At 29.2% G+C, this 57,671-nt stretch carries 58 protein-coding genes and 1 pseudogene (1 of these 59 running past the window's edge); 31 read left to right on the top strand and 28 right to left on the bottom strand.

Features of this window, described 5'->3' with window-relative positions:
- From CAMP5063_RS02425 to groES, 3 genes are all read right to left on the bottom strand, one after another.
- Window positions 1-558, bottom strand: the 5' portion of a protein-coding gene (locus CAMP5063_RS02425) for an NUDIX domain-containing protein (RefSeq protein WP_133318718.1). It extends 12 nt beyond the left edge of the window; 558 of the gene's 570 nt are visible here — the first part of the coding sequence; it begins with the start codon at window positions 556-558; the stop codon falls past the left edge of the window.
- Between the two features lie 128 nt (window positions 559-686).
- A complete protein-coding gene (gene groL / locus CAMP5063_RS02420) occupies window positions 687-2,324 on the bottom strand; it encodes a chaperonin GroEL (protein ID WP_263659042.1) in 1,638 nt (545 codons plus the stop codon).
- 13 nt (window positions 2,325-2,337) lie between these two features.
- A complete protein-coding gene (gene groES / locus CAMP5063_RS02415; protein WP_039626536.1) occupies window positions 2,338-2,598 on the bottom strand; it encodes a co-chaperone GroES in 261 nt (86 codons plus the stop codon).
- A 162-nt stretch (window positions 2,599-2,760) separates the two neighbouring features.
- On the opposite strand from groES, the gene CAMP5063_RS02410 reads away from it, so the two are divergent.
- A complete protein-coding gene (locus tag CAMP5063_RS02410; RefSeq protein ID WP_337194753.1) occupies window positions 2,761-5,304 on the top strand; it encodes a hypothetical protein in 2,544 nt (847 codons plus the stop codon).
- A gap of 31 nt (window positions 5,305-5,335) precedes the next feature.
- Here CAMP5063_RS02410 and hpf read toward each other — a convergent pair whose 3' ends face one another.
- The 13 genes from hpf to yajC form a co-directional block, all read right to left on the bottom strand.
- The gene (gene hpf / locus CAMP5063_RS02405) at window positions 5,336-5,854 is read right to left on the bottom strand and encodes a ribosome hibernation-promoting factor, HPF/YfiA family (RefSeq protein WP_263665243.1); all 519 of its coding nucleotides are present in this window, start codon (window positions 5,852-5,854) and stop codon (window positions 5,336-5,338) included.
- Between the two features lie 78 nt (window positions 5,855-5,932).
- Entirely contained in the window at window positions 5,933-6,613 is a 681-nt protein-coding gene (locus CAMP5063_RS02400) for an endonuclease III domain-containing protein (protein ID WP_263665244.1), read from the bottom strand.
- Window positions 6,610-9,549 (bottom strand): DEAD/DEAH box helicase, encoded by a 2,940-nt coding sequence (locus CAMP5063_RS02395; RefSeq protein WP_337194752.1) that lies wholly within the window; start codon window positions 9,547-9,549, stop codon window positions 6,610-6,612. The genes CAMP5063_RS02400 and CAMP5063_RS02395 overlap by 4 nt, the downstream gene beginning before the upstream one ends.
- Complete coding sequence (locus CAMP5063_RS02390; protein ID WP_263660127.1) at window positions 9,539-9,943, bottom strand: bactofilin family protein; 405 nt, start codon at window positions 9,941-9,943, stop codon at window positions 9,539-9,541. Before CAMP5063_RS02390 ends, CAMP5063_RS02395 begins: the two co-directional genes overlap by 11 nt.
- Complete coding sequence (locus CAMP5063_RS02385) at window positions 9,871-10,782, bottom strand: M23 family metallopeptidase (RefSeq protein ID WP_243705623.1); 912 nt, start codon at window positions 10,780-10,782, stop codon at window positions 9,871-9,873. Before CAMP5063_RS02385 ends, CAMP5063_RS02390 begins: the two co-directional genes overlap by 73 nt.
- Window positions 10,769-11,938: a Mur ligase family protein gene (locus tag CAMP5063_RS02380; RefSeq protein WP_337194751.1), complete on the bottom strand. Its 1,170-nt coding sequence runs from the start codon at window positions 11,936-11,938 to the stop codon at window positions 10,769-10,771. The genes CAMP5063_RS02385 and CAMP5063_RS02380 overlap by 14 nt, the downstream gene beginning before the upstream one ends.
- Window position 11,939: 1 nt before the next feature.
- The gene (locus CAMP5063_RS02375) at window positions 11,940-13,307 is read right to left on the bottom strand and encodes a hypothetical protein (RefSeq protein WP_263709175.1); all 1,368 of its coding nucleotides are present in this window, start codon (window positions 13,305-13,307) and stop codon (window positions 11,940-11,942) included.
- Window positions 13,308-13,805 (bottom strand): LPS assembly lipoprotein LptE, encoded by a 498-nt coding sequence (gene lptE, locus CAMP5063_RS02370; protein WP_133318709.1) that lies wholly within the window; start codon window positions 13,803-13,805, stop codon window positions 13,308-13,310. It abuts the gene before it with no gap.
- Window positions 13,802-16,231: a leucine--tRNA ligase gene (gene leuS, locus CAMP5063_RS02365; RefSeq protein WP_337194750.1), complete on the bottom strand. Its 2,430-nt coding sequence runs from the start codon at window positions 16,229-16,231 to the stop codon at window positions 13,802-13,804. The genes lptE and leuS overlap by 4 nt, the downstream gene beginning before the upstream one ends.
- 8 nt (window positions 16,232-16,239) lie before the next feature.
- Window positions 16,240-16,581, bottom strand: coding sequence for a DUF6394 family protein (locus CAMP5063_RS02360; RefSeq protein WP_263665251.1), 342 nt, complete (start codon window positions 16,579-16,581; stop codon window positions 16,240-16,242).
- Between the two features lie 2 nt (window positions 16,582-16,583).
- The gene (gene secF / locus CAMP5063_RS02355; RefSeq protein ID WP_220566868.1) at window positions 16,584-17,555 is read right to left on the bottom strand and encodes a protein translocase subunit SecF; all 972 of its coding nucleotides are present in this window, start codon (window positions 17,553-17,555) and stop codon (window positions 16,584-16,586) included.
- Entirely contained in the window at window positions 17,555-19,135 is a 1,581-nt protein-coding gene (secD, locus tag CAMP5063_RS02350) for a protein translocase subunit SecD (protein WP_263737197.1), read from the bottom strand. Before secD ends, secF begins: the two co-directional genes overlap by 1 nt.
- Window positions 19,128-19,403 (bottom strand): preprotein translocase subunit YajC, encoded by a 276-nt coding sequence (gene yajC / locus CAMP5063_RS02345; protein WP_039618686.1) that lies wholly within the window; start codon window positions 19,401-19,403, stop codon window positions 19,128-19,130. Before yajC ends, secD begins: the two co-directional genes overlap by 8 nt.
- Between yajC and CAMP5063_RS02340 the strand changes: the two genes are divergently transcribed.
- Window positions 19,373-20,695, top strand: a complete 1,323-nt coding sequence (locus tag CAMP5063_RS02340) for an apolipoprotein N-acyltransferase (protein WP_337194749.1) — start codon at window positions 19,373-19,375, stop codon at window positions 20,693-20,695. The two genes, yajC and CAMP5063_RS02340, sit on opposite strands and share 31 nt — an antisense overlap.
- 10 nt (window positions 20,696-20,705) lie before the next feature.
- Here the strand turns inward: CAMP5063_RS02340 and metK are convergent, their stop codons facing one another.
- Window positions 20,706-21,899: a methionine adenosyltransferase gene (gene metK, locus CAMP5063_RS02335; protein ID WP_337194748.1), complete on the bottom strand. Its 1,194-nt coding sequence runs from the start codon at window positions 21,897-21,899 to the stop codon at window positions 20,706-20,708.
- A 146-nt stretch (window positions 21,900-22,045) separates the two neighbouring features.
- On the opposite strand from metK, the gene sstT reads away from it, so the two are divergent.
- The 18 genes from sstT to CAMP5063_RS02245 all read left to right on the top strand — a co-directional run bounded on the left by sstT (window position 22,046) and on the right by CAMP5063_RS02245 (window position 37,990).
- Entirely contained in the window at window positions 22,046-23,272 is a 1,227-nt protein-coding gene (gene sstT, locus CAMP5063_RS02330) for a serine/threonine transporter SstT (RefSeq protein ID WP_337194747.1), read from the top strand.
- Window positions 23,273-23,281: 9 nt separating this feature from the next.
- The gene (locus CAMP5063_RS02325; RefSeq protein ID WP_337194746.1) at window positions 23,282-24,160 is read left to right on the top strand and encodes an aspartate carbamoyltransferase catalytic subunit; all 879 of its coding nucleotides are present in this window, start codon (window positions 23,282-23,284) and stop codon (window positions 24,158-24,160) included.
- A gap of 4 nt (window positions 24,161-24,164) precedes the next feature.
- Complete coding sequence (locus CAMP5063_RS02320; protein ID WP_337194745.1) at window positions 24,165-25,886, top strand: M3 family oligoendopeptidase; 1,722 nt, start codon at window positions 24,165-24,167, stop codon at window positions 25,884-25,886.
- Window positions 25,879-26,325 (top strand): hypothetical protein, encoded by a 447-nt coding sequence (locus tag CAMP5063_RS02315; protein WP_263661833.1) that lies wholly within the window; start codon window positions 25,879-25,881, stop codon window positions 26,323-26,325. Before CAMP5063_RS02320 ends, CAMP5063_RS02315 begins: the two co-directional genes overlap by 8 nt.
- Window positions 26,322-28,385 (top strand): ATP-dependent helicase, encoded by a 2,064-nt coding sequence (locus CAMP5063_RS02310; protein ID WP_337194744.1) that lies wholly within the window; start codon window positions 26,322-26,324, stop codon window positions 28,383-28,385. Before CAMP5063_RS02315 ends, CAMP5063_RS02310 begins: the two co-directional genes overlap by 4 nt.
- Window positions 28,382-29,200: a tRNA pseudouridine(55) synthase TruB gene (gene truB / locus CAMP5063_RS02305; RefSeq protein WP_337194743.1), complete on the top strand. Its 819-nt coding sequence runs from the start codon at window positions 28,382-28,384 to the stop codon at window positions 29,198-29,200. Before CAMP5063_RS02310 ends, truB begins: the two co-directional genes overlap by 4 nt.
- A complete protein-coding gene (csrA, locus tag CAMP5063_RS02300) occupies window positions 29,194-29,421 on the top strand; it encodes a carbon storage regulator CsrA (protein ID WP_012661763.1) in 228 nt (75 codons plus the stop codon). The genes truB and csrA overlap by 7 nt, the downstream gene beginning before the upstream one ends.
- On the top strand, window positions 29,418-30,173 hold the full coding sequence (locus CAMP5063_RS02295; RefSeq protein WP_337194742.1) for a 4-(cytidine 5'-diphospho)-2-C-methyl-D-erythritol kinase: 756 nt from the start codon (window positions 29,418-29,420) through the stop codon (window positions 30,171-30,173). Before csrA ends, CAMP5063_RS02295 begins: the two co-directional genes overlap by 4 nt.
- Window positions 30,173-30,628, top strand: a complete 456-nt coding sequence (smpB, locus tag CAMP5063_RS02290) for an SsrA-binding protein SmpB (RefSeq protein ID WP_039668585.1) — start codon at window positions 30,173-30,175, stop codon at window positions 30,626-30,628. Before CAMP5063_RS02295 ends, smpB begins: the two co-directional genes overlap by 1 nt.
- Window positions 30,629-30,640: 12 nt before the next feature.
- Window positions 30,641-31,258: a TlpA family protein disulfide reductase gene (locus CAMP5063_RS02285; RefSeq protein ID WP_337194741.1), complete on the top strand. Its 618-nt coding sequence runs from the start codon at window positions 30,641-30,643 to the stop codon at window positions 31,256-31,258.
- Entirely contained in the window at window positions 31,242-31,535 is a 294-nt protein-coding gene (locus tag CAMP5063_RS02280; protein WP_263660137.1) for an ATP-dependent Clp protease adaptor ClpS, read from the top strand. Before CAMP5063_RS02285 ends, CAMP5063_RS02280 begins: the two co-directional genes overlap by 17 nt.
- Window positions 31,532-33,661: an AAA family ATPase gene (locus CAMP5063_RS02275; protein ID WP_133318694.1), complete on the top strand. Its 2,130-nt coding sequence runs from the start codon at window positions 31,532-31,534 to the stop codon at window positions 33,659-33,661. The genes CAMP5063_RS02280 and CAMP5063_RS02275 overlap by 4 nt, the downstream gene beginning before the upstream one ends.
- Entirely contained in the window at window positions 33,636-34,277 is a 642-nt protein-coding gene (gene aat / locus CAMP5063_RS02270) for a leucyl/phenylalanyl-tRNA--protein transferase (protein ID WP_337194740.1), read from the top strand. Before CAMP5063_RS02275 ends, aat begins: the two co-directional genes overlap by 26 nt.
- Before the next feature lie 92 nt (window positions 34,278-34,369).
- Window positions 34,370-34,801: a flagellar basal body rod protein FlgB gene (gene flgB, locus CAMP5063_RS02265; protein WP_263728303.1), complete on the top strand. Its 432-nt coding sequence runs from the start codon at window positions 34,370-34,372 to the stop codon at window positions 34,799-34,801.
- A gap of 10 nt (window positions 34,802-34,811) precedes the next feature.
- Window positions 34,812-35,306, top strand: coding sequence for a flagellar basal body rod protein FlgC (gene flgC / locus CAMP5063_RS02260; RefSeq protein ID WP_133318691.1), 495 nt, complete (start codon window positions 34,812-34,814; stop codon window positions 35,304-35,306).
- Window positions 35,307-35,309: 3 nt separating this feature from the next.
- Window positions 35,310-35,606, top strand: coding sequence for a flagellar hook-basal body complex protein FliE (gene fliE / locus CAMP5063_RS02255; RefSeq protein WP_133318690.1), 297 nt, complete (start codon window positions 35,310-35,312; stop codon window positions 35,604-35,606).
- Window positions 35,607-35,609: 3 nt separating this feature from the next.
- A complete protein-coding gene (locus CAMP5063_RS02250; RefSeq protein ID WP_220566884.1) occupies window positions 35,610-37,418 on the top strand; it encodes a peptidoglycan D,D-transpeptidase FtsI family protein in 1,809 nt (602 codons plus the stop codon).
- Window positions 37,419-37,681: 263 nt separating this feature from the next.
- Window positions 37,682-37,990 (top strand): BspA family leucine-rich repeat surface protein, encoded by a 309-nt coding sequence (locus CAMP5063_RS02245; protein ID WP_337194766.1) that lies wholly within the window; start codon window positions 37,682-37,684, stop codon window positions 37,988-37,990.
- On the opposite strand, the gene hemH is transcribed toward CAMP5063_RS02245, so the two are convergent.
- From hemH to CAMP5063_RS02230, 3 genes are read right to left on the bottom strand one after another with little or no spacing between them, the layout of a single operon-like run.
- Window positions 37,965-38,870, bottom strand: coding sequence for a ferrochelatase (gene hemH / locus CAMP5063_RS02240; protein ID WP_263660142.1), 906 nt, complete (start codon window positions 38,868-38,870; stop codon window positions 37,965-37,967). The two genes, CAMP5063_RS02245 and hemH, sit on opposite strands and share 26 nt — an antisense overlap.
- Window positions 38,871-38,872: 2 nt before the next feature.
- Window positions 38,873-39,730: a Gfo/Idh/MocA family protein gene (locus CAMP5063_RS02235; protein WP_337194739.1), complete on the bottom strand. Its 858-nt coding sequence runs from the start codon at window positions 39,728-39,730 to the stop codon at window positions 38,873-38,875.
- Complete coding sequence (locus CAMP5063_RS02230; RefSeq protein WP_337194765.1) at window positions 39,727-40,803, bottom strand: DegT/DnrJ/EryC1/StrS family aminotransferase; 1,077 nt, start codon at window positions 40,801-40,803, stop codon at window positions 39,727-39,729. Before CAMP5063_RS02230 ends, CAMP5063_RS02235 begins: the two co-directional genes overlap by 4 nt.
- A gap of 108 nt (window positions 40,804-40,911) precedes the next feature.
- Between CAMP5063_RS02230 and alaS the strand changes: the two genes are divergently transcribed.
- The 5 genes from alaS to CAMP5063_RS02205 all read left to right on the top strand — a co-directional run bounded on the left by alaS (window position 40,912) and on the right by CAMP5063_RS02205 (window position 47,472).
- On the top strand, window positions 40,912-43,449 hold the full coding sequence (alaS, locus tag CAMP5063_RS02225) for an alanine--tRNA ligase (protein ID WP_337194738.1): 2,538 nt from the start codon (window positions 40,912-40,914) through the stop codon (window positions 43,447-43,449).
- Window positions 43,449-43,991 carry a septum formation inhibitor Maf gene (gene maf / locus CAMP5063_RS02220; protein ID WP_263725742.1) on the top strand — a complete coding sequence of 181 codons (543 nt, stop codon included), beginning with the start codon at window positions 43,449-43,451 and terminating at the stop codon, window positions 43,989-43,991. Before alaS ends, maf begins: the two co-directional genes overlap by 1 nt.
- Entirely contained in the window at window positions 43,991-45,922 is a 1,932-nt protein-coding gene (locus CAMP5063_RS02215) for a PBP1A family penicillin-binding protein (RefSeq protein WP_337194764.1), read from the top strand. The genes maf and CAMP5063_RS02215 overlap by 1 nt, the downstream gene beginning before the upstream one ends.
- Window positions 45,923-46,006: 84 nt before the next feature.
- Entirely contained in the window at window positions 46,007-46,900 is an 894-nt protein-coding gene (gene msrP, locus CAMP5063_RS02210) for a protein-methionine-sulfoxide reductase catalytic subunit MsrP (protein WP_133318683.1), read from the top strand.
- Window positions 46,900-47,472, top strand: a complete 573-nt coding sequence (locus tag CAMP5063_RS02205) for a sulfite oxidase heme-binding subunit YedZ (protein WP_337194737.1) — start codon at window positions 46,900-46,902, stop codon at window positions 47,470-47,472. The genes msrP and CAMP5063_RS02205 overlap by 1 nt, the downstream gene beginning before the upstream one ends.
- A 45-nt stretch (window positions 47,473-47,517) precedes the next feature.
- Here CAMP5063_RS02205 and CAMP5063_RS02200 read toward each other — a convergent pair whose 3' ends face one another.
- The 4 genes from CAMP5063_RS02200 to CAMP5063_RS02185 form a co-directional block, all read right to left on the bottom strand.
- A complete protein-coding gene (locus CAMP5063_RS02200; protein WP_220566893.1) occupies window positions 47,518-48,042 on the bottom strand; it encodes a DUF2165 family protein in 525 nt (174 codons plus the stop codon).
- 66 nt (window positions 48,043-48,108) lie between these two features.
- Entirely contained in the window at window positions 48,109-50,229 is a 2,121-nt protein-coding gene (locus CAMP5063_RS02195; protein WP_337194736.1) for a heavy metal translocating P-type ATPase, read from the bottom strand.
- Window positions 50,219-50,410, bottom strand: a complete 192-nt coding sequence (locus CAMP5063_RS02190) for a cation transporter (protein ID WP_263659023.1) — start codon at window positions 50,408-50,410, stop codon at window positions 50,219-50,221. Before CAMP5063_RS02190 ends, CAMP5063_RS02195 begins: the two co-directional genes overlap by 11 nt.
- Window positions 50,411-50,956, bottom strand: a complete 546-nt coding sequence (locus CAMP5063_RS02185; protein ID WP_220566897.1) for a GNAT family N-acetyltransferase — start codon at window positions 50,954-50,956, stop codon at window positions 50,411-50,413.
- Window positions 50,957-51,036: 80 nt separating this feature from the next.
- Between CAMP5063_RS02185 and CAMP5063_RS02180 the strand changes: the two genes are divergently transcribed.
- The 6 genes from CAMP5063_RS02180 (at window position 51,037) to CAMP5063_RS02155 (ending at window position 54,787) form a co-directional block, all read left to right on the top strand.
- The gene (locus CAMP5063_RS02180) at window positions 51,037-51,744 is read left to right on the top strand and encodes a YebC/PmpR family DNA-binding transcriptional regulator (RefSeq protein WP_263709189.1); all 708 of its coding nucleotides are present in this window, start codon (window positions 51,037-51,039) and stop codon (window positions 51,742-51,744) included.
- A gap of 9 nt (window positions 51,745-51,753) precedes the next feature.
- Window positions 51,754-52,236, top strand: a complete 483-nt coding sequence (locus CAMP5063_RS02175; RefSeq protein ID WP_337194735.1) for a peptidylprolyl isomerase — start codon at window positions 51,754-51,756, stop codon at window positions 52,234-52,236.
- 48 nt (window positions 52,237-52,284) lie between these two features.
- The gene (locus tag CAMP5063_RS02170; RefSeq protein WP_263676102.1) at window positions 52,285-52,713 is read left to right on the top strand and encodes a trehalose-6-phosphate synthase; all 429 of its coding nucleotides are present in this window, start codon (window positions 52,285-52,287) and stop codon (window positions 52,711-52,713) included.
- A gap of 50 nt (window positions 52,714-52,763) precedes the next feature.
- The gene (locus CAMP5063_RS02165; protein WP_263661035.1) at window positions 52,764-53,369 is read left to right on the top strand and encodes a DedA family protein; all 606 of its coding nucleotides are present in this window, start codon (window positions 52,764-52,766) and stop codon (window positions 53,367-53,369) included.
- Window positions 53,370-53,495: 126 nt separating this feature from the next.
- On the top strand, window positions 53,496-54,272 hold the full coding sequence (locus CAMP5063_RS02160; protein WP_220566900.1) for a threonine/serine ThrE exporter family protein: 777 nt from the start codon (window positions 53,496-53,498) through the stop codon (window positions 54,270-54,272).
- Window positions 54,269-54,787, top strand: coding sequence for a threonine/serine exporter family protein (locus CAMP5063_RS02155; RefSeq protein ID WP_133318673.1), 519 nt, complete (start codon window positions 54,269-54,271; stop codon window positions 54,785-54,787). The genes CAMP5063_RS02160 and CAMP5063_RS02155 overlap by 4 nt, the downstream gene beginning before the upstream one ends.
- On the opposite strand, the gene argS is transcribed toward CAMP5063_RS02155, so the two are convergent.
- The 4 genes and pseudogenes from argS to CAMP5063_RS02135 all read right to left on the bottom strand — a co-directional run.
- Complete coding sequence (argS, locus tag CAMP5063_RS02150) at window positions 54,784-56,379, bottom strand: arginine--tRNA ligase (protein ID WP_337194734.1); 1,596 nt, start codon at window positions 56,377-56,379, stop codon at window positions 54,784-54,786. The two genes, CAMP5063_RS02155 and argS, sit on opposite strands and share 4 nt — an antisense overlap.
- 9 nt (window positions 56,380-56,388) lie before the next feature.
- The gene (locus tag CAMP5063_RS02145; protein WP_133318671.1) at window positions 56,389-56,628 is read right to left on the bottom strand and encodes a twin-arginine translocase TatA/TatE family subunit; all 240 of its coding nucleotides are present in this window, start codon (window positions 56,626-56,628) and stop codon (window positions 56,389-56,391) included.
- Between the two features lies 1 nt (window position 56,629).
- Entirely contained in the window at window positions 56,630-57,244 is a 615-nt protein-coding gene (gmk, locus tag CAMP5063_RS02140) for a guanylate kinase (RefSeq protein ID WP_220566902.1), read from the bottom strand.
- A pseudogene (locus CAMP5063_RS02135) lies at window positions 57,241-57,671 on the bottom strand (highly acidic protein); the annotation flags it as partial. The gene gmk and the pseudogene CAMP5063_RS02135, both read right to left, overlap by 4 nt.

Below are 57,671 nucleotides of genomic sequence, written 5' to 3'. Positions count from 1 at the left end.
CTTAAACCACAAATACGCATACTCAAGTAAAGGAGTTTTTATAGGATTTTCTTTAGAAAATTTTTCAAAATCTTTTCTTTTTATCCATACTGCTTGGATATCTTCTCCCTCAATTCCACCACCATTACCAATTTTATCATCTTCATTAATTTCAGCAAAAAATAAAAATTGTCTACTAACACCTGAACCAAAACCTGTATAAAATTCCCCTATTTTTTCTACAACCTTAGGAGCATAACCTAGTTCTTCAATACATTCTTCTTTAGCTATTTCCTCTAAACTCAAATCTTTATCAACAAGACCTGAACAAAGCTCTATACTAAACCCCATCTCGTTTAAATTTAAGTTATTGCGTTTTTGATAATCCCATAAAGGAATTCTAAATTGCTTTACAAAAACAAAAGAATCTTTTTGAGTATGATATAAAAAAACAGAAACACTATCTAATGCTTCTATAAAATCCCAAGTGTATTTTTTGTTATCTTTACCTATATAAGTATATCTTTTAGGTTTAATATATTTTGAGTTAGAAAATTGCTCTTCTTGTAAATTTTTCATGTAAAATCCTTATAATTTTACATCTATTATAACAAAATAAAACGAGTATGAAAAAATATGAAAGAATTTAAAAGAGTTGCTACAAAAAGCAACTCTATAAAGAAAGCTAAAGAATATAAAGGCGGTTATTACATCATACCACCCATGCCTCCCATACCACCCATGCCACTCATATCAGGCATAGCAGGTTTGTCTTCTTTAATTTCGCTAATTGTAGCTTCAGTTGTTAAAAGCATGCTAGCTACTGATACCGCATTAAGCAAGGCTACTCTTTCTACTTTAACAGGATCGATAATACCGCTTTCAAGCATATTTACATATTCACCTTTTGCAGCATCAAAACCAGTATTTTCTTCTTTACTATTTTCTACTGTATTTACAACTACACCAGCATCAAATCCAGCATTTTCAGCAATTTGTCTTAAAGGTGCTCTTAATGCTCTTTCTACAATAGCTGCACCAATAGCCTCATCGCCTTGCAAACTCAAGCTGATTTTTGATTTTGCTTTGATTAATGCAGCGCCACCACCTATTACTATACCTTCTTCAACTGCAGCTTTTGTAGCACTTAATGCATCATCAACTCTATCTTTTTTCTCTTTCATTTCAGTTTCAGTAGCCGCACCAACTTTAATCACCGCTACACCACCGCTTAATTTAGCTAATCTTTCTTGTAATTTTTCTCTATCATAATCTGAACTTGTTTCAGCAATTTGAGCTTTGATTTGGTTAATTCTTGCATCAATATTTGCTTTTTCACCTGCGCCATTTACAATAGTTGTATTGTCTTTATCAATAATCACGCTTGAAGCTTGACCTAAATCTTGAATACTAGCACTTTCTAAAGTTCTTCCAAGCTCTTCAGAAATCACTTCACCACCTGTTAAAATAGCAATATCTTCAAGCATAGCTTTTCTTCTATCGCCAAAGCCAGGAGCTTTAACTGCTGAAATATTTAAAACACCTCTTAATTTATTTACAACTAAAGTTGCCAAAGCTTCGCCTTCAATGTCTTCAGCTATAATTAAAAGTGGTTTTCCTGTTTTTTGAATTTGTTCTAAAATTGGTAATAAATCTTTTAAGTTGGCAATTTTTTTATCAAATAACAAAATAAAAGGATTTTGCAATTCAGCTGTCATTTTTTCAGTATTTGTAATGAAATATGGGCTTAAATAACCTCTATCAAATTGCATACCTTCAACTACATTTAATTCATCATTGATTGATTTTGCTTCTTCAACAGTGATAACACCATCTTTTCCAACTTTTTCCATAGCATCAGCGATTAAATTTCCGATTTTCTCATCTGAATTCGCAGAAATTGTTGCAACTTGAGCTATTTCTTTTTTATCTTTAACTTCACGAGAAAGTTTTTTAAGTTCAGCTACTATAGCTTCGCAAGCTTTATCCATACCTCTTTTAACTTCGATAGGATTAGCACCTGCTGTAATATTTCTCAAACCTTCTTTAAAAATAGCATGCGCTAAAACTGTTGCTGTTGTTGTTCCATCGCCTGCTTGATCAGCTGTTTTACTAGCTACTTCTCTAACTAAAGAAGCACCCATATTTTCTAAAGAATCTTTTAATTCCACTTCTTTAGCTACACTCACACCATCTTTTGTGATAGTTGGAGCACCAAAACTTTTTTGGATTAATACATTACGACCGCGTGGCCCCATAGTGACTTTTACAGCATCATTAAGTTTTTTAACACCTTCATAAAGTTTATTTCTTGCTTCATCTGAAAAAAATATTTCTTTTGCCATTTTTTATCCTTTTTTATTTAATAATCCCTAAAACATCTTCAACATTAAGAACTAAATACTCTTCATTATCAAGTTTAATTTCAGTTCCACCGTATTTTGCAAACATTACTTTATCATTTACCTTAATATCTTCTATTTCTTTGCTTACTGCAACAACTTCACCATTTAATGGTTTTTCTTTAGCATTATCTGGTATAATAATCCCAGAAGCAGTAGTTTTCATTTCTTCTAAGCGTTTTACTAAAATACGCTTTCCTAGAGGTTGAAAATTCATTTTTTATCCTTTCTAAAATGTGCCATTTTTAGCACTCTTTGTTTTTGAGTGATAGAATTATACATTAAAGAAAGTTAATTGTCAATAAATTAAGTAAAATATATCATATAAGTTTAGTCTATATCACTAAATTTATATGATATATTATTATAAAGGTTTCTCATGAAAAAAATTCTTTACATTCTTTTAGGTGTAGTGTGTATAGCATTTCTAGCTATATATACATTATTATTTACAAGCATGGGTAATGCTTTTTTAAAGCCAAGAATCGAAACGATTATTGCTCAAAAAAGTGGTATGAATGTTAAATTTGAAAATTTTAAAATTAGTTTTTCACAACTTGACATTAAAGCAAATATTGATGATAAATTTTTTGCTAACATAGAAGGTGGTATATCACCTTTAAGACTAGGATTTGATTTAAACTATCTTTTAGGATTCAAACAAAATTATATTCAAGAACTTGGCTTAAAAAGCGATAAAGATTTTACATTTAAGGGCAATGTTATAGGTAAAAGTAGTAATTTTTCAGTAAAAGGCAATGGATTTTTGTTTGATTCTAATCTTAGCTTAGATGCAAAAATTGTTGATTTTTCTCCTATAAATCTTGAATTTATTGGTAAAAATATAGATTTGGCTCAAATTTTAGATTTTGCTAATCTACCAAGATATGCTCAAGGAAAAATTAGTATTATAAGTGATATACAAGCTAAAGATTTAAAACCAAATGGTAATGCTTTGATTAATTTTTACACAAGTTCTATCAACAATACTCTAATTGAAAAAGATTTTAATCTAAGCTTACCAAAACAAAGCTATATAAAAGGTGAAATAAGATCTTTAATCCAAAGCAATGAAGTTATTTCTAAAAGTGAAATTTTAAGCAACTTCTTCAAACTTTATACACAAAAAAGCATTTATGATATAGCAAAACAAAGCTTAACTAGTGATTTTGATATCAAAATAGATGATTTTAATCAATTTTCATCTCTAGCCAAAATGAAACTCCAAGGTAAAAGTCAAATTCAAGGTAATTTAATTTTTGCAAACAATCAATTGCAAAAATTAGATGCTGACTTACTTGGATTTGGTGGTAACTTAAAAGCTGTTTTAGAAAATAATAATCTTAATATCAATACAACTAATATAGAAGTAGCAGAACTTTTAAAAACCATATCCATACCTGCTTTTATTAATTCTAAATTAGTTTTAGATTTAAAAGCACAAGGGCTTGATTTTAAAAATTTCAATCTAAACACTAGGTTAAACAATGCAAATATAAATGTTATGGAATTTAAAAAACTAAGCAATCTTGATTTTCCAAAAATAAATTTTAACTTACAAGCTAAAGCAAATGCGAAAAATTCTTTGATTGATTATGAAGCTTTACTTGATTCAAACATAGCAAAAATACCTCAACTAAAAGGTTCATATAACCTTACAAACAAAGATTTAAACGTACAAATTAGTGCTTTTGTGGATAATCTTAACAAATTAAAACCTTTAACCAAACAAGATCTCAATGGACCTTTAAATTTAGATGCCAAAGTTGATCTTAAGTCAAATCAAATTCAAAATCTTGATGCAAATATTAAAATCATGCAAGGGCTTATCAATGCAAAATCCAATGGAAAAAGTTTACAAGCAAAGATTGATAATATAAAATTAGAACAACTTTTTCCTTTGATAGGACAAAAAGTTTTAGCATTTGGTGATGTAAATGCAGATATTGACTTAAAGTCACTTGATTTTAACAATATTAATGGTGATTTTAAAGCAAATATTAATTCTTCTTTTAATGAAGTAGAATTATCCAAGCTTTTAGAGAAAAAATTTCCAAAGAATACTTCAGCAAAAATCAATCTTGATGGAAAAATTTCTAAATCAATCATTGATTTTAACGCTAAAGTTCTAAGTTCATTTGCAAATATTAATTCATTAAAAGGTAAATTTGATCTTAATCAAATGGCTCTAGTAAGCACTTATAATATATCATTGCAAGATTTTTCTAAGCTAGGATTTTTAGTTGATAGAAACTTAAAAGGCAAGGCTGATTTTGAAGGAAAATTTGATTTTAAAAACGCTTTAATAGATGCAAGTATTAATAGTAAAAATATATTTAACGGCTCATTAAATGCCACTTTAAAAAATAATATTTTTAACGCTAAAATGCAAAATACCGATCTTTCAAATTTAACTCAAAGCTTAGATTTACCTGATTATTACCAAGCAAAATCAAATTTAAGCATTGATTATAATCTTTTAAAAGAAAGTGGTGTAGTGCTAATGAATTTAGCCGATGGGCAACTTAAGAAAAATCTTATCACAGGTGCTTTAATGTTACTTTTACAAAAAGATATCACTCAAGATGTATATCGCAACGGTGAAGCCAAAATAAACATCAACAAAAATCTTATAGATTTAAATTTAAACCTAGTGGCTGATAGAAGCAATATAAATATTAGCAAAGGTAAGGTTGATACAAAAAGTACCAAATTAAATATTCCTTTTAATATCGTCATTGATAGAGCAAACTTCAAAGGTACTATAAAAGGAACAACACAAGATCCTAAAGTAAGTCTTGATACAAAAAGTGTTGTAAATTCCATTGTTAATACAATAGGCGGAAATGCTAGTGATGGTGCTAAAAATACAGGTAAAAAAGTAGATCAAGCAATAGATAAAATTTTTAACAAACTCTTCTAATAAACCTAGCCTTTAAAAAAGGCTAGGTTTTTTAAAATAAACCAAATTTACCATCTTTTTTCTTATATAACACCCTCATTTTTGCATCTATGTCATTAAAAACTAAAAATATATCTTTACTTGCTTTTAATTTTTCCAATGCTTCTTCAATTTCCAAAGGCTTATATAGCTCAAGTTCTGTTGGAACTATCTCATCTTCCTCAATCAAGCTCGGTAATACTAAATTTTCTTTTATCTCATCTTGATGTTTATGGGTAATATTTTTATCATGCAATCTTCTTAAAACCTTAGAAATTCTATCAGTAGCTAAATCTATAGCAGCATATAAGTCTTTATCTTTTTGCTTTACAACCACTGTATTAATACCGGCTAGATTAATGCTAAATTCAGCCCAAAATCCTTTCTTTCCATGCCTTTCATCAGCACTTATAACACAACGCGCAGAAATCACATCTAAGCCATATTTACTTAAAGCATCAAAGCTTTTTTCCACATACTCTTTTATAGACTCAGTTAGCTCAAATTGCTTTCCAACTATACTTATATTCATTACTTCTCCTTTTTATGAAGTTAAATACATTATAGCACTTTAATCGTAAAAAAATAACTTTTTAAATAAAAAATAAATTTAAAATTTTAAAGGATCTAGAATAAGCACACCATCCTCTGAAAGTTTTTTACCTTGAAAATGTGTTTTACAAAAAGAAACAATTAAAGCATGAAAAATTTGATAAAGCTCATATAATTTACATTCTTTTTTTAATAAAACACACAATTCTTGTTGATTTTTAGCTATGTCTTTTTTTAAAAAATCTGCCAACTCATCATAACTTTGACACTCATAGCCTAAATAATTAGCTATTTTTGCACTATAAGCATCAACTACTAAAACTTCTTTTTTGCATATATAATTTAAAATTCCATCAGCACTTTCTTGACCAAAACCCTTAATATCCAAAAGCCATTCTCTATCAACTTCTTCTTTAAAAAGTTCAAAAGAATTAAAATATTGAAAATATTTTTGAGTAAAATTTTTAATATATTTTGCCTTAGTATTATAAAATCCACTTGGCTTTATTAAAAACGCTAAATCTTGAGTATTTAAATTTGATAAATCTTCTATCTTAGTAATATTTGCTTGTTTTAAATTTATCAAAGCTTTCAATACATTTTTCCAATTTGTATTTTGAGTTAAAACTACAGAAATTAAAATTTCAAACTCACTTAAAGTATTATTTTCTAGCCATTCAAAATCTTTATAAACAATATTTGCATTAACTAAAGCTTTAAAAATTTCATGTCCACTCATGCTTTTTCACTCTTTCTTAAATGCATCAAAATAGCCTCAATTACATCATCATCGTCTTTACTTTTTGCTTTAATGACTTCTTTGCTCTCATCATCTTTTACAAAACAAATATTTTGCTCATAATTGCTCACTAATTTATAATATTTGCTAGCTAAAATTTTTATGATGATTAAATCCAAAAACTGCTTAGTAAAAATATCAGGCCTTCCAAAACGATCATTCATCTCACTTTCTATCTCATAAACTTCATTAATACTCATACACTTACTAAGTCTTCTGTAAAGTTCTAATCTCAAACGATCTTCGCTAATATACTCACTATTTAAAAAAGCATTGATATTAAGCTTTAGATCTATTTTTTTCTCTTTAATTTCTTCTTTTTTACTTAGCTTATTAATTTCATCTTCTAACATTTTAAGATACAAACTATAACCAATTTGTTCTATATGTCCACTTTGATCTACGCCTAATAAATTTCCACCACCACGAATTTCTAAATCATGATAAGCAAGCACGCTTCCTGAGCCTAAATAAGAATTACTCTCTAAACTCGTAAGTCTTTTTAAAGAATCTTTTGTGATTTTTTCCTTATTTTCAATCAAAAAATAACAATATCCTTGCTTAGCACTACGCCCTACTCTTCCTCTAAGTTGGTGCAAATCAGCCATACCAAAGCGATCTGAATTTTCTACTATGATAGTGTTTGCATTTGCCAAATCAATACCACTTTCAACTATAGAAGTACAAAGCAATAAATCATATTCTTTATTTTCGAATTTAATCATTTCTTCTTCAGTAATTTTTGCATCAATTTTAGAATGCAAGATTAAAATTTTTAAATTTGGAAACAAATCTAAAAGATATTTTTTACACCCATCAATACTTGCTATATGATTGTGTATATAAAAAATCTGTCCTGCTCTTCTTAATTCTCTTGAAATAGCTTCTTTAATCAAAGCATCACTACTTTCTCTAACAAAGGTACGCACATCCAAACGATCCTCAGGTGGAGTTTGTAAAACGCTATATGATTTTAAAGAACTAAGAGCTTGATTTAAACTTCTTGGTATAGGTGTTGCCGACATAGATAGAATATGTGAATTTTTACTTAGTTCCTTGAGTTTTTCTTTTTGTTTTACACCAAATTTATGCTCCTCATCTATCACGACTAAACCCAAATTTTCACACTCAACCCCTAAAAGAGAATGCGTTCCAACCACTACACAAGGCTTATTTTCTTTTAAAAATGCTAAAACTTGTTTTTTTTCTTTAGCACTAGTAAAACGATCTAGCTTAAAAACCTCTATATCAAAAGAATCAAATCTTCGTTTTAAGGTTTTAAAATGCTGGGCTGAAAGCAAAGTAGTTGGCACAAAAAATAAAGCCGTATAACCACTTTTTACACAAGTAAATATAGCGTTCATAGCAACTTCTGTTTTACCAAAACCCACATCGCCACTTAAAAGCCTATCCATCACCTGCATACTTTTTAAATCTTGAGTGATTTCTTGACAAACTTGACTTTGATCTTTAGTGTAAAAAAATCCTGCCTTATTGATAAATTCATCTTGTAATTCTTGAGAAATTTTTAATTCTTTTGCTTTTATCAAAGCTCTAGCCGCTGCTAAAGAAACTATATTTGAAGCAATGGCAAATAATTTTTCTTTTAATCTTTCCTTGATTTTTAAAAAACTTCCTTTTCCAAGCTTATCAAGTAAAGGCACGCCACCACTTGCACCGATATATTTATCAATCATATATAAATTTTCAACAGGCAATAAAAGCTTATCGTTATTTAAATACCCAAGAGCGACAAATTCTTTTTTTGCTCCTGCTATTGCAATAATCTCAAGACCTAAAAATTTAGCTACACCATAATCTTCATGCACAACAAAATCCCCAACTCTAAGCTCATCTATTACCAAACTTGCTTTTCTAACTCTTTTATTTTTTTCTTTTTTATTTAAAGATATGATAAGCTCATCTTGAGTACTTAAATTAATTCTTTCTTGGGATATTTTTAATTTAATATTTGAAAATTCTTGTAAATTTAAAGCTTTAAACAAAGCTTCATTTTTTGCTAAAATAATAATTTTTTTATCTTTGTGAAAAGTGAAAAAATCATAATTATAAGAACTTACCAAATCTTTATAAAATTTTGGTTCGGGTAAAATATTTTGATTGATTTTACTAATATCTTCTTCAAAATCATTTACATCAAATTTTTTTATGCTTACAAAATTTAAATCTAAATAATCACAAAAATCATCAACACACCAAAAACCTAAAGAATTAACATCATTTATAATGCTTTGACTTTGGAAATTTTGAATTTTTTCTTGTAAATTTTCATATTGTTCTTGACTAAAAGCACTCAAAAAAGGACAAATTTCTATATTAGAGAGTTCAGCAGGGATTGATTTTTGCGTATGTATATCAAAATATCTTATACTTTCTATCTCATCTGAAAAAAGTAAAATTCTAAAAGGTTGTTCTTCGTTAATCGCAAAAATATCTATAATATCCCCGCGTATTGAAATTTCACCCTTATCTTGAACTATATCTACAAACTCATATCCACTATGTAAAATTTCTTCTTTAAATTTCTCTAAAGCAAGAAGTGAATTTCTTTTAAGAATAATGTTTTTTAGATGCTTTTTACCTGGTAATTTTTGCAAAATTGTTTTTATAGGAGATATTAAAATTTTATTTTCATTTTCTTTATGATAAGCATTTAATACTTTACAAATTTCAAAAAGTTCTTTAGAAAAAGAGCGTAAATCGCTACCAAATTCTGCTCTAAAATCAGGTAAAATAAAAGTTTTTAATTTTAAAAATAAGCAAACTTGAGCTAATTCATCTGCTTCTTTATCATTCTCACAAATTATTAACTCAGTTTTATTACTTAATAAATATTCATATAATTTAGCTTGCATTTTCTGAATTTTCTATACTCACATCAATAGTTGCAAGCTCTTCTTCTTTTTCAATTATTTTACTACTTCCGTTAAATTTCCCACCATTTTCAATACTTAATTGTTTAACTATGATATTACCATTAAGCACACCGCCGGATAAAATTTCTAAAGAATCAACTTGCATTTCTCCCTCAAAAACTCCATTGATTACTATTTTACTTGCCTTAACTTGTCCTTTTAAAACACCACTTTTACCTATCACTATCACATTAGAAGAATTAATTACTCCTGTAATTTCTCCATCTAAATGAAGCATAGAATCAAAATAAAATTTTCCTTCTATTTTTGCTCCGTTTGAAATGACTGTAGTTTCGGATACTGCAGCAATAGAGCCTTTATTAAAGATTGCCATGGCACTCTCCTTTCTTTTTCAAAAATTTGTTCATAGTTTTTTCGGTTTAAATCTATAAAAATCTTAGGATCTAAAAGTTTATTAATAAATCTAACCTCATAATGCAAATGCGGCCCCGTAGAAAGACCTGTATTTCCTGTATAACCCAACAAATCACCTTTTTTTACAAATTGCCCTGCTTTGACAACATCCTGACGCGTCATATGCGCATAAACCGTTTTAAAACCAAAATTATGGATCAAAATCACTGAGTAACCATAACCATTATTGCTATATGCAGCGTATTCAACCACTCCATTTGCAGGCGCATAAATAGGAGTTTTTAAAGCTGCTCTTAAATCAATACCTGGATGAAATTCTTTTTTATTTAATATAGGATGATGACGCCATCCGAAATTACCTGTGACTCCATTATCTTCTATCACATGACCATTTGGAATTTGTGTTAAAAATAAATAAGCTTGATCATTAGTAAGTTTGACTTTTTCTAATCTTTCTGGTATATCTAAACTTTCATCTTGCTTTAAGCCTAAATTATCCTCAATATCTGCAAGTTGGGTTTGGAGTTCATCATATAAGGCTGTTTTTTCTTCTAAACTTTTTTGCATACTCTCATTTTGAGAAAACAATTTAGTATTCTTTGAAGATAATATTTCTTGTTCTTTTAAAAGCTCTGAACGCTTATCTGCTAGATAATTAATATATAAAGCACCTAAAACTATAACAACAAAAACAAAAGTAGTAAAATAAATTATTACTTTTTTTATAATCTGACTTAATAAAAAATGTCTAGAACCATTTACATCTGTAATAGTTAGCGTAAATTTATCTTTCATTATAGCCTCTTAAAAATTTTTCTACCAATACAAAAGAACCAAAAACTAAATATAACTCATCTTTTTTTATTTGTTCAAATTTTTGATAAACAATATCTAATTTTTCTAAATTTTCTAGCAAAACAGAACCCGCCAAAGGTCTATCTTTACTTTCATAATCATAAATTTCAACTATTTTTATTATAGGTTTTAAAACCTTTAAAATTTTATAAGAATCTTTATCTAAAAAGCAATTATAAACTAAATGAACTTTTTTTTCCTTGAAAATTTCAACTAAAGCTAAAGCCGCCATTTCATTATGTCCTACATCAATAAAAATATTTTGACTTATTTGTTCGCACCTTCCTTTTAAATCAAGTTTTGGTAGATTTTTGATACTTTGAATTAATTCTTTTTCATTTTTAGCACAAATTTTAGAAAAAGCTTCTAAAGCTAAAAAAAGATTATCTTTTAAAAAAGTTGCAAAATTGTGCTTTTGAATATATTCTTGCACATAAGTATAAATAAAATTATTTTTTTCTAGCAAACTGATACTTAAACTAGCTTGTTTTAAATTTGCTATTTTTTGAGCCAAATTTAATACTTTTGCTTCTTGCTTATGATTAATTAAAGCTTTGGCACTCATGGCTTTTAATTTTGTTCTTGCTATTTCTTCTAAATTTTTACCTAATAAATCTTGATGATCAAATCCTATTTTAGTAAAAATACTAAAATCTATTTCAAAAACACTTGTCGCATCATACTCCCCACCTACTCCGGCTTCTAAAATCACATAATCACAATCTTTAAAAATAAAAAAAGTTAAAAAAGTAGCGTATTCAAAATAACTAAGTTTTTTTACATCTTCCAAAAAAACACTTTCTAGTTTTTCATGCGCTTTTTCTAAAAGTTCATTGCTTGCAATTTTGCCATTTAACCAAAATCTTTCATTAAATTCAAAAATATGTGGACTTGTATAATGACCTACTTTATATCCTTGCTCTAAAAGTAAAAGCGCTAAAAATCTACCCGTACTTCCTTTGCCATTAGTGCCAATAATTTGGATATTTTTAGTTTTTGGAATAAATTTTTTATACTTCTCATACATACTAAACATAAAAAATCTACTAATTTTTTGCACATACATAGTTTTTTGTGAAAGTGTTTGTTGAAATTTCATGCTAAGCTTTTTGGATTAATTCTTTTAAAATATCGCCATCTGGAAATTCTTTTTTTTCTATGTAAGAAGATGATAAAATAAGTTTAACTACTTCTTCTTTATAAATAAATTTATAATCATCTATAAGCTTTAAGGCTTTTTCTATAAAAATCTGAGCACTTTCTAAATTTTTACCCGGAAGTATAACCAAATAAGAACTTTCATCTAAAATCCAAATTTCACCCATATCTTTACATAAATCTTTAAGTATCTTTTTAAACTTTCCACTAATTGCCTTAAAGCTATCAACACCATAGACATTAATAACATGCTCTATATTATTAATTTTAAAAAAACATAATGCATAATTAACAGCATAAAGCTTATAGTTTTCATCAAGTTTTTTAAGTTCTTGAGCAAGACTCCACTGCTCTCTTTGCTCATCGTCACTTGTAGCTTGAATTTGAGTTTTAATTTGCGCTATTTGCTCGTTTGCATACAAAAGTTTATCTTTTAGTGTATCAAAATTAATTTGAACATTACCATTTTCATCTTTAGTTAAAGCATTAATAAATTTCACATCTTCTTGGCTGTTATCATAAAGCTTTGATACCATTTCATTTAAGCTTTCTAAGTGCTGATTAAAAAAAGAAAGGTTTTTTTGTATATAATATTTATCTGTTGCTTCTTTTTTTTGCAACATTAAATAATACTCATGTGCAAATTCTTTCCTGGCAATTAATTTAGGATTTTCTTTTAAATTTTGCTTAAACTGCTCAAGCTCTTTACTTACTCCAAACAAAGACTCCAAAGAAGCTAGTAAAAGTTCAGCCTGCTTCTCATAAGATCTCTCCTTTAACATAACAATGAGTTTTTCAACTAAAGTGTGAAAATCCAAAAACGCTCGAATATTAAATTCTTCTAATTTTTTTAAAAGCTCATAATCCTCATAAGATTTTTCAAGCTCTCTCCATTTAGCCCTTAAAAGATATATGGTTTCTAAATCCATAGCTTGAGATAATCTGTGTTGAGTAATTTTTGCTAATTCTTTGATTTTTTTATCTTTGCTAATACTAAGCTGTTGCACAATCAAATCAAGCAAAGCATAAACATCTTCATATTTTCTACTTACTTGCCTATTAAGCCTAGAAACTAAAAACATCAAAAACTCATCAATAGTTCGAATACTTTTTCCTTTTAGCTCTTGCTTATAAATATCATCTAAAAGATTAGTATATTTTTCTATCCTTGCTTTATTAAAACTCATCACCCCCGCTTTTTTAGCACATTCTTCAAACACCTCACTATAATTTTCAGGAGTTGGATGCAACTTACGCTCTTTTAATTTTATCAATGTTTCTTTTGCAATCTCATTGATATGACTTGCCATTTATTTATAACCCCTAATAGCTATGATAGAAACAAATTCATCAAAAGCTTCACTTGATGCATTTTTAATTGCTTCAAATCTAGCTTGATCGCTAATAATAGAATTTGGATTAATATCAAAATTATAACTTCCCTTGGTATTTACAACTTCTTCTTTACCATTTTTATAACGCATAAGAAATTCCAAGTAAAGCTCTGCTTTATAATTAACTACATAACCATTTCTATCATACACCATAGGATGAAATTCTAACTTTTTCATCGTAACTATAATAGAACTATCTGCATTATGCTCATCTGTGACTTTTCTGCCAAGCTTATTAAGCATAGCTTCTCTTAAAATATCTGTTATATAAACACTATTTTCGGGATCTTGTTTACTAATATTGATTTTCAAAAATACATTTTCACCCAAAACCCTACTTGCCATTTGAGATGATGGGATATATCCACAAGATATAATAAAAAAAGCAAAAAAAGATATTAAATATTTTTTCATTTAACCACCAAATTTACCAATTTCTTATCAATATAAATTTCTTTTACAATGGTTTTTCCTTCTAGCCATTTTGCAACATTTTCTTTAGCCAAAGCTAAAATCTCATCTTCTTTAGCATCTGAATTTATTTCAATCTGTGCTCTTTTTTTACCATTAACACTAATAGCTATATTAAAACTATCTTTTACAAAAACTTCTTCTTTTATTTTTAATACTTTAAAATTTTCACATTTAAACAAATGCTCGCTAAGCTCAAAACAAACATGAGGGATAATAGGCTCTAAAATATTTAAAATAATATAAAAAGCTTCTTTTAAAACTTCTTTATGATTTATAGCATTTAAGGCATTTAAAGCTTCCATACATGCAGCTATTAAGGTATTAAAGGCAAAACTTTCTTCATAAACTTCAAAAGATTTTTTCAAAGCTTCATATACTTTTAATCTAGCATATTTTTCTTCTTTATTTAAACTTTGATGATCAATTTCTTGTAATTTTCCACATTCTAAACTCATAGCCTTTTCATAAAGCCTATTGATAAATTTAAACGCACCCTCTAGCGCACTATCGTTCCATTCAAGTTCTTTAGCAGGTGGTGCAGCAAACAATATAAACAATCTTGCACTATCTGCTCCATATTTTTCTATAATATAATCAGGATCAACTACATTGCCCTTAGATTTACTCATCTTAGCACCATCTTTAGTGACCATTCCTTGGGTTAAAAGTCTATTAAAAGGCTCATCATCTTTTAAATAACCCAAATCTCTAAGTGCTTTTTGGAAAAATCTAGCATAGAGTAAATGCAATATCGCATGTTCAATCCCGCCAATATATTCATCAACATTCATCCAATAATTAACACTTTTTTCATCTACCGCTTTTTCTTGCCATGTTTTATCATCACTTGCAAAACGCGCAAAATACCAAGAACTTTCAAAGAAAGTATCTAAAGTATCGCTTTCTTTTTGTGCTTTTTTGCCACATTTTGGACAAATGCACTCTTTCCATATTTCATGCTTATCAAGTGGATTTCCCTCTCCATTTATAATCACATCTTCAGGCAAGGTAATAGGTAAATTTTCTATTTTTTGAGGAACTATGCCACAAGAATTACACTTAATCATTGGTATAGGAGCACCCCAATATCTTTGTCTAGAAACACCCCAATCACGAATTTTAAAATTGGTAACCTTTTTACCAATACCCAAAGATTCAATTTTTAAACTAATTTTTTCTCTAGCATCATTACATTCTAATTGATCAAATTCGCCACTATTAGTTAAAACACCTTCTTTTAAAGTGTAGCATTGTGCGTCATTTTCATCTTTATAAATTACTTTTTTTATAGCTAAATTATAAGTTTTTGCAAACTCATAATCTCTTTCATCATGAGCAGGCACACTCATAACAGCCCCACTACCATAATCACTTAAAACAAAATTAGCTACCCATAAAGGAATTTTTTCTTTACTTAGTGGATGGATTACATGAAGATTTAAAAAATATCCTTCTTTTGGTGCAGCTTGTCTTTGGCGGGGTGTTTGATTTTGTATATTTTGAATTTTTATAATAGTATCTTGATCTAGTAATTTTTTATCAATTAATTCGTTTACTATTTCATGATCAGGTGCTAAAGCAATATAAGACACTCCATAAATAGTCTCAGCTCTTGTTGTAAAAACATTGATCTTTTTTGAACTGATTTTATCATTTTCTTCTATATCAAAATCAAAACTAAGCCCTGTGCTTTTACCTATCCAATTTTCTTGCATAGTCAAAACCTGACTTGGCCATTTTCTTTCTAATTTTTTAAGATCTTGCAATAATTCATCTGCATAAGCGGTAATTTTTACATAATATCCTGGCATTTTTTTTCTAATGACTTCATGTCCACAACGCCAACATTTGCCATCTTCAACTTGCTCATTTGCTAAGACTGTTTTATCATTCTCACACCAATTAACTTCAGCTTCTTTAGTATAAACAAGTCCTTTTTCATACATTTTAATGAAAAATTCTTGCTCAAATTTAGTATATAAAGGATCAGAAGTAGCAAACATTCTTTTTTTAGAAAAGGAAAAGCCCAAAGAAGCAAGTTCATTTTGCATATAATCAATATTTTCATAAGTCCATTTCTTAGGATGAATACCGTGTTTTATCGCAGCATTTTCAGCAGGCATACCAAAACTATCAAAACCTATAGGATGTAAGACATTAAAACCTTTTTTTCTATAATATCTAGCCATAGCATCACCTATGCTATAGTTTCTCACATGCCCCATATGAATTCTACCACTTGGATATGGAAACATAGATAAAATGTATTTTTTTGGTAAAGAAAAATCATCTTTTGGCTCAAAATATTCTTTTTCTTGCCAAATTTTTTGCCATTTTTTTTCTATTTTACCTGCCTCATATGCCATTTTAACTCCTAATTTTCTTCTTGACTTTTTACTGAATCAACTATAACTAAAATCATTGAAAAGATATTAGCTATCAAAGCACCAATTGCTAAAGTATAAACCATAATATTAGCTTCTGGATTAATTTGTATTAAAGCAAAAGCTGGAATTAAATGCAAATCAGCCACTAAAGAACTAGCAAATAATTCAGCTGCTAAGAAATTTCTAACTCCAATTTTCAATAAAGTAGAAATTAAATTCACACAAGCTGCAATAAATAATGCAACTTCATTTTGATCATATAAAAATCCTGCGGTTGTAGTTAAGCTCATTAGAGCAAAAAAGATATAAATAACCTTACCCCAATTCATTTTTACACCGTTCCTTTTTCATACATCGCTCTTAATTTCTCTTTTTCTTGTTTTTTCTTTACTTTTTCTAATTCTTTTTGACGATACTGCGTAACACTAAATTTAAACCATAAAAGTGCTGGACTTGCTACAAATATAGAACTTGCAGTACCTGCCACAATACCCACTATCATAGTTAGAGCAAAACCTTCTATCATAGATCCACCAAAGAAATAAAGCACTACAACAGTGATTAAAGTTAAACCTGTTGTTAAAGTAGTTCTTGATAAAGTTGCAGAAACTGATTCATTAATAATTAAATCAAGTTTTGAATTTTTACTTGTTTTAACACCTTCTCTAATCCTATCAAAAATAATAATCGTATCATTTAAAGAATATCCAAGCACAGTTAAAACAGCCGCCAAAATATCTAAATTTACATCTATTTCAAATAATGCAATAGCGCCTAAAGTAATGACTATATCATGAATTTCACACACAATAGAAGCCATAGCAAAACGCCATTCAAATCTCACTGCCAAATAAATCAAAATAGCAATCAAAGAAATTCCAACCGCCATAAGACCTTTGTTACGCAGTTCATCTCCTACTTTTGGACCTACTACATCCACGCGGCGCACTTCAAATTTACCTGTATCTTTTAACAAATTTGCAATACTTACTCCAATATCACTTCCCAAGCTATCGCTACTTCCTGAAAAGCGAATAATAACTTCATTAGCACTACCAAATTCGGTAACACTAGCTCCTTTTAAATTTTCATTTATAGATAAAGCTTTACGAATTTCAGCCAAGGGTGCTTTTTGCTCATATTGAAGCTGTACCAAAGTTCCACCGGTAAAATCAATACCAAAATTCAAACCCTTAGTAAAAAGGATAAAAATAGAACCAAAAAATAAAATAAAAGACAAAGAGATGGCTGCAAATCTCATTCTCATAAAATCATAAATATGTTTTTGACTAAAAAATTGCATTAAGGTCTCCTATATCCAAACCATAATCTTGTGTTATTGCTTTTTTCCATACGGTTCATAAACATTTCAAACATACCATGAGTTCCAACAATAGAAGTAATCATTGAAACTAAGATTCCAATGCTTAAAGTCACCGCAAAACCTTTTACCGCACCTGTTCCATAAGCATAAAGTACCACTGAAGTAATAAGCGAAGTAATGTTAGAATCTAAAATCGCGCTCATTGCATGCTTATAACCATTTTCAACACTTTGCCTTATGCTAGCACCTTCTCGCAATAACTCCCTAATTCTTTCATTAATAATAACATTAGAATCTACTGCCATACCCACAGTCAGTACAAGTCCTGCCATACCAGGTAAAGTTAAGGTTGCACCAAACATAGCCATTACAGCAATAATCACTAAAATATTTGCCACTAAAGCAATATTAGCAAAAATTCCTGCTATACCATAATACATCACCATAAATGCAATAACTAATATAGAAGCACCTGCTAGGGCTATCATACTCATTTTAATACTATCAGCACCCAAAGATGGTCCAACACTTCTTTTTTCAAGCATTTTAACTGGTGCTAAAAGCGCCCCACTTCTTAAAGCAATGGCCACATCATGAGCTTCTTCAACAGTAAAGCTACCACTAATTTGACCACTACCTCCACCTATTCTTTCATTAATTCTTGGAGCTGAATATACTTTATTATCTAAAACTATAGCTAAGCGTTTGCCTACATTATTTCCTGTATAGTCTCCAAATTTTTTAGCACCTTCTGAATTTAAGGTAAAATTAATAACAGGAAGATTATTACTTTGCGCAAAACCTACTTTTGCATCTGTTAGCATAGAACCATCAAGAATAGGTATAGATTTTACTAGATATTTAATTTGAGGATTTTTTGCATCTTCAAAAATTAAATCTCCATATTCAGCAGCTTGAGCTGGAGTAAGATTATTTACCTGATCCATTCTAACATCATCTACTTCCATTAATTGTAAATGTGCAGCTTTTGCGATAAGTTCTCTAGCTCTAGCCTCATCTGCAGCAGTTTTAATACCTGGAAGTTCGACTAAAATTTTATCCTCACCTGATCTTGCTACATTTGGCTCTGCAAGACCAAATTGATCAAGTCTATTTCTAATTGTTTCTACAGCTTGCAAAATAGCTTGTTCATGAGTTAATTTAATTTCTTCTTGGGTTAAAGAAAGTGTGTAGTGTAAATTTTCGTGTGTAATAGCCAAGCCTTTAATGTCTTTTAATAATAAATCAACCTTAGCTACATCATTTTCATCCAATAAACTAAATTCAATACTAGTATCATTTACTTTGATTTTATCAACAATAATATCTTCTTTATTGATAGAATAACTAAGAGAAGAGGCTATGGATTTAACCTTTGACTTAACCGCCTCTTCTACTTCTACACCTAATAACATATGCAAACCACCTTGCAAATCAAGTCCTAGGTTAATCTTAGCACCACTTTGGGTTTGCATAAAAGAAGGTATAGAAAAAACAAGCCCTATAAGAAAAACTGCAAAGAAAATAATACTTCTATAAGTAATTTTTCCACTACGCATCAATTTTCTTTGCTATAAAATCTCTAGAAATTTTTACAACTACATTTTCATCATTAAGCTTAACTTTGATAAAATCCTCTTCTGGTTTTACCACCTCGCAAATTATCCCACCATTTGTGATGATTTTATCTCCTTTTTCTAAAGATGAAACCATCAATTTATGGTCTTTTGCTTGTTTTTGTTGTGGTCTAATAACCAAAAAATAAAAAATCGCAAAAAGCACAATGAGAGGCAACAATGAAGTCCAAATATTTCCGTTTTCTGCCATTTCTTCCCCTTTTTTTTAAGTTCATAAATTCTAATTCTACCACTTTTAAAATAATAAAAGCCTTTTTTTCTGCACTTTTATTGTCAAATTTTATTTATTTTTCTTTTTTTGAAAATTTACTTTTCGAATTTATCTCACCATTTTTAAGCATATATGGTTTAATTTTATTACTAAGAAACAAAAGTAAAGCAGGGTATTTTTACACCGGTTTTTTTATAGGAATTTTATGGTTTTGGTGGATAGGTTTATCATCAATTTATTTTAATTTAGCTTATTTAATTCCTTTAGAAATTATCTTAATTGGATTAATTTATGGATTTTTGTTTTTTATATGTTTTTTTCTTAAATATGATTTTTTAAGGCTTTGTGGAATTTTTTTACTTTGTTTTATTCATCCTTTTGGCTTTGATTGGCTAAATTGGGGTGTTTTAAGTGTATATGGAATCTTTGATGCAAGTTACCAAGGTATTATAGCTATGTTTTTGATTGCTTATTTTTATTATGAAAAATATATTTCAAGATATTATAAAATAGCAATTATTCTAATCCTTATTCTAATCGGAGCTCAATATAATCAAAAACAATCACAAACACTAAATTTAGACTATAAATTAATCCAAACTAATATCTCTCAAGATCAAAAATTCATACAAGAAAATTTACAAACTCATTCTAAAGATATATTTTATCAAATCAACAAGGCTATAAAAGAAGGTAAAGAAGCAATTATTTTTCCTGAAACTGCTTTTGCTTTTGCATTAAATAAAGCACCAAGTTATTTACAAGCCTTAAAAGATTTATCAGAACAAATCATCATCATCATAGGCGCTATAAGCACTACACCTAATCATCTATACAATAGTACTTATGTATTTAATAATGGCAACATACAAGTTTTTAACAAACATTATCTTGTACCTTTTGGAGAAGAAATTCCTATATTTAAAAACTTTTTTAAAAAATATCTTTTAAATATTGATGAATTTTCAAAAGGAAAAGAATTAAATCAATACACTCTAAATAACCAGCTCATCACTAATGCTATCTGCTTTGAAGCTACAAAAGAAAAACTTTACAAACACTCAAAAATCATCATCGCTATTTCAAACAATGCTTGGTTTAATTTTTCAAGTGAGTATAAATTACAAAATTTTCTAATGCGTTTTTATGCAAATAATTATAATGTAAGTATATATCATGCAGTTAATGGAAAAGAAAATGCAGTAATTAAGCCAAAAGAAGTATTGATTTTAAAGATAAAAGAAAAACTTTTAAAGCAAAATGAAGCTTAAAAGCTTCATTTTATAATGCCTTAAATTCATCAAGTGCGTCTAATTTTTCCCAAGGATAATCAGCCTGCCCCACTTGACCACGAGCAGCTACATCAGCATACATGAAAGTATCTTTACTTGGTTTATCAAGATTGAATTTATTTTTAATCCAATTTGGAGTTAATGGGAAAGTTTTCATCACAAAATCACTTAAAATATCATCATCTAATCTTGTATTTGTTCCCATGCAATCCACACTTACAGAAGTTGGTTTAGCCACACCTATAGCATAAGAAAGTTGTACTATACATTTTTTAGCAAGCCCTGCTGCTACGATATTTTTAGCAAGCCATCTTGCAGCATAAAGTCCACTTCTATCAACCTTAGTATAGTCTTTAGAAGATTGTGCACCACCTCCTATTGGAGCATAGCCACCAAAGCTATCTACTATGAGTTTTCTTCCTGTTAAACCACTATCATGTAGTGAGCTGTGATTTACATATTTTCCCGTTGGGTTGATTAAAATTCTTGTTTTTTCTGGACAAAAAAGCTCTTTTGGTAAATTTGAATCCAAAATCAAATCCATCACCAAAGCTCTTAAATCTTCTATTTTCATACTTTCAACACAAGGAGCTGAAACTACAATAGTATGGATACTTTGAGGTTTGCAATTTTCAAAATTTTCTTTATTTGCATAATCAATTGTAACTTGAGTTTTAATATCTACTCCAAGTTTATCAGGATTGTTTTTTGCAAACTCATATACTTTATCACAAAGCATTCTAGCATAAGAAATAGCTGCTGGCATATATTCTTTTGCTTCATTGCTTGCAAAACCAAACATTATACCTTGATCACCTGCTCCAATCTCTCCATCTTCTTGATCAACACCTTGATTGATGTCAGGACTTTGCTCATTTAAAAATACCATTACATTTAAATCATCAGGGTGTAAACATTGTTTTTTGCTAAAATGCGGATTTCCATTGTAACCAATATCTGCTAGAGCTTTTTTTACAATATTTTCATAATCTTGTTTTTCTAATTTATATTTTGATTTAATCTCACCACCAATTACTACTTTATTTCCTGCTACAAAAACTTCACTAGCAACCCTTGAGTCTTTATCATGAGTTAAAAAGGCATCAACTATAGAATCAGCTATAATATCAGCACATTTATCAGGATGTCCTGCACTAACAACTTCAGAAGTAAATAAATACATATTTTATATTCCTTGCATCATCTTTTTCGTTAAATTAAAAATTTTCTAAAATATAATAACATAAGCTAACTTAAAAATCAAAAAGCTTATTTAAGCTTTACTTTGCTAGAATAAATTTAAATTTATCACTACAAAAAAGGTAAGAAATGAGTTTATTTTCTTATGCAATCAAACGCTATAAAGATGGAAATCTTATTTTACAAATTTGCATAGGTATTGTTTTAGGAATTTTAGTAGGTATTTTTTCTAAAGATTTAGCTATTTTTGCAAATATTTTTGGTGCTTTATTTACAGGTGCGTTAAAAGCTATAGCGCCAATTTTAGTTTTTATTTTAATTTTAACAACCATTTGCACAAAAGAATTTAATCATGGAAGTGAGAAAATAAAACACATTATTTTCTTGTATATTTTTGGAACCTTTTTAGCTTCTTTAAGCGCAGTTAGTATAAGTTTTATCTTTCCTGTAGAATTAGTATTAACCAATGTTGAAAAAGCTTCCACTACAAGCCCTGCGCATATAGGCGAAGTATTTAAAACCTTACTTTTTCAAGTAGTAGACAATCCGATCCATGCCTTATCTTCAGGAAATTATTTAAGCATATTAGCTTGGGCTATTGGTGGAGGTTTTGCTCTAAGACATTGCTCTAATGATGCAAAACAACTTTTTACTGATATAAACGAGGGTGTATTAAAAATCGTTAAATTTATAGTCAAGCTTGCTCCTTTTGGAATTTTTGGACTTGTGGCTAATTCAGTTGCTCAAACAGGTGCAGCAGGACTTTTTAGTTATATTAAATTATTAATAATTTTAGTTTTGACTATGTTTTTTGTAGCTTTTGTGATTAATGCTTTAATTGTCTTTGCTTATACAAAGAAAAATCCTTATCCTTTGATTTTTATTTGTTTAAAACATAGTGCTGTTTTTGCATTTTTTACAAGAAGTTCTGCAGCAAATATTCCTGTAAATATGGCACTTTGCTCCAAATTAAATATCAACAATAATCTATATAGCATTTCTATTCCACTAGGTGCTACGATTAATATGGCAGGGGCAGCTGTAACTATCGCCATATTAAGTCTTGCGGCAGCTCACACAGTAGGTATTGAAATAAATTTTTTACAAGCTATGCTTTTGAGTGTTTTAGCTGCATTTGCAGCTTGTGGAGCTAGCGGGGTTGCTGGGGGTTCACTCTTACTTATACCACTTGCTTGCTCTTTGTTTAATATTGATTATGACATAGCTATGCAAGTAGTTGCGGTTGGTTTTATCATAGGGGTTATCCAAGATAGTGTTGAAACTGCATTAAATAGCTCAACAGATGTTTTATTTAGTGCTATTTGTTCAGATAATGAGCTTAATTTAAAAATTTAAGGAGGACTTATGAGGCATTTAATTACTACAAAAGATTTTAACAATGATGAAATCTTGGCTTTATTTAAAGAAGCAAAAGAATTTTTGGATGAAAAACCGCGCACATTTTTAGAAGGAAAAAGTGTTACAACAATTTTCTTTGAAAATTCAACACGCACTCAATCAAGCTTTGAAACAGCCGCAAGAAGACTAGGTGCTAAAGTTTTAAAATTAGATGTTTCAAGAAGTAGTTCAAGCAAAGGTGAAACACTTTTTGATACTGCTGCGAATTTAGATGCAATGGCACCAAGTGCTATTGTAGTTAGACACAAAAACTCAGGTGTGCCTCATACTTTAGCAAATTATACTCATTGTCCTATAGTTAATGGAGGTGATGGTAAACACTCTCATCCTACCCAAGCTTTACTTGATCTTTTTACTATAATGGAGCATTTTGATTGTAATGTTAAAAGTAAAAAAATAGCAATAGTAGGAGATATTAAAAACTCACGCGTTGCTGCTTCAAATTTAGAATTATTGCCTCGTTTTGGTATAGACATTACCCTAGTGGCTCCGCCTCATTTTATGCCAAATTATCCTATTAAAAAAACAAATAAACTAAAAGAAGTTATTGATGATGTAGATATTATCATGAGTCTTAGAACACAAACTGAAAGACACAATATTCCAACCTATGCATCGCTTAAAGATTATGCAAATGATTTTTGTATTAGCAAAGATTTAATAAAAGATAAAAATCTCATTATCTTACATCCTGGTCCTGTACATAGAAATATCGATATTAGCGATGAAGTAATGGCTGATAAAAGATGTAAGGTTTTAACTCAAGTTAAAAATGGTGTTGCCATTAGAATGGCTGTATTAAAAAAACTCATTTTAGAAAGCTAAAATCATGCAAAATTGGAACTTAAGTACATTATTTAAAGATGAGCAAGAATTAAATCTTTTTTTACAAAAAACCCAAGATGAAGCTTGTGAATTTAAAAAACAATATGAAAATAATCTTCATAGTTTAAGCAATGAGCAATTCTTGCAAGCTTTAAAAAACTATGAAGAATTAATCTTAAAACTTTCTCACATACTAACCTATGTGTATTTAAATTTTGCTCAAGATACTACCAAAGGTGCTTTTTATGCAAAATATGAAAATTTAAGTAAAAAAATAGAAGAAAATCTTTTATTTTTTGAACTTGAATTTTGCGAGTTAAAAGAAGAAAAAAGTAAAACTTTCATCACATTTTGCAAAGATTATGAGTTTTATTTAAATAATCTTATCAAACACAAAAAACACAATCTTTCTAAAAAAGAAGAAAGAGTTATCCTAACTCTATCAAGTACAGGTTCAAATGCATTTGCAAGATTATTTGATGAAACCTTTAGTGCTTTAAAATTTAATTTTGAAGGACAAAAATTAAGTGAGGAAGAAATTCTAAGCAAGCTTTATGATAAAGATAGAAGCATTAGAAAAAAAGCTTCAAAATGCTTTAGCAAAACTTTAAAAAAACAAAACAAGCTTTTAGTATATATTTTTAATATGATTAAAAGTGAACTTGCTAATATTTGTGAGTTAAGATCTTATGAAAGTCCAGAAACCCCAAGACATATAAGAAATCAAATTTCTAAAAAAAGTGTTGATGCGCTTATTAGTGCTAGCGAGAATAGCTTTGATATTGTTTCTAAATTTTATAATGCAAAGAAAAAAATTCTAGGGTATAAAAAGTTAAAAGATTATGATCGTTATGCACCTATTGGAAAAGAAATGCAAGTTGATTTTGATCAAGGAAAGGATATAGTTTTAAAAGCCTTTGAAAAATTTTCTAAAGATTTTTATATGATAGCAAAAGAAGCTTTTGAGAATAATTGGATTGATATCTATCCTAAAGAATTTAAACAAAGTGGAGCATTTTCTCACTCAAGCACGCCGCTAAGTCATCCTTTCATACTTTTAAACTATACCAATCAAAGACGCGATCTTTTCACCCTAGCACATGAGCTAGGCCACACTATACATCAAAAACTTTCTTATAAAGTAAGTTTTTTAAATCAAGATACACCGTTAACTACAGCAGAAACTGCTTCAGTGTTTGCAGAAATGTTGATTTTTGATTATATTAAAGAAAATTTAGACAAAGAAGAGCTTTTATCTTTATATGCAGCAAAAATTGAAGATATTTTTGCTACTCTTTATAGACAAATTAATTTTACTACTTTTGAACGCAGATTTCATGCTAAAAAAGAAGAGCTAAGCGCGCAAGAACTAAGTGAAATTTGGCTTGAAGAATCAAGAAAAATGTTTCAAGATAGCGTAGTTTTAACCAAAAATTATGGCCTTTGGTATTCTTATATACCACATTTTATACACTCTCCATTTTACTGCTATGCTTATGCTTATGCACAACTTTTAGTTTTAGCACTCTATGGTCTATATAAAAGTGGCAAATGCTCTAATTTTACTTCAATTTATATTGAGTTTTTAAGTAGTGGGGGAAGCAAAAGCCCAAAAGAACTTGTAGCTATGTTTGGCTTTGATATAGAAAGTGATGAATTTTGGAATATAGGCTTAGAGCAAGTTAGGATACTAGTAGATGAATTTTTAAGGCTAAGCAATGATTGATAAAATTTTAAATAATAAAAATTTTATAACTTTAATGCAAAAAAGCATTTATGAATGTTTGCAAATTTTAATCCAAGAAGATATTGAGTTTAATATCATTGTAAATACTAAATTTGTTACACTCGAACCTCCTTTACCATCAGAATTAGATGTAGTGAGTAAAAATCCTTATTGTCTTTTTGCACTTGGTGGTTATACTTTTAAATCCATAGTTTTAACAAATGAGCATATAGAATTTCACGCAGGTTTTGGGCCTGATGATTTTGCAACCTTTGTGAAAGTGGATTTAGGGGCAATTACTCAAATTCAAGTTGAAGATAATATCATTTTTGTTAATTTTTCAAACTATTTCAAAAAGCAAAATGATCAAAAATTAAAAGAAAAATCTATGAATGCTTTTTTAAATAATCCCAACAATAAAGATTTATTTAAAAAATGAGTTTTTTTGAAGGTTTAAATGATAGCCAAAAAGAAGCTATCATGCATATTGATGGAGCTATGCTGATACTAGCAGGTGCAGGTAGTGGAAAGACTAAAACCATTACCACTAGACTTGCCTATTTAATCGATCATGTAGGTATTCCTGCGCAAAATACCCTCACGCTAACCTTTACAAATAAAGCTGCTAATGTAATGAAAACAAGAGCCTTAGCACTTTTACAAGATCAAAATTTACATAATCCCCTTTTATGTACTTTTCATAAATTTGGTTTGTTATTTTTAAGACTTTATAGCGAAAGAATTAATAGAGCAAATAATTTTGTCATTATTGATACAGATGATAAAAAGAAAATACTAAAAGATTTAGCTAGCGAAAATTTGCAAAGCTCTTTAGCAAGCATAGGTGCTTATATTTCAAATTTTAAAAATCAAAGCAAAAGCGCTCAAGAAATACGCAAAGAATTAGAATTTTTAAAAGATGAAAAAAACAAAAATTACGAAGAAATCATTCATTTATATGAGCAATATGAGCATTTTTTAATCCAAAATAATTTCATGGATTTTGATGATTTACTCATGCTAACTAATAAAATTTTAGAAGATGAACAATTTGCACAAGAGCAAAGTCAAAAATATACTTATATAACAGTAGATGAGTATCAAGATACCAATGCCTTACAATATCAAATTCTAAAAAAACTTTGCGTGTCTCATGAAAACATTTGCGTGGTGGGTGATGATGATCAAAGTATTTATGGTTGGCGTGGAGCTAAAATAGAAAATATCTTAAATTTCAAAGAACAATTTAACAATGTAAAATTAGTCAAACTAGAGCAAAATTATCGCTCAACTAGCACTATTTTGCAAGCTGCAAATGAGCTTATAGAGCATAATAGAAAAAGACTAGGAAAAACTTTGATTTGTACCAAAGATGAGGGCGAAGAAATTACAATTTTACAAAATGATGATGAAAAAATTGAAAGTTTTAAGGTTGCAAGAGAAGTTTCAAAACTTTTAAACTCGGGGATTAATCCTAGTGAAATAGCCATACTTTATAGAGTAAATGCCCTATCTCGTGCTCTTGAAGAAGCTTTTAGCAAAGAAAAAATTCCTTTTAAATTGCTAAGTGGAATTCGTTTTTATGAAAGAGCTGAAATTAAAGATATTATTTCTTATTTAAGATTGCTTTCAAATTTAAATGATGATTATTCTTTTAAACGCATTATCAACCGCCCTAAAAGAAACTTTGGTAATGCAAGTTTAGAAAAGCTAGAAAATTATGCTAAAGAAAATCATTTGTCTTTATTTGAAAGTCTATGTGCTTTGCAAGGAAGTGGTTTTTTTAGTAAAAAAACAGACAAAGAGTTAGAAAAATTCATACTAAGCATACACAAAATTAAAGAAAAAGATGATTTGCTTGCAATGATTTTAGCCTTAGAAGAAGAATTTAAAATCAAAGAATTTTACAAAGATAATCCAGAGGGCGAAGATAAACTTTTAAATATAGATGAACTTTATGCTAATTTAAAAGATAAAATTACTCATGGAAATTATAATGGCTTAGATGATATTTTAAATGAAATTTCTTTACTTAATGAGCAAGATGGACTTGATAAAGAAAGTATTTGTATTATGAGTATTCATGCAAGCAAAGGACTTGAGTTTGATTATGTTTTTATCATAGGTTTAGAAGAAGGATTTTTCCCACTCACTAGCGAATCAAGCAATATAGAAGAAGAAAGAAGACTTGCCTATGTAGCAATCACTAGAGCCAAGAAAAAACTTTATTTAAGTTATGCTAATTCTAGATTTTATAAAGGAAGTCGCACAAGATTAGAAAAAAGTAGATTTTTTGGCGAGAGTAATGTAATCAAAAAAGAATTAACACTAGATCATCAAAAAAATTGCTACAAAAAAGGCGATCTAATCAAACATAAAATTTTTGGCATAGGCAGAGTCACTGGGGTAAGTAAAATAGGTGCTGAAGAAAAACTCACGATTAATTTTGGAGGCATAGAAAGAATGATAATGTCAAGTTTTGTGGAAAAAGTAATATGAATAAACTTTTTGTAGCTTACAAACCAAGCGGTATGAGTTCTAATGCTTTTTTAGGCAAACTCAAGAAAAAATATAAAAATAAAAAAGCAGGTTTTTCAGGAACACTTGATCCTTTTGCAAAAGGTGTTTTACTTATAGCCTTTGATCAATACACAAAACTTTTTCGTTTTTTTGATAAAAATCCAAAAGTTTATAAAGCAACACTTTGGCTAGGCGCGCATTCACTAAGCCTTGATAATCAAAATATCAAAGAAATCAATCTTATAAATGCTTTTGAAGAGAAAGTTTTAGAACAAATTAAAAATGAACTTTTAGGTAAAATCACCTACACCCCACCCGCATTTTGTGCAAAAAAAATAGATGGGGTGCGCTCTTATGAGCTTGCAAAAAGAGGTTTTGAAGTCAATTTAAAGCCTTGTATTATGGAAATTTTTTATACTAAAATTTTACACTATAGCCATCCCTTTTTAACCATAGAAATAGCAGTTAGTGAGGGTTCTTATATACGCTCTTATTGTGAATTATTTGCTAGAAAACTTGGTATTAAAGCCACACTAAGCTCATTAGAGCGTTTAAGCGAGGGAGGGTTTTTTTATGAGAATGAAAAAGAGTTAAATCCTTTAGCTTATTTAAATCTTAGAAAAAATACGATAAAATATCCCCGAAAATTACACAATGGACAAAAAATATTTTTGGACGATTTGGAAATTCAAGAAGAAGGTAGCTATATTTTAGAAGAAAAAGATTTTTTTTCTATCATTTCTATCCAAGATAATCAAGTGCAATATTATTTAAATAAGGTATTAAAATGTTAATTTTATCAAGAAAAGAAAATGAAAGTATAAAAATCGGAGATGATATAGAAATCAAAGTAGTTCAAACAGGCAAAGGCTATGCTAAAATAGGCATCGAAGCTCCAAAGTCTTTAATGATACTACGCAAAGAGCTTATCGAGCAAGTAAAAAGTGAAAATTTACATGCAATTAGTGATGAAACGATAAAACTTGACGATCTGAGTAAAAAGCTTAAAAAATGAAAGCTTACGCAAAAGCTAATATTTTTTTAAAAATCATAGGAATTGACTCAAGATCTTATCATTTATTACAATCACGCTTTGTTTTATTAAAAGATATTTTTGATGAGTTAAGCTTTAGCGATGAAAAAATCAAAGAAGGGTTTGAAATCACTGGAAATTTTACCCAAGATACCATCATACACAAAGCTTATAAAGAATTAGAAAATTTAGGATTTTCTAATGAATTAAATGAATTTTTTAAAGACAAAAGTTTAAAGCTTACCAAAAACATTCCCATAGGTGGAGGTCTTGGAGGAAGTAGCACTGATGCGGTTGCATTTTTATTAATGATCAACGAAACTTTAAATTTAAAACTCAATCAACAACAACTTAAACAAATCTGCCAAAAACTTGGCTCTGATTTAATCTTTTTTTTAAGCGGATATGATAGTGCAAATGTTAGCGGGTGTGGCGAGATTGTAGAATATTTTGAAGATGATTTTAGCCAACTTGATTTTACTTTTCCATCTATTGAATGCTCAAGCGCAAAAGTATATAAAGCTTTTGATGAAAGTTCATATGATTTAACAGCGAATTTAAATTTGTCTAAAACACTTAAAACACTTAAAACAAGTGAAATTTTAGAGTATAAAAATACTGATTTAAACGACTTATTTGCTCCTTGTGTAAAAATTTATCCTAAAATGCAAACTTTTCTTAATGAGGCTTATTTTTTAAGTGGAAGTGGAAGTGGAGTTTTTAAGGCTAAATGATGAAAAAAACTATAGTAAAAAACAAAAAAGCTTTTTTTGATTATGAAATTTTGGAAAAATTTGAAGCAGGTATTGTTTTAAAAGGTTCTGAAGTAGTGGCATTAAGAGCTAGTAGAGCAAATTTGAAAGATTCTTTTGTGCGTATTATCAAAGGTGAAATTTTCTTACTTAATGCTCATATTTCTCATCTTAGCACTACACATTCTTTTTATAAGCATGATGAAAAAGGTGCGCGAAAACTTTTAATGCATAAAAAGCAAATCGATAGGCTTTTTGGTAAAATTAGCACCCAAGGCTTTACTATAGTGCCATTAGAACTTTATTTTAATGAAAAAAATAAAGCAAAAGTCTTAATAGCCTTAGCCAAAGGAAAAAACTTACACGATAAAAGAGAAAGCTTAAAGAAAAAACAAGCAGATCTTGAAGCAAGAGCTGCTATGAAAAATCATTATTAAAAAAGGATTTTGATGAAAAAATTTACTTATTTGTTTTTTACATTTGCTTTTGCATTTTTAATAAATGCTTGCTCAAGTGAAGAAAAAATCGAAAATGAATTTGCATTTGCTGAGTATAAAATGGGTGATGAAATTCTTTTAAAAAGTGTCAATGGTGGCGAGAAAACCCTAGTAAGAACACAAAATGGTTTTGTAGTAAAAGGTGAAGAGGGTAAAATTTTAATGTTTGATTTTTTTGGAACCTTTTGCACACCTTGTCAAGAAGAAGCCACTCATCTAACAAGTTTGTGGCAAAAAAATGCTGACAATTTTATCATCGTAGGACTAAGTCATTTTGAAAATGTTAGCGATCAAGCTGTAAAAGATTTTGCCATTAAATATGGGGCGTATTATTTCTTAAGCAATTCTAAAGAAAATGATAGAATTGTTGCACAAGCATTAAAAGATATCAACTATCAAAGCATGGAACAACTTCCTTTTAAAGTAGTTTTAAAAGATGGAAATTATCAAGATCTAACAGATTTTTGGAATAAAGACTCAAAAAGTTATGTGAAATATTATCTTGGAAAAGTTTCTACTGAGATTATGCAAGAAGATATTACTAGGATATTAAATGAGTCTAAAAAATGAAATTTTAGAACAACAAAAACTAGCAGAACCTAAAATGTTTAAGGTTTTGCTTTTAAATGATGATATTACCACCATGGATTTTGTAATTGAAATTTTAATGAATATTTTTCATCATGATTTTGAAAAAGCAAGTGCAATTATGCTTGAAATCCATCATCAAGGAAGCGGAGTTTGTGGCATATACACAGAAGAAATTGCACTTAGCAAAAAACAGCAAGTTGACATGGCAGCGAAAAATAAGGATTTTCCACTCCAAACAAGGATAGAAGAACAATGAAATATAAAGAATTGATTGACTCATTTATACCAAATGCAAGACATTTAAGCTTTATCAATCATCATGAATTTATCACTTGTGAGCATTTGCTTTTTGCTTTAGTTAAGCTTAGCAATGATTTTAAAAATCTACTTGAAGAAATCGGAGATGGTGATTTACAAGGCTTTGAAAATGAATTAAAAAATTATCTAGCTAAAAATAATGAAATTTTAAAAAAAGAAATAGAACCTATTTTTTCTGTGATCTTGGAAAATATATTACACAAGCTAAATGCAAAAAATCAAACAAGTGTGATTGATTTTATCATCGCACTTTGCAAAGAAGAAAAAGCTTATTCTTATAATATCTTAAAAAAACACCTAATAGAAGAAGAAAAAATAAAAGAATTGTTACAAAATGCTGAATTTGAAAATTTAAAAACCCATACCATAGAGCTAGTTGAACTTGCAAAAAAAGGCAAAATAGATCCTGTTATAGGTAGAAAATTTGAACTTGAAAGAATGATGCAAATTCTAAGCCGTCGTAAGAAAAATAATCCTATTTTAGTTGGTGAACCAGGTGTTGGTAAAAGTGCCATTATAGATGGACTAGCACTAGCTATAGCTGAGGAAAAAGTGCCAAAACATTTAAAAAACTCAAAAATTTATAGCCTTGATATGACAAGCTTGCTTTCGGGGACAAAATATAGGGGTGATTTTGAAAAAAGGTTAAAAGATATCATTAAAGAATTAGAAAATATCCCTAATGCTATTTTATTTATAGATGAAATTCACACCATAGTAGGAACCGGCGCAAGCAATGAAAGTCATGCAGATATGTCAAATTTATTAAAACCTGCATTAAGTAATGGCAACATCAAATGCATAGGTGCAACTACTTTCATAGAATACAAAAATACCTTTGATAAAAACAAAGCTCTAAGTAGAAGATTTGCAAAAATTGATATAGATGAGCCAAGCGAAGAAGAGTGTTTTTTGATCTTGCAAGGCTTAAAAAGCAAATATGAAAATTTTCACAAAATCAAAATCAGTGATGAAATTTTACAAACAAGTATAAAACTAGCAAAACAATTTTTACATGATAAATTTTTACCCGATAGTGCAATTGATTTAATTGATGAACTTGGCGCAAGCTTTGCTTTAGAAGATAAAAAAAGTAAAAAAATAGTAAAAATAAAAGATTTAGAAAATACTTTAGCAAGAATGACACATTCTCATAAAATTTATGAAAGTGATCAAGGTAAAATCTTAAAAAATTTAGAGCAAAACTTAAAGCAAAATATTTTTGGACAAGATGAAGCCATTAAAGCTTTGTGTTCTATTTTAAAACAAAGCTATGCGGGGTTAAAAGGCAAAAATACCCCAAAAGGCGTGTTTTTATTTACCGGTTCAAGTGGAGTTGGTAAAACCGAACTTGCAAAAAATTTAGCACAAATTTTAAACCTTAATCTTGAAAGATTTGACATGAGTGAATACTCGCAAAAACATGATGTGAGCAAACTCATAGGAACTTCAGCAGGTTATGTGGGCTATGAAGATGGCGGCTTGCTTAGTAATAGTATTAGAAAAAATCCATTTAGCGTAGTCTTATTTGATGAGATAGAAAAAGCTCATCCTGATTTAACTAATACCTTTTTACAAATTTTTGATAATGCAAGTTTAACAGATAATAGTGGATTAAAAGCTGATTTTAAAAATACTATTATCATTATGACTTCAAATTTAGGTCTCAAAGAAAGTAATGAACTTGGTTTTTTAAGCAGTGATAAAGAAAAAAGTAATAAAGCCATAAAAGATTTCTTCGCACCTGAATTTATCAACCGTATAGATAAAATCATTCATTTTAATGACTTAAGTCAAGAAATTTTAGAACAAATCGTTCAAAAAGAACTAGATTTAATGGCAAAAAATTTAAACAACATCACCATGGAAGCTGATAAAAAAGTAAAAGAATTTCTTGCTAAAAAAACTAATAATAAAGAATTTGGAGTAAGATTATTAAAACGCATTATTGCCGAAGAATTAGGCGAGAGATTAAGTGATGAAATTTTATTTGGAAAATTAAAAAATGGTGGTAAATTAAAACTCAAACTTTCCAAAAATGAAAAAATTGAATTTGTATTCTAAACTTTTAAAAAGCCCTGATGATGCGCCTGTTTTTATTAGTGAAAAACTAGAAGTAGATTTTATACCTCATGCTTATAGCTTAGGGCTTTTTCCATGGACTAGCAATCCTGTTACTTGGTGGTGTCCTTCTCCTAGAATGGTGCTTTTACCTGATGAAGTGCGCATACAAAAAAGCATAAAAAAATCTTTAAAAACTTATGAAATAAGACTTAATTTTGATTTTAACTCGCTTATAAGTCATTGCGCAAAAAGAAAAAAAACTTGGATAAGTCAAGAATTTATACAAGTTTATACAAAGCTTTTTGAGCAAAATTTAGCTCATAGTGTTGAAGTTTATGAAAATGATGTTTTAATCGGCGGTTTATACGGACTTATAATAGGTAAAATATTTTTTGGTGAAAGTATGATAAGTCTTAAAAAAGATGCCTCAAAAGTAGCCCTAATAAGACTTTGTGAGCTTTTAAAACCATATGATTTTTTAATAGATTGTCAAGTGCCTAATGAGCATTTAAAATTTATGGGTGCTAAAGAAATGACAAAAAAAGATTTTTTGAAAACACTAGAAAAAAAAGTTTCACTTGAAAGTAGCTTTAAAAATTTCAAAAATTTACTATAAAAAGATATACTTATACATAAATAAAATTGCATAAATATTTTGGAATGATTTTTGCTTTTAGTCTATAAAAGCTTTATTTTAAAGGAAAAATTATGATAAGCCCTTTTAAGTCAAAAGAACTTATTGTTAATGCTTTAGCAGGAAGAAATCTAAGAAGTCAAATGATTAATTCTAACCTTGCAAATGTTGATACTCCTTTTTATAAAGCAAGAGATATAGAATTTGAAACTGCTTTAGTTAATAGAGCAAATGAAATTTTCAAAAAAAAAGATACTAAAGAGCTTGAATTAGCAAGCACAAATACAAATCATCAAAAACCTTGGAAATTTCCAGATCCTAATAAATCAACTATTTATTTAAGAGATGGACATTTGGCAAGAAATGACGCAAATACAGTAGATCTTGATGTAGAAACTACTGAAATGAGCAAAAATACTATGATGATTTCTGCTTTAGATGGTGTTTTAAGAAGACAAAGTAATATTTTTTCAACCATCATAGAAACAAGCTCTAAATTAGGCTAGGAGAAAAATAATGGCTTATTTAAGTGATTTTGATATTAGTGGATATGGACTTAGTGCTCAACGCTTTAGAATGAATGTAATTAGCTCAAATATAGCTAATGCTAATACTACTAGAACAGCAGAAGGTGGTCCATATAGAAGAAGAGAAGTGATTTTCAAAGCAACTGATTTTAACGAATTGCTAAACAAGCAAATAGCTAAAGATAATAATTTTTTAGAATATGAAAATCCTTTAAACGATCCTGCTTCACAAAAAGATGCAAAACCTGCTATAATGAGCGTAGTAGTTGATAAAGTTGTAAGAGATGATAAAGATTTTCGTATGAAATTTGACCCATCTCATCCAGATGCGAATGAACAAGGTTATGTTGCTTATCCAAATATAAATCCTGTTATTGAAATGGCCGATTTAATAGAAGCAACAAGAGCTTATCAAGCTAATGTAAGTGCCTTTACTAGCACCAAAACTATAGCACAAAGTGCGATAGATTTACTAAGAGGTTAATAAATGAACACTATTAATGGTATAAATCAATTTAACAATGTTAATAACAAAAACAATAATAACAACACAAGCAACATAGGAGATGAGTTTTCGAGTTTATTAAAAAATTCCATCAACGATCTTAATAAAACTCAAGAAACTGCCGAAGCTGCTATGGTAGACATTGCAACAGGCGAAGTCAAAGACTTACATCAAGCTGCAATTGCGATTAGCAAAGCTGAATCAAGTATGAAATTTATGCTTGAAGTTAGAAATAAGGCTATAAACGCATATAAAGAAATTTCAAGAACCCAAATTTAATATATGCTTTCAAACACCATTAGAAATAGGGTTTCAAAAGTAGCTTTTGCTTTTTGTATGGCTCTGTTTTTTATGGCCTTATTTTTACTTTCTACTTTTTTTCTAACCTCAAAACGCCATATACCAAATACTCAAAAAGAACAATATTTTTCCGCTCTTAGAGGTAATATCATCACAAGCGATAATTTTACCGTAACTTCTAGTAGGCAAATTTATAGAGCTGAAATTGATCTAAGGAGCTTAAATCCCGATAAAAAGGATTTGTTTTTAACTCTTTTTCAAATTTATAGTGGCGCAAGTGATGAACAAATGCAAGATATAAAAAAAAGAATGCTTGCAAAGAAAAAAAGAAGTTATAATTTTATTTTACTCCAAGATATTAACTCAAAAGACGCAAGTTATTTAAAAGAACTAGCTAAAAAACTTTATACTCAAGGTTTTTTTAAATCCTTCACAAATAATAATGGCAGAGTGGAGACAAGAGGGCTTGATATTATAGAACACAAAGAAGATCGTGTATATATGCCAAAAGATTCACTTACTCCAATCATAGGCTACACAAGAACCTATATGGATGAGCAAAGTGAAATTTTTAAAAATGTCGGCATAAAAGGTTTGGAAAAATACTATAATGAATGTTTAAATCCTTTGCAAAATGCTAAAATTCAAGGTTTAAGAGATATAGGTGGTAATATCATCTTGAATTTGCATTCTTATGAACAACGCAAAATAGATGGTTGTAATTTATACTTAAATATTTCCTTAAAACTTCAAAAAGGTTTAGAAAAAGCTATCGATAAAAGAAATGAAGATCTAAAAGCCAATGAAATTATAGTTGCCATCATGGAAAGCAAAAGCGGAAAAATTCTAGCACTTGCTAGCTCAAGAAGATATGATCCGCAAAATCGCGGAAAAGATCTATCTGTGCTCAATGCAAGTGCCATAGAATATGGCTATGAAGCAGGATCTGTTATAAAACCTTTTATATTTACCACTGCATTAATGCTTGATAAAATCAAAGTTGATGAAATCATTGATACTCAAGGTGGACAATACAAACTTGGTCGTTTTACCATACGCGATGATCACAAAAAAAATAAAATGAGCATGGAAGAAGTTATTACTTACTCTTCAAATGTCGGTATGATTAAAATTGCCCAAAGATTAAGTAATCTTGAAATCATCTCAGGACTTAGAATTTTTCGTTTTGGAGAAAAAAGCGGTATTGATCTTCCTTATGAGCAAAAAGGAGAAATACCAAATCCAAAAAGATTAAGAGAAGTTGAAAAATCTGTATTAAGTTATGGTTATGGCTTGAAAACAACTTTTATACAACTTTTAGCTGCTTATAATGTATTTAACAATGATGGAATTTACATCACCCCACAAATTGCAAATAAAATTTATCAAGATGGGCGTTTAATAAAACTTGATGATGAAGTTAAGAAAGAAAAAATTCTTTCAAGCAAAGCTGCCAAAGAAATGCAGCAAATTTTAATTAATGTTATAGAAAAAGGAACCGGTAAAAAAGCACGAACTCAAGGTATCATTATAGGTGGAAAAACGGGTACAGCTAGGATTGCTGAAAGAAAAGGCTATACTTCAAATCGCTATAATGCCTCGTTTTTTGGCTTTGCAAATGATGAGAAAAATACCTATACCATTGGAGTTTTAGTAAGACATCCTACCAAAGCTTATAGTTATTATGCCGCACAAAGTGCTTTACCTATGTTTAAAGATACAGTAAATCTTTTGATTAAAGAAAGTTATTTAAAACCAATAGAAAACAAAAACAATGACATTAAAAAATAAAATTACAATAATAATCTTTTTTTATATTGATTTTTTGTTTCGCTTATTTAAAACATTGGATTTTATTATTTATAACCTTACTTGTGTTTTTAGTTATATTGTATTTACTCAAACTGCAATCAAAAAATATAATACACAAACCAAAAACAAAAGAAACTCTTAAATATTTGATACTACCAGATATTCCGCTTAAAAATATAGATACAAGCAATGTTGACAATATTGAAGGAGTGTTTTAGGATATAAGATCCAACAAGCTCTAAATAACTACAACAAAAAAGCTTAAAATTCATTGCTGGGATGTTTCAAATGTATTATGGATGGAATATGCATTTTTTTGTGAATCTATTTTCAAAATTCCTTTTTCAAAAACTCCAAAATTTAATCAAGATTTAAACAATTGGAATATTGATAGTGTTATAAGCACACAAAATATGTTTAGTGGATGTATAAATTTCAATCAAAAACTATCAAACTGGAATTTAGAAAATATCCCGAGAAAAAAAATATATGTTTTTAATACCGCTATAAAAATTAATATAAAAACTATATTTTTACTTGATTTAAAATAAACTCTATAAACTCATCGCTATCATTAGGACATTTAATAAGCTCATAATCGCTTTTTGCTAAGTGCCTATATTCAACTCCAAGCTCAAAAATCGTTTCAGAGCAATCTATACAAAAAGATACAGGATAAATCAAAGCTTTTTGATCTAAACTTTCTAAAATATCACTTGTATTAGGCTCAAGCCATTTAACTGGGCCTAGTTTTGATTGATATGATAAAATGATTTGGTCAAATTTATTTTTAAGTTTTTCTTTTAAAATATCCACATGCTCTTGCACATGTTTTTCATACAAATCACCTTTTTTAATCACTGAAAGCGGTAAAGAATGCGCAGAAAAAATCAAAATTTTATAATCGTATTCTCTCTTTTTTTCTAAAATATGCTTTATAATCATTTCATTATAAAGTTCATCTTTATAAAAAACATCAATGATTTTTACATTAGCTTGGTTTTGGATATTTCTTAGCTCATTTTCCACTACTTCTAAAGAACTAGTTACAGTGGTTTTAGAATGATGAGGATACAGAGGAAATAAAATAATTTCGTCATTTTGCTTAAAATCATATTTTGAAAAAACCTCATTTGCAAAAGGTGGTACATAAAGACTAATAAAATCAAATTTATATTCTCTAGTTTTAGAATTTAATTTATCACATAAACTTTGTGTGATTTGAGTAAGCGGGGATTTCCCGCCCATTTTTTCATAGTTTTGTTTCATAGCTTTTAATCTTGATTTTCTTATCATAAAAGCTACAAATTTTCTTAAAAAAACATTTTTTATCCCTAAAATATAAGGATCATTAAACATATTTTTTAAAAAAACTTCACATTCATCAAGTTTATTAACCCCGCCCATATTTAAAAAAAATACATATTTCACTATCAAACACCTTCTAAAATTTCTTGCACTCTCAAAGCATCTTCAATGCTAGCTAAATTTTCACAAACCCCATTTTGTAAAAACTCAAAAAAAGCCTCATGCTCAGCATATAAAGGAGAATTTTTATATAAATTTGGAATTTTTTGCATATTAATAAAAAGTTCAAAATTTTTAAGATCAAGTTCATAAGTATGTTTTTTACCTAAAAGTGTGATCTTTCTTATAATGCATTGTCCATTCCAACTATCATGGATGTTTGCTAAAATATTTTCCAATTTTAAACCTATCATTACCTCATCTTCAAATTTATCATGATGAAAGCTTTTATAAACATTTGCTTTTAAAATTTGTTCTTGACTTAAAAATCTAACTAAGTCAATATCATGCACACTAAGATCACTTAAAACACCCACATCATTTATTCTTTGTGGATAAGGAGAAATTCTTTGTATGTTAATACTTATAATCTCATCTTCTAAAAGTTTTTCTTTTAAAGTTAAAATAGCCGGATTAAATCTCTCACAAAAGCCCACCCCTACTCTGACTTTATTTTCTCTAGCTTTTTGCTCTAAAATTAAAATTTCATCTACATTTAATGCCAAAGGCTTTTCTATTAAAACATTTTTTATTTTAGGAAAAACCTTTAAAGCTATATCTAAATGCGTATGAGTAGGCGTGGCAATGATAACACCATTAAGATTTTGTGCTAAAAAATCATCAAAATTTTTATGAAAAAAGTGTTTAAATTTATCTTTACAAAAAGGATCATAAAGATGAATTTCTTTTACTTTTAAATTACGCTCGAGTTCTCTTAAATGGTTTTTACCCATTTTACCAAGGCCTATAAGCCCTATTTTCATTTAAAAGCCTCAATCACTCTAGCTTGGTGCTCTTCTTTTAAAAATGCACTCATAGGTAAGGATAAAATTTCATCACTTAATAGCTCCGTATTTGGCAAATCACCTTTTTTATGAGCAAGATAATCGAAAGCTTCTTGCAAATGAAGCCCCAAAGGATAATGCACCGCAGTAGGTATACCTTGCTCTTGTAATTTTTGCATGAATTTTTCTCTATTCTTTACACGCACGCTATATTGAGCCCAAGCACTCACAAAATCATCTTTTTTTGGCGGTAAAATACAATTTTTTAAATTTTCATCATAAACTTTTGCTATTACTTCTCTTTTTTTAATCTCTTCATCTAAGTATTTTAATTTCACATTTAAAACAGCCGCTTGGATGGTATCAAGCCTTCCATTAATACCGATGTATTTATGCTTATATCTTTGCACTTGTCCATGATTTAAATAAATTTTTATTTTTTGTGCTAATTCATCATCTTGGGTAAAAATCGCCCCGCCATCTCCATAAGCACCTAAAGGCTTAGACGGAAAAAAGCTTGTGCAAGATATATCAGCTATAGAACATGATTTTACACCCTTTTGACTAGCTCCAAAACTTTGCGCACTATCTTCTATCAAAGCAATGTTTTGACTTTTACAAAGTTCTTTTAAAGCAAACATATCAGGCATAAGTCCAAAAATACTCACAGCAATTATAGCTTTAGTTTTAGGCGTGATAGCGCTTTGAACTTTTTCTAAACTAAGATTATAATCTTTAAAATCAATATCTACAAAAACAGGCTTAGCACCGATTAGAGCAACCATTTCAGCCGTAGCTATAAAGGTAAAACTTGGCACTATTACCTCATCATCCCTACCCACACCCAAAGCCATCAAGGCTAAAAATAACGCGCTTGTGCCACTTGAACAGCCTATTGCATATTTAACACCTACATATTTAGCCAAATTATTTTCAAATTCTTCTAATTTTGCACCACCTATAAAAGAGGTGCTTTGTAAAACTTCACCAATAGCCTCATCGATTTCATTTTTATAAGCATTATATTGAGCATTTAAGTCTATAAAAGGAATTTTCATTATATTAACCTTATAAATTTAAAATCATGATTATAAGATAGTTTTACTTAATTTAAAGTATTTTTGGTATTATTTTAAGCAAAAAACTAGCTAGGAAAATCTATGGATATAAGAAAAGAATATTTAGAATTTTTTAAATCAAAAGGACATGAAATCACTCCTTCAAGCCCTTTGGTGCCTGATGATGCAACTTTACTTTTTACTAATGCAGGTATGGTACCTTTTAAAAGCATATTTACCGGAGAAGTACCACGCCCTAATCCTCCGCGTAAAACAAGCTGTCAAACTTGTATAAGAGCCGGTGGAAAACATAATGACTTAGACAATGTAGGCTATACGGCAAGACATCATACTTTCTTTGAAATGCTTGGGAATTTTAGTTTTGGAGATTATTTTAAAGAACAAGCCATTGCTTATGCTTGGGAATTCGTAACTGAAGTTTTAAAATTACCTAAAGAAAGATTATATGTAACCGTTCATGAAAGTGATGATGAAGCATATGAGCTTTGGCAAAAACATATAGAAAAAGAAAGAATTTATAAATTTGGCGATAAAGATAATTTCTGGCAAATGGGCGATACTGGACCATGCGGGCCTTGTAGTGAAATTTTTTATGATCAAGGCGCTGAGCATTTTAATTCTAGTGAAGATTATATGGGTGGAGATGGAGATAGGTTCTTAGAAATTTGGAACCTAGTTTTTATGCAGTATGAAAGAAGTGCAGATGGAACGCTTACTCCATTACCAAAACCAAGTATTGATACAGGCATGGGGCTTGAAAGAGTTAGTGCTATAAAAGAAGGAAAATTTAGTAATTTTGATAGTTCTTTGTTTATGCCTATTATTGAGAGTATTGTAAAACTTTGCGGTAAAACTTATACTTATGAAAGCGGAGCTAGTTATAGAGTAATTGCTGATCATATAAGATCAAGTGTATTTTTACTTGCTCAAGGAGTTGGGTTTGATAAAGAAGGCAGGGGCTATGTTTTAAGAAGAATTATGCGTCGTGCCTTAAGACATGGATATTTGTTAGGTCTTAAAAGAGCTTTTATGTATGAGCTTGTAGATGTAGTTTGTGAGTTAATGGGTGGGCATTATACTTACTTAAATGAAAAAAAAGAATTTATTAAAGAACAAATCAAACTAGAAGAAGAAAGATTTTTAAGCACTATTGAAAATGGTATAGAAATTTTTAACGAAGAACTTAAAAAAACTAAAGATATTTTTAGTGGTGAAGTAGCTTTTAAACTTTATGATACTTATGGTTTTCCGCTTGATTTAACCCAAGATATGCTAAGAGAAAAAAATCTTAGTATAGATGAGGCTAAATTTAATGAGCTTATGCAAGAACAAAAAGATAGAGCTAAGGCTTCTTGGAAAGGAAGTGGGGATAAAGCGGTTAGCGGGGACTTTAAAGTTTTATTAGAAAAATTTGGCAAAAATACTTTTAGTGGTTATGAAAATTATGAAGAAAAAACTAAAATCATGGCTATTTTGGATGAAAATTTTAAAATCATAACCGAAACTAAGGCAGGAGATATAGCGTGGTTAATGCTTGAAAAAACTCCATTTTACGCAACAAGTGGAGGGCAAAGTGCTGATATAGGTTTTATCAATGAAAATGAGGTTTTAGATACACAAAAATTCTTTGATATTAATCTTAGTCAAGTGAAATTAAAACAAGATCTTAAAACAAACGATGAAGTGTTAGCTTGCATAGATACTAAAAAAAGAGAACAAATCGCAAGACATCATAGTGCGACACATTTATTACACCATGCTTTAAGAGAAATTCTTGGCTCACACATTAGCCAAGCAGGTTCTTTGGTGGAACATAATAAATTAAGATTTGATTTTACTCATCCAAAGGCTCTAAATAAAGAAGAATTAAAGCAAATAGAAGCTTTGGTAAATACTTACATCATGCAAGCAAATGAAGCTAAAATTGAAATTTTAGCTTTAGATGAAGCTAAAAAAAGTGGTGCAATAGCTTTATTTAGTGAAAAATATCAAGAAAAAGTAAGAGTTTTAACCCTAGGAGCTAGCAAAGAGCTTTGCGGTGGTACTCATGTGAAAAATAGCTCTGAAATAGGAAGTTTTTACATCATCAAAGAAAGTGGTGTTAGTGCTGGGGTTAGAAGGATAGAAGCGGTGGTAAGTAAAGCTGCACTTGATTATGTTAGTGAAAATTTAAAAGAGCTTAATCAAGCCAAAGAAGAGTTAAAAACTCATGATATTTTAAGCTATGTAGCAAAATTAAAAAATGAAATAGCTAGTTTAAAAAATGAATTAAAAAATTCAAACAAAACAGAATTAAACTCTAAAGAATTAAATGGCATTCAATATTGTGTACAAAAAATAGATAGTGGTGATATAAAAACTATGATAGATGAGTTTAAAAATAAATTTAACAAAGCTGTAATTTTACTTTTACAAGAAAAAAAAGGTAAGATTATCATAGCAGCAGGTGTTAAAGACACTTCGTTAAAAGCTGGTGTTTTGGTAAAAGAAATTGCACAAATGCTTGGTGGAAACGGTGGCGGTAGAGATGATTTTGCAACAGCTGGCGGTAAAGATACAAGTAAAATAGAACAAGCACTTGATCATGCTAGAAAAATTATAGAAGAAAGTCTTGCTTAATGCTTTATTTAGCTTCAAGTTCGCCTTCACGCGTTGCTTTATTAAAAGAAGCAAATATCGCTTTTGAGCAAATTATTATCGATTATGATGAGAGTTTAATAAAAAAAGATAATCCAAGCTCTTATGTGCAAAAAATTGTTTTAGAAAAAGAAAGACAATTTTTTGCAAAATATCCTGATTTTAAAAATGTTTTATTTGCTGATAGTATAGTTTGTACTCAAAATATCATTCTTACTAAAGCTAAAAGCGATAATGAAGCTTTTAATATGCTCAATTTACAAAGTGGTAAAAGTATTAGCGTTTTAAGCGCGATGATTTTAGTTTTAGAAGATAAAAAGATTTTCAATCTTAGCAAATGTGATTTGATCTTAGATAAATTTGATTTAAAAGATATGCAAGAATACATTGATTCAAAACTTTATCAAGGTAAAGCCGGTGCTGTGATGTGTGAGGGATTTCATAAAAAATACATTAAAAAAATCATAGGTCATCAAAGTACAGCGCTAGGGCTTAATATAGAACTTTTGAAAGCATTTTTATGATAAAAATTTTAAAAATATTTCTTTCTTTTTGTATAGTGTGTGCGGTTGGAGTTTTTATATTTATTGCATATTTATTTTCTGATTCTGATTTAAATCAATACACTTTTAAAGATTATAAACCACCTCTTACAACACAAATTTTTGATAAAAATGGAAAATTAGTTGCAAATGTTTTCGAGCAACACCGCTTTTATGCTCCTTATGAAGAACTTCCACCAAGACTTATAGAAGCTTTGGTAGCCATTGAAGATACTAGCTTTTTTGAACATGGCGGGGTTAATATAGATGCAATTTTTAGAGCAGCTATTAAAATCATAAGAAGCGGTGGAAAAACTATGGAAGGAGCTTCCACTCTTACTCAACAATTCATAAAAAATACAGAATTAACTCCTGAGCGTACTTTGAGCAGAAAGCTAAAAGAAGCTTTGCTTGCATATAAGATAGAAAGTACTTTAACTAAAGAGCAAATTTTAGAAAGATATTTAAATTTCATCTTCTTTGGACATGGATATTATGGAGTAAAAACTGCTGCACTTGGGTATTTTAGAAAAAATTTAGATGAGCTTAGCTTAAAAGAAATTGCCATTTTGGTAGGTATGCCAAAGGCTCCAAGTACTTATGATCCTACTAGACATTTAGATCTTTCTTTAGCTAGAGCAAATAGCGTAGTACAAAGGATGTATAATCTTGGTTGGATTTCTAAAGAAGAGTATGAAAATGCCTTAAAAGAAATTCCAAAAGTATATGATGATACCTTAACACAAAATGCAGCTCCTTATGTAACCCAAGAAGTTTTAAAACAACTAAGCGGGATTAAAGACTTAAAAAGTGGTGGCTATAAAATAGAACTTGCTATCGATCTTGATGTGCAAAATATTGCAAGAGAAGCCTTAAAATTTGGCTATGATGAAATAGTTAAAAGAGATAAAGATGCAAATTTAAGCACACTCAATGGAGCTATGATAGTAGCAAATCATCAAAATGGAGACATTTTAGCCTTAGTTGGCGGGGTAAATTACACAAAAAGTAATTTCAACCGCGCCACTCAAAGCTTAAGACAACCGGGGAGTTCTTTTAAGCCTTTCTTATATCAAATTGCCATTGACATGGGCTATTCTCCTATGAGTAAGGTTGCTGATATTTCAAGAATTTTTGAAAGTACTAAAAAAGATGAGAAAGATTGGAAACCTAAAAATTATGGTGGAAAATTTCTAGGACTCATAAGTTTAAAAGAAGCGCTAACTGGCTCAAGAAACCTAGCTACCATAAATTTAGCTCTTGCCCTAGGACTTGATGTAATCCACGATAAGCTTCAATTTATGGGCTTTGAAAACATACCAGTTGATTTATCTATAGTTTTGGGTAGCTTTGGAATTTCCATTTATGATTATGCTAAACTTTACACGGTATTTGGAAACTATGGTGTGCAAAAAGACTTATTACTCATTAAAAGAGTAATCGATAAAAATGGTAAAATAGTAGTAGAATTTAATTCCGGAGAAAGAAAAATCAGCGAACCTGAACAAGCCTTTTTAGTCAATGATATGATGCAAAATGTTGTAAAAAAAGGCACTGGGCGTAATGCTAGAGTAGAAGGGATTGAAATAGCTGGAAAAACAGGCACTTCAAATAAAAGCATTGATGCGTGGTTTTGTGGCTTAACTCCTGAAATAGAAGCTATCATTTGGTATGGAAATGATGATAATAAGCCTATGAAACAAATAGAAGGTGGGGCAAGAACTGCTGCGCCGGTTTTTAAAGAATTTTTAACAAAATACTTAGAACTTTATCCTGATAGCGCTAGAAAATTTATCATCCCAAAAGGGGTTTATCAAGGAATTTATGAAAAACAAAGAGAGTACTACACCAATACTTCTCCATTTCCAAAAAACAATCCTGCTCTATCTGAAAACAATGAGGTAATTTTTTAAAAATATTTTTTATAAAATAATAAAAATTATCCTTCTATTTTCCTTTATATGTTTTAATATCACAAAATATATAAAGGATGCTTCATGAATATCACAAACGAACAATTATATAACAAAAGACGCCATTTTTTAAAACTAGGTGCTGGAGCTTTAGTTAGTTCAGCTTTAGTTCAATCTGAATTAATGGCATTAAATTTCTTTCCTGATCCTAATAATGAAAAATTAAATTTAAGTGAAGAAAAAATTGCAACTAATTATGTTAATTTTTATGAATTTTCTACTGATAAAAAAAGAGCTGTTGAGCTTGCAAAAAATTTCAACACAAATGGTTGGAAAATAGAAGTTAGCGGGGAAGTTGAAGAACCTTTGACTTTAACTATGCAAGATTTATTGGCTTTTCCATTAGAAGAGAGAATTTATAGATTTCGCTGTGTTGAAACTTGGTCCATGGTGGTGCCTTGGGTTGGTTTTGAATTGCGTGCTTTAATAGAAAAATGTAAAGTTAAAAGTGAGGCTAAATTTATAAAATTTACCACTCTTTTTGATAAAAATCAATTTGCCGATCAAGCCTCATTTTTTCCAACTCTTGATTATCCTTATGTAGAAGGCTTAAGATTAGATGAGGCTATGCACCCACTAACACTTATGGCTGTGGGCATGTATAAAAAGCCTTTATTAGGACAAAATGGAGCACCGATTCGCCTTGTAGTTCCATGGAAGTATGGCTTTAAAAGTATAAAATCTATTGTAAAAATAGAATTTACCAAAGAACAACCTAAAAGCACATGGGAGTTAGCAAACCCTAGAGAATATGGATTTTATGCTAATGTTAATCCAAATGTCTCTCACCCAAGATGGTCTCAAGCAAACGAGCGTCCTTTGGGAGATTTTTTCACTAAGCCTACGCAAATGTTTAATGGCTATGAAAAAGAAGTAGCGCATTTGTATAAAGATATGGATTTAAAGGTTAATTTTTAATGAGCAAAAAAGTTTATAATATCAGTGGATTTTTAGCTTTTGTTTTAAGTATTGTTTTTAGTGTTTATCAAATCATGCAAGAATTTGATATTGTAAAATCTGTATATTTTTATAGTGGTGTATTTGGCTTAATCTTTTTTGGATTAAGCCTATTTTTTTCACTTTTAAAGTATAAACACACAAAAGATTACCCTAAATTTTTAGGTTTTTATGCATTTTTTTGGGCTTTGATTCACTTTTTTAATTACTTTGCTTTTAGTAAAAATTTAGATTTAATGCTTTTTTTCAAAGATACTTTTAGTAAAAATTTAGAATTTAGTGGTTTTATAAGCTTTTTCATACTCACACTTATGTTTATAAGCTCATTTAAGCTTTTTAAAAAATTAAGTAAGATAAGAAAATTTGGCTATTTTTGCTTTTTACTAGTATCTTGGCATTATTTTTTATCTGCAAAAATACCGCAAATTCCACATTTTTTAGCACTGAGCCTAGCTTTAATTTTCTTGTTTTTTAAATTATGGAATAATTACAAAAAAAGAAGAAATAAATATTTACAAGCTCAATCATTATAAAAACATTTTATATTTTCCACAAACCCTCAACAGAGAGTTTGTGATTTAATCATCGTTTTTAATACTAATATAAACTAATGCTAAAAGCATATAGGTTACTAATCTAGTAGCATCAGGCAAACCATTCCAAGTTTTACTCATCCACATGCCAAACCACTCTGCAGCCACTACTTGAAAACCAAAAAACCATAACAAACAACAACAAGTTAAAGCAATGATTCCAAATTTTTTAGCTTCATGGAAAGTTTTTGCATCTAAATTTCTTGCTTTAAACATATCTAAAGCACCTTTTAAAGCAGTCAGCATAATAAAAGCTTCAAAACAAATAATAAAGATATAGGCAATATGATGGATCGTAGAATTTGTAATAGCCCTATAAATAATAGCATTACCTAAATAATCAGGCTTAGTATCCATACTCATAACATGTTTTACAAACTGAAAGTTTGAATTATAATCAGTTATATTACCAAAAACAACAATAGCAGCCAAAGAGGCAACGGTAAGCAAGATAATCATTTTAGAATATCTTATTACACTCATCATAGAAAAACTACAATTGCAATTCATTAAATACTCCTTTTTGTTAAAGTTATATTAATATAATACAACAAATATTAAATAAAACTGAAATATCTAACGCAATCTCAAAGAATTGACTACAACCGTTACTGAACTAAAACACATTGCTAAAGCTGCCAAATGCGGACTAAGACTTATAAATGGCACAAGACCTGCCGCAATGGGAATACATAAAGCATTGTAAACAAAAGCCCAAAAAAGATTAAGTTTGATGATATTTTTAGTTCTTTGAGAAAGCTCAAAACAATAAGCTATTAAAGATAAATCATCTTTTATCAAAATCAAATCTCCGCTTTTTTTAGCAAGCTCACTTGCTTTAGAAAAACTTATGCTTGCGCTAGCTAAATTTAAAGCAGGAGCATCATTGATACCATCTCCTATAAAAAGAACTTTTTCTTTTTTGATTTTTTCTTTTATGAAATCAAGTTTTTGCTCAGGTTTTAAATCAGAATAATATTCATCAACATTAAGCTCATTTGCTATTTTAGTAACACTTTTTTTATTATCACCACTTAAAATAATACTTTTTATACCTTTTTGTTTTAAATTTGCTATCAAATTTTTAGCTTCGTTTTTAAGTTCATTTTTTAAACAAACCCCGCCAAGACAAATATTATTTTTTGCAAAATACAAACATATAGGTGCTTGATCTTCAAATTCTTGCAAAAATTGCTTACTTTTTTGTATATCAACACTATTTTCAAGCATTAATTTCTCATTGCCTATTAAATATTTATCTTCATTTTCCTCATAAAGCAAACCACTACCCACTAAAACACTTAATTTTCCTTGTAAATTTAAATTTATATTCAATTCTTTAATAAAAGCCTTTGCAATAGGATGTGAGCTTAAATTTTCAATTTGGGTAAGTTTTTGAAAATCTTCTTGAGTAAGATTATGCTTATAAACACTTAAGTCATCTTGGCTTAAAGTGCCTGTTTTATCAAAAATAGCAAGTTTTATACTAGCTAAATTCTCTAATACCGCTGGATTTTTTACTAAGATAAAATTTCTTGCACCATTTGCTAAAGCACTAACTATGGCTATAGGGGTTGCTAAGCCCAAAGCGCAAGGACAAGAGATTAAAAGAGTGGCACAAGCATGTAAAAATGCTGCGTTGACTCCTTCTTTAAAATACCAAAAAACAAACACAAAAAGCGATAAAACAATAATACAAGCTACAAAATAAGCTGAAATTTTATTCGCTAAATTTGCTAAAGGTGTTTTGACATTACCTGCTTTAAAAACAAGATCTTTGATTTGCTCTAATGAGCTTTCAATCGCCTTTTTATTAACTTTAATCTTTAAACTTCCATTAATCAACACACTTCCTGCTAAAATCTCATCATCTTGCTTTTTCAAAAGTGGTAAAAACTCTCCTGTTAAAAAACTCACATCAACCTCAGCCTCGCCTGCTATAATTACCCCATCAGCAACAACGCTTTCACCCTCTTTCACTAAAATCACATCATTTTCTTTTACAAAAGCACTAGGTATGCTTTTTATACTTGCATCTTCTAAGATTATATTAGCTTTTTTAATATCTATATTTTTTAGTTTGTTTTGATATTCTAAGGATTTAAATTTAGCCTTTTCTTCTAAGTATTTACCTAATAAAACAAAGCTTACAATCATCGCTCCGCCACTAAAATACAAATAACCATCTTTACTAAATACCTCAAAATACACAAAAAAAGAATATATAAAAGAAGTAAAAGCGCCTAAAGATATCAAGGTATTCATATCTAAATTTTTATGTTTTAATCCTTTAAGAGCGTGGATAAAAAAACCTTTTCCGCAATAAAAAATCGCTATCATAGATAAAAACATTTGAATTAAAGCAGAAACATTTCCTTGAACAAACATTTCAAAATACATCACAATAGAGCTTAAAATTATACTCATAATAAGCTTTGTTTTCATATTTTTAAGCTCTTTGAGTTTAAATTCGTATAAATTTTGTTCTTCGTGCAATATCTCAAAACCCAAAGCTTTGATTTTTTCTTTGATCTTTGCTTCTAAAGATAAATCTTTAAGCAAAAACACTCCACTAGAATTGACATAAGAAACACTTACATCTTCTACCCCATCAATTTTTGCACAAACTTTTTCTATAGCATTAGAGCAATTAACACAAGTCATATTGCCTATTTTTAACTTTAACTCATGCTTCATCTGTCTCAAAACCTAAATCTTGCAATTGTTTTTTAAACTCTTCAACTTGCTCTGCTTTTAAATCAATCTCTATACTTTTATTTTCAACACTTATTTGCATAGCACCAAATTCATCTTCCAATGAAGCTTTGATTAAATTTACACAACTTTGACAATTAATATTTTTAGTTTTTATAATCATTTATTCTCCTTTTTCTCTGTATTCATATTTATGAGTGTGAAAAATTTTATTTTTTATAAATTTAAAACCCATTTTTTCATAAAGCATTTTTGCATTTATATTTTCATCTTCTACGATTAATGAAAGTTTTTTATCATTTTTCAAAGCTTCATCGAAGGCATATTCAATCAATTTCTTAGCAATACCTTTCCCTCTTGCCTTTTCATCCACGCAAATACTATCTAAATAAAACTCATTATCACATTCTTTTAAAACTTTTTCATTAATTCCTAAAAATTCTAAATGCTCATTTAAAGGCTTATCTAGCTCATCTGCCAAAGCCCCATCATAAAAACAAATCACACCTAAAATTTCATTATCTTCTTCATAAACATATATATTTTCATAGCTTAAACGATTATTTTCTTGAGTGAAGAAATTTTCTAAAACCTCTATGGCTTTTTGATGATCATTATAGCCACTAAGTTTATATATAAAATGATCCATTGCCAAAGCAAGCAATTGTATGCATTTTTTAACATCATCTTTCCTAGCTTTTCTGATCACTCTTTTGCTCCTTTAAAATCAAATTTAGACTTCTTAGTTTATACTTTTAACTTTAAAACAATATAAGAAAGAGAGAATTTATGGGAAGAGCGTTTGAATATCGCAGAGCCTCTAAAGAAGCAAGATGGGATAAAATGAGCAAACTTTTTCCAAAACTTGCAAAGGCTATACAAGTAGCAGCAAAAGAAGGCGGAGCTGATCCTGATATGAATCCAAAGCTTCGTAGTGCCATAGCTACTGCAAAAGCTAATAATATGCCAAAAGACAATATCGATGCAGCTATTAAAAGAGCAAGTGGAAAAGATAGTGCTGATATTAAAAATATCCACTATGAGGGAAAAGCAGCACATGGAGCTTTAATCATTGTTGAGTGTATGAGTGATAATCCTACACGCACAGTGGCTAATGTAAAAGCAATTTTTAGCAAAAATGGTGGAGAAATTTTACAAAATGGCTCTTTAACTTTTATGTTTTCACATAAAGCTGTTTTTCATCTTGAAAAATATGATGGAGATCTAGAAGAACTTGAACTTGAACTCATTGATGCAGGACTTGAAGAACTTGAACAAAATAAAGAAGAATTACTAATTATAGGTGATTACACTGCTTTTGGTGAGCTTAGTAATGCCATAGAAAAAAAAGGCTTAGTGCTTAAAAAAGCAGGACTTGAATATCTTGCTAATAACCCCGTAAGCTTTAGCGAAGAGCAACTTCTTGATATTGAAAAATTGCTTGATAAATTAGAAGATGATGATGATGTACAAGCAGTTTATACCAACATAGAATAGGAGCAAAAAATGCTTAAAAAAATCGACATAAAAGATGCAAAAAAATACAATTTTGCTATCATTAGCACCGAAAAAAGTGATATGAAATTAGAATTATTTCCCGATGAAGCGCCACAAACTGTGTGTAATTTTGCCAACTTAGCCAATGAAGGTTTTTATGATGAGCTTGTTTTTCACCGCGTGATTCCAAATTTTGTAATACAAGGTGGCTGCCCTTATGGTATAGGTTCAGGTGGCCCTGGTTATGAGATAGAATGTGAATGTGACGATCAAAAACACAAGCACTTAAGAGGTAGCTTATCTATGGCTCATGCTGGTAGAGATACAGGTGGTTCACAATTTTTTATTTGTCACAGCCCACAACCTCATTTAGATGGAGTGCATACTATCTTTGGACAAATCAATCCTGAAGACAAAGAAAGTTTAGAAGTACTAGATAGCATTAGAGCAGGAGATAAAATCAAAACTATCCAAATTTTAGAAAAACTTTAATTTTACATCTCCTTAAAATTGTGCTATGATTTTTTAAGGAGATTAGTTATGCATTTTATTTTTATTTGTATTCATCTTATCTGTGCTATATTTTTTATAGCCTATGTATTTTTTGATGTTTGTGTTTATTGCTTTGCTTATAAACACGAAAGCAAAGAAGATTGCGATAAAATTAAAAAAGCCTATACCAAGTCAAGTATTTTTATTTTTGCTAGTATTTTTATCTTACTTTTATTGAGTGGTTTTTATCTTTTAAGTTTTTATGAATTTAATTCTTTTTGGGATTTTTTTGCAAGCAATTTTGGAGTATTTTTATTTATCAAGCTTTTGCTACTAATAACAATGTTAGCTTTAACTTGTTATTCTTTGTTTTTTATAAAAATTTTAAAAAGAAAAGATCCTTTAAAATCTCACTTGATTGCATTGATTTTATGCATTTTAATAGCCATTTGTGCAAAAGCCATGCTATATTTTTAAAACATTAAAACTAAATTTATATCATTAGTTTAAAAAATTAAAGGGTGTTTATGCTTGGTGATATTATAGATTTTTTACTTACTCTTGCAAAAGATTGGGGTTATTGGGGGATTATCTTTCTTATGTTTATAGAAAGCTCCTTTTTTCCTTTTCCTAGTGAAGTAGTCATGATACCTGCTGGATATTTAGCCCATCAAAACGAACTTAACTTTTGGCTATGTCTACTTTGTGGGACTTTTGGAGCTCTTTTGGGTGCTTTATTAAATTATTACTTATGTTATTTTTTAGGGCGTAATGTTATTTTAAAAATATGTAAATATTTTGGAGTTAATGAAACAAAATTTGCTCAGTTTGAAGCCTTTTTCAATAAACATGGTGAAATATCAACATTTAGTGGTAGATTAATCCCTGGATTGCGTCAATACATTTCTTTACCTGCTGGACTTGCAAGAATGAATTTGAAAAAATTTATATTTTATACTAGTTTGGGAGCTGGAATTTGGTGTTTGATTTTACTTATATTAGGTTATATTTTAGGTAAAAATGAAGACTTACTTAAAGAATATCTACATTTTGTTATTATTGCTTGTATTATTTTTATAAGTATGCTTTTAGCTATTTATATTTATATACAAAAAAAGAAAAATCGCACTTAATTTTTTTAACTTCCTTAAATTACCTAGTGCATATATTTTTAATATTTTTACAAAAATATTTTAAATTTATAAGATTTTATATTTTAATTTTGATAAAATCTTTAAAAACTATTTTAAAGAATATTTATGCAAAAACCATCAATTCAAAATTTAACTAATTTTTTAATCGAATATATTAGCGTTTTTCTAAGTGCAGGAACTTACACAGCAAGAGTAGCAAAATGTGTTGGAAGGATAGCTAATGCGTATGGTTATGAAATTAATATGAATTTTTTCTTTCATCATACTACGCTAAATATTTTTGATAAAGATGATAACTCTATACAAAGAACCTACATCATACCTAACAAACACAATCATATTAATTTTAAACTTATTTTAGAACTTAGTGCATTAAGTTGGCAAATTCATGATCATAAATATAATCTAGAAGAAGCCAAAATTTCTCTTTTAAAACTCAAACAAACCAAAAGAAATCCTTTTTTAGCTAATTTATTTTTAGTTTCAGCAGCAAATTCGGCCTTTTGTAAGCTATTTGGGGGAGATTTTTATGGATGTTTATTTGTATTTTTAGCTACTTTGGTGGGTTTTAGTTTGAGAGTTTTACTCACTAGAATAAAAATTGATTTAAGAATTCAATATATTTTTTGCTCTTTTTTATCTTCTTTTATTGTGTTTTTTGGAGTGGATTTAAAGCTTATACAAGAAGCAAATATTGCTTTGGGTTCTAGTATCTTGTATTTAATACCTGGAGTTTATTTTATAAACTCAATTATAGATATTTTAAAAGATCACATACTTATGGGTTTTAGTCGTATTATTAGTGTGGCGATATTGGTATGTTGTATTGCTATTGGAATTTATACCACTCTTAGCATTAGTGACTTTGGAATTTTAAGATGATTGATTATTCTTCTATACTTTGGGATATGTTTTTTGCAGCTTTAACAGGATTTGGTTTTGCTTATGTGTGTAATCCACCCTTTAAAACACTCATACTTTCAGCCATATTAGCCGCTATAGCTCATGGTATGCGTTTTACTCTAATGGGCTATTTTGGCTTTCAAACCTTGGCTATTGCAACCTTTATAGCTTCTTTTAGTATAGGCTGTCTTGGTTTGTTTTTAGCTAAGATTTTTAAAACACCTGCTGAAATTATAGCTTTTCCCGCTCTTATCCCTATGATACCCGGAATTTACGCATACAAAGCTATATTGTATTTGATTTCTTTTATACGCTCAGAGGATATTGGCGAAAAAACTAATTTTTTGATTCATTTTTTTGATTATTTCTTTACAACACTTTCGGTAACATTAGCTCTAGCAGTAGGAGTAAGCATAACCTTGCTTTTATTTTTTGAACAAAGCTTTATGATGACAAGAAGTATTAAAAAAAGCAAAAATCACGATCAAAATTAATCGTGATTCATTTTATTCTTTGCCTCTATTCCCATAAGCGCAAAAGCTGTTTTAATACTCAAGGCACATATAGCAAAAAGTTTTAAAAGCTCATCTTCATTGCTTGAGCCAACAACTTTATTTTCATTATAAAATTTATGAAATAAAGAGGCTAAATTTTTTAAATAATCAGGAATTTTTTGCAAGGCTCTTGATTCGAATGCATCATTAAGTACTGCTTTTAAATTTAAGCTTTCAAACAAAAGATTCATACCATCTTCATTTAAACTCTCAAATTTAGCATATATAACATCATTTACACTCTTACCTGCTTTGGCAAATACTTGATGAATTCTCGCATGAGCATAATTAATATAATACACAGGATTAGAGCTATCTTCTTTTTTAAACTCATCTACATCAAATTCCAAATGCGTATCACATTTTTTACTGATAAAAATATATCTTAGCACATCACTACCAAGTTCTTCTAAAACATCGCCCATTAAAATGAAATTTCCTGCTCTTTTGCTCATCTTATAAGGCTCGCCATTTTTTAAGAGTGAAACCATTTGTGCTAAGATAATTTCAAGATTTTGACTATCATGACCTAAAAATTCCATAGCAGCTTTCATTCTAGCTATATAGCCGTGATGATCAGCTCCCCATATATTGATACACTTATCATAACCACGACTCATTTTATCTTTATGATAAACTATATCAGCAGCTAAATAAGTTCCTTTTCCATCATCTTTAATAATCACACGATCTTTTTCATCACCTTTAGCACTTGATGCAAGCCATATTTTACCATCTTGCTCATAAGTACCACCATGCTCTTTTAAGGCTTTTAAAGTATTTTCTAATTCACTATAATAGCTTGTTTCACTCACATAAGTATCAATAAATATCTTAGCATCGGCTAAATTTTGCTTAATAATTTTTAGCATTTTATCCTTAGCCCAAAGCGCTAATTGTGGAATATTTCCTTCTATAAAAAAATCTTTTTCAAATTCAGCAAAAGCCTCTTTTGCCACATCTATGATATATTCACCTTTATAATACTCATCAGGATATCGAACTTGCTCTTTTAAACAATGCTCTTTTACTGCAAGCAATATAGAAAGACCTAAAAGATAAATTTGATTACCCGCATCATTAACATAATATTCTGTATCAAATTTATATCCTAAATGTCTAGCAACCCTAGTTAAAGTATCACCAAAAATAGCCCCTCTAGCATGCCCTATGTGTAAAGGTCCTGTTGGATTTGCACTAACATATTCAAGTAAAAAACTCTGCTCTTTTTTTTCATCTTTTGCAAAACTTTCACTATCACCCAAAGCTTGCGTAGCCAAAGAATTTAAAAAAGCCTTTGAAAGCTTAAAATTTACATAACCATTTAAAGCCTCTACACTTTCAAAACAATCACAATCTTTTAACTTAGCAACAATATCATTAGCAATTATTACAGGGTTTTGCCTTAATTCTTTAGCTAAAGAAAAAGCCAAAGGTGTAGCAAAATGGGCTAGATTTTTATTTTTAGGATTTTCTAAGATAAAATCTCTTCCTAGTTTCTCTTTAATTTCTTTATAAACTAAAGTTTTCAACGTATCGCCTTAAGCTTTTTTTGTTTCTTCATTATTTTCTTTTACCAGCACATCTTTCTCGTTGATTTTTTCAATTTTTTGTGCATCTTCTTGAACGATTTTTTTATCATCATCAGTATTCATTTCATCTTTAAAAGTTTTAATACCTTTTCCTAAACCTTTAGCAAGCTCTGGAATTTTTTTAGCACCAAAAAGTAATACTACAATAAGTAATATGATTAACCATTGGGTTCCACTTGGCATATGCATTTTATTCTCCTTTATTCCATTGAATTTGAATTTGTTTTAAATCATGTTTTGTACTTTTTAATTTTGAAGCTTCAAAAACTGCTTCTAACTCCCTATAACTTTTTTCAAGATCATCATTGATGATTAAAAAATCATATCGATCCAAATAAGCCATTTCATCACTAGCATTTTCTAATCTTTTGCTAATATCTTCTATTTTATCAGTATTTCGCTTAAGCAATCTTTTTTCAAGTTCTTTTTTATCTTTAGTTGTGATAAATACAGAAGTAATATAATTAGGCATTTTTTCTTTAGCTATGCAAAAGCCTTGCACATCTATATCAAAAATGACACTTTTACCCTCTTGCAATGCTTTTTTTACAGGAATTAACGATGTACCATAGTAATTTTTATGCACTAAAGCCCATTCTAAAAAATCACCTTTTTCTATACCTTGTTTAAATTCTTCTTCACTGATAAAAAAATAATCTACTCCATTTTTTTCATTTTCTCTAGGAGCTCTTGTTGTACTAGAAATAGAAAAATAAATATTATCTTTTTCTTTAAAAAGTTTTTGAAGCAAGGTACTCTTACCTGCTCCACTTGGCCCTGAAATAATTAAAATTTGACCGCTCAATGTTTATCCTCATCAAAGCTTATATTGATGTTTATATTCATCTTCATACCTTTCAAGGCTGCCTTTAAAGTATCATCAGTAATACTTGAAGTAATGGTTTGAGCTATACTCTTACTAAGCTCATTTACCATTTCATCTTCTTGTAAATTTTCTATTTTTTCTTGAGTGCTTAATCTATTTTCTTCTTTCTTTTCTACAATAGCTGGAGCAAGCTCTTCGCCTAAAGCCAACATAATATCATTTTCATTTAAATTTGCAAACTCATCTTGTGTATCGTCTAAAATTTCGCTCATATTTTCCTCTATATTTTCCTCTATATTTTCCTCTATATTTTCCTCTATATTTTCCTCTATATTTTCCTCTATATTTTCCTCTATATTTTCCTCTATATTTTCCTCTATATTTTCCTCTATATTTTCCTCTATAT

Source organism: Campylobacter sp. RM5063, from assembly GCF_024723655.1.
In the GTDB taxonomy this organism is placed as follows: domain Bacteria; phylum Campylobacterota; class Campylobacteria; order Campylobacterales; family Campylobacteraceae; genus Campylobacter_D; species Campylobacter_D lari_D.
Note: the sequence above shows the minus strand (reverse complement) of the source record. Positions and strands in the feature narration are given on the sequence as shown.

What these genes read in the sequence shown, in the direction of transcription:
- alaS (WP_337194738.1), top strand. Translation starts at nt 40,912, where the DNA reads ATGGATATAAGAAAAGAATATTTAGAATTTTTTAAATCAAAAGGACAT.
- maf (WP_263725742.1), top strand. Translation starts at nt 43,449, where the DNA reads ATGCTTTATTTAGCTTCAAGTTCGCCTTCACGCGTTGCTTTATTAAAA.
- leuS (WP_337194750.1), bottom strand. Translation starts at nt 16,231, where the DNA reads ATGGCATATGAGGCAGGTAAAATAGAAAAAAAATGGCAAAAAATTTGG.
- CAMP5063_RS02280 (WP_263660137.1), top strand. Translation starts at nt 31,242, where the DNA reads ATGAGTCTAAAAAATGAAATTTTAGAACAACAAAAACTAGCAGAACCT.
- CAMP5063_RS02160 (WP_220566900.1), top strand. Translation starts at nt 53,496, where the DNA reads ATGCAAAAACCATCAATTCAAAATTTAACTAATTTTTTAATCGAATAT.
- lptE (WP_133318709.1), bottom strand. Translation starts at nt 13,805, where the DNA reads ATGAAAAAATATTTAATATCTTTTTTTGCTTTTTTTATTATATCTTGT.
- CAMP5063_RS02200 (WP_220566893.1), bottom strand. Translation starts at nt 48,042, where the DNA reads ATGAATTGCAATTGTAGTTTTTCTATGATGAGTGTAATAAGATATTCT.
- CAMP5063_RS02165 (WP_263661035.1), top strand. Translation starts at nt 52,764, where the DNA reads ATGCTTGGTGATATTATAGATTTTTTACTTACTCTTGCAAAAGATTGG.
- CAMP5063_RS02145 (WP_133318671.1), bottom strand. Translation starts at nt 56,628, where the DNA reads ATGCATATGCCAAGTGGAACCCAATGGTTAATCATATTACTTATTGTA.
- CAMP5063_RS02320 (WP_337194745.1), top strand. Translation starts at nt 24,165, where the DNA reads ATGCAAAATTGGAACTTAAGTACATTATTTAAAGATGAGCAAGAATTA.
- secD (WP_263737197.1), bottom strand. Translation starts at nt 19,135, where the DNA reads ATGCGTAGTGGAAAAATTACTTATAGAAGTATTATTTTCTTTGCAGTT.
- flgC (WP_133318691.1), top strand. Translation starts at nt 34,812, where the DNA reads ATGGCTTATTTAAGTGATTTTGATATTAGTGGATATGGACTTAGTGCT.
- CAMP5063_RS02390 (WP_263660127.1), bottom strand. Translation starts at nt 9,943, where the DNA reads ATGGCAATCTTTAATAAAGGCTCTATTGCTGCAGTATCCGAAACTACA.
- sstT (WP_337194747.1), top strand. Translation starts at nt 22,046, where the DNA reads ATGAGTTTATTTTCTTATGCAATCAAACGCTATAAAGATGGAAATCTT.
- smpB (WP_039668585.1), top strand. Translation starts at nt 30,173, where the DNA reads ATGAAAAAAACTATAGTAAAAAACAAAAAAGCTTTTTTTGATTATGAA.
- CAMP5063_RS02250 (WP_220566884.1), top strand. Translation starts at nt 35,610, where the DNA reads ATGCTTTCAAACACCATTAGAAATAGGGTTTCAAAAGTAGCTTTTGCT.
- CAMP5063_RS02190 (WP_263659023.1), bottom strand. Translation starts at nt 50,410, where the DNA reads ATGATTATAAAAACTAAAAATATTAATTGTCAAAGTTGTGTAAATTTA.
- CAMP5063_RS02285 (WP_337194741.1), top strand. Translation starts at nt 30,641, where the DNA reads ATGAAAAAATTTACTTATTTGTTTTTTACATTTGCTTTTGCATTTTTA.
- yajC (WP_039618686.1), bottom strand. Translation starts at nt 19,403, where the DNA reads ATGGCAGAAAACGGAAATATTTGGACTTCATTGTTGCCTCTCATTGTG.
- CAMP5063_RS02395 (WP_337194752.1), bottom strand. Translation starts at nt 9,549, where the DNA reads ATGCAAGCTAAATTATATGAATATTTATTAAGTAATAAAACTGAGTTA.
- CAMP5063_RS02205 (WP_337194737.1), top strand. Translation starts at nt 46,900, where the DNA reads ATGAGCAAAAAAGTTTATAATATCAGTGGATTTTTAGCTTTTGTTTTA.
- CAMP5063_RS02380 (WP_337194751.1), bottom strand. Translation starts at nt 11,938, where the DNA reads ATGAAATTTCAACAAACACTTTCACAAAAAACTATGTATGTGCAAAAA.
- CAMP5063_RS02410 (WP_337194753.1), top strand. Translation starts at nt 2,761, where the DNA reads ATGAAAAAAATTCTTTACATTCTTTTAGGTGTAGTGTGTATAGCATTT.
- CAMP5063_RS02340 (WP_337194749.1), top strand. Translation starts at nt 19,373, where the DNA reads ATGAAGTCCAAATATTTCCGTTTTCTGCCATTTCTTCCCCTTTTTTTT.
- groES (WP_039626536.1), bottom strand. Translation starts at nt 2,598, where the DNA reads ATGAATTTTCAACCTCTAGGAAAGCGTATTTTAGTAAAACGCTTAGAA.
- CAMP5063_RS02315 (WP_263661833.1), top strand. Translation starts at nt 25,879, where the DNA reads ATGATTGATAAAATTTTAAATAATAAAAATTTTATAACTTTAATGCAA.
- csrA (WP_012661763.1), top strand. Translation starts at nt 29,194, where the DNA reads ATGTTAATTTTATCAAGAAAAGAAAATGAAAGTATAAAAATCGGAGAT.
- CAMP5063_RS02295 (WP_337194742.1), top strand. Translation starts at nt 29,418, where the DNA reads ATGAAAGCTTACGCAAAAGCTAATATTTTTTTAAAAATCATAGGAATT.
- metK (WP_337194748.1), bottom strand. Translation starts at nt 21,899, where the DNA reads ATGTATTTATTTACTTCTGAAGTTGTTAGTGCAGGACATCCTGATAAA.
- groL (WP_263659042.1), bottom strand. Translation starts at nt 2,324, where the DNA reads ATGGCAAAAGAAATATTTTTTTCAGATGAAGCAAGAAATAAACTTTAT.
- CAMP5063_RS02360 (WP_263665251.1), bottom strand. Translation starts at nt 16,581, where the DNA reads ATGAATTGGGGTAAGGTTATTTATATCTTTTTTGCTCTAATGAGCTTA.
- CAMP5063_RS02155 (WP_133318673.1), top strand. Translation starts at nt 54,269, where the DNA reads ATGATTGATTATTCTTCTATACTTTGGGATATGTTTTTTGCAGCTTTA.
- CAMP5063_RS02180 (WP_263709189.1), top strand. Translation starts at nt 51,037, where the DNA reads ATGGGAAGAGCGTTTGAATATCGCAGAGCCTCTAAAGAAGCAAGATGG.
- flgB (WP_263728303.1), top strand. Translation starts at nt 34,370, where the DNA reads ATGATAAGCCCTTTTAAGTCAAAAGAACTTATTGTTAATGCTTTAGCA.
- CAMP5063_RS02375 (WP_263709175.1), bottom strand. Translation starts at nt 13,307, where the DNA reads ATGGCAAGTCATATCAATGAGATTGCAAAAGAAACATTGATAAAATTA.
- msrP (WP_133318683.1), top strand. Translation starts at nt 46,007, where the DNA reads ATGAATATCACAAACGAACAATTATATAACAAAAGACGCCATTTTTTA.
- CAMP5063_RS02195 (WP_337194736.1), bottom strand. Translation starts at nt 50,229, where the DNA reads ATGAAGCATGAGTTAAAGTTAAAAATAGGCAATATGACTTGTGTTAAT.
- truB (WP_337194743.1), top strand. Translation starts at nt 28,382, where the DNA reads ATGAATAAACTTTTTGTAGCTTACAAACCAAGCGGTATGAGTTCTAAT.
- hpf (WP_263665243.1), bottom strand. Translation starts at nt 5,854, where the DNA reads ATGAATATAAGTATAGTTGGAAAGCAATTTGAGCTAACTGAGTCTATA.
- CAMP5063_RS02175 (WP_337194735.1), top strand. Translation starts at nt 51,754, where the DNA reads ATGCTTAAAAAAATCGACATAAAAGATGCAAAAAAATACAATTTTGCT.
- CAMP5063_RS02400 (WP_263665244.1), bottom strand. Translation starts at nt 6,613, where the DNA reads ATGAGTGGACATGAAATTTTTAAAGCTTTAGTTAATGCAAATATTGTT.
- CAMP5063_RS02310 (WP_337194744.1), top strand. Translation starts at nt 26,322, where the DNA reads ATGAGTTTTTTTGAAGGTTTAAATGATAGCCAAAAAGAAGCTATCATG.
- CAMP5063_RS02235 (WP_337194739.1), bottom strand. Translation starts at nt 39,730, where the DNA reads ATGAAAATAGGGCTTATAGGCCTTGGTAAAATGGGTAAAAACCATTTA.
- fliE (WP_133318690.1), top strand. Translation starts at nt 35,310, where the DNA reads ATGAACACTATTAATGGTATAAATCAATTTAACAATGTTAATAACAAA.
- aat (WP_337194740.1), top strand. Translation starts at nt 33,636, where the DNA reads ATGAAAAAATTGAATTTGTATTCTAAACTTTTAAAAAGCCCTGATGAT.
- CAMP5063_RS02275 (WP_133318694.1), top strand. Translation starts at nt 31,532, where the DNA reads ATGAAATATAAAGAATTGATTGACTCATTTATACCAAATGCAAGACAT.
- CAMP5063_RS02170 (WP_263676102.1), top strand. Translation starts at nt 52,285, where the DNA reads ATGCATTTTATTTTTATTTGTATTCATCTTATCTGTGCTATATTTTTT.
- secF (WP_220566868.1), bottom strand. Translation starts at nt 17,555, where the DNA reads ATGCAATTTTTTAGTCAAAAACATATTTATGATTTTATGAGAATGAGA.
- CAMP5063_RS02325 (WP_337194746.1), top strand. Translation starts at nt 23,282, where the DNA reads ATGAGGCATTTAATTACTACAAAAGATTTTAACAATGATGAAATCTTG.